This window comes from Marivita sp. (genome assembly GCF_022763305.1).
Taxonomy (GTDB): Bacteria; Pseudomonadota; Alphaproteobacteria; order Rhodobacterales; family Rhodobacteraceae; genus Marivita.
Window position 1 is genome coordinate 1 of the sequence record NZ_JALEGT010000092.1, and the last position, 42458, is coordinate 42458.

The following is a 42458-nucleotide window of genomic DNA, read 5'->3' on the forward strand; positions in this document are numbered from 1 at the left end:
ATAATCAAACAGTACCAGCCGCTGCCCTGTTCAACATGTGGCAGAGTGAATCGGCCTAACAAAAAGTCAGGTCAATTCAGGAGGACGGGTATAAAACCGGGGTGCGTCACCGATTGTGGGATTGTGACCACCGCCCGCGCGCACCCCCGCCTTGGTCGGGGGGCGCTGCCCAATCGTGTCCTTGTCTCCGGCGGTGGCGGACGCGACGCCTTTCCGATGATTTCCGCTGCCATCCTGGCGATGGCGGAACTGCCCCGGCGCAAACGGCCCGAGATGACCGTGATCACCGGACCATTGATGGACCGGGAACTGCAGACCGAGGCGATGCGTCTCGGACATCTGAACGGCGTCGAGGTACTCGAACATGTCCCGGATCTGCCGTCCCGTATGGCGCACTCGGACCTGCTGATCACCATGGCCGGGTACAATTCGATCAACGAGGCGCTCGCGGTGGGCTGTCCCATCGTGACCGTGCCGCGCCTTGGTCCATCAGCCGAGCAACGGCTGCGGGCCGAGGCCTTGGAGCGCGCGGGTCTTGCTCATTACCTGCGTCGTGAGGATCTCAGCGCTGCCAGCATTGCGCGGCTGTTGCGCCGAATCCCGCGCTCCGCAAAGCCCAATCCCTTGAACACCAACGGAGTGCAGACCGCAGCCCGCGTTCTGGCATCGCTCTGTACCCAATCCAGACGTGCAGAACCGGAGCGTACCCATGCCTGACGCACCCATCGCATACATCCTCAAGCGGTTTCCGCGGTTCAGCGAAACCTTCATCCTGAATGAATTGCTGGCGCACGAGGCCGCAGGAGCGACGACGCAGGTCTATTCGCTTCTGGCACCTCCGGAAGAGCCCCGTCATGCCGGACTGGCGCAGCTGAAGGCAAAGGTGCAGATCCTCAAGGCGCTGGGCAGCGGCCCGGACGGAGTTGCAGCACCCGGAGATGCGGCGCTCTATTCCGGCAAGACCGCGCAGGAGATCGGCGCGCTGCAGCGCAAGGCAAAGGCAGTGGCACTGGACGCATTGGCCCGTGGCATCACGCATTTTCATGCGCATTTCGGATCGGATACCACGATTGTCGCGTGCCTTGCGGCACGGGAGGTGGGGGGCAGCTATTCGTTCACCGCTCACGCCAAGGATATCTACCACACCTATGTGACGCCCGAGGCTGACGCTGACATGCGCCGCGCCAAGATGCGGGAGGCGGCCTTTGTGGCCACCGTCTCCGATTACAATGCGCGCGCTTTGTCCCGTCTGTGCCCTGAGGCCCGGATCATCCGGCTGTACAACGGCATTGATCTTGACGCCTTCGCGCCGGTCGATCCCGCAACGCAGATACCCGGGCATCTGATTGCCGTTGGCAGGATGGTCGAAAAGAAGGGCTTTGACGTGCTGCTTAAGGCCGGTGCGGAGCTCAAGGCCCGAACGGTGCCATTCACGGTGTCGCTGATCGGGTCCGGACCGCTCGAGCCGGCCTTGCGCGCACAGCGCGCGGCATTGGGGCTCGAGGACTGTGTCGCGATGGATGGCCCGCTTCCGCAAGAGGCGCTGATCAACGCGATGGGTAAAGCGCAGGCGGCTGTGCTGCCCTGCGTGGTGACTGACAGCGGTGATCGCGACGGGCTGCCGACGGTGTTGCTCGAAGCCATGGCGCGGGGATTGCCTGTCGTCACGACAACAACGTCCGGTGGTCCGGAAATCGTCGAGGATGGTATAACCGGGCGGCTCTGTGCGCCAGGGGATGCCACCGCGCTGGCGGATGCGTTGGAAGACGTGCTTGCGCTCCCCGAACGCGCACAGGTGATGGGAGCTGCAGGCCGCCGACGTGCCGAACGTCTGTTCGATCTGACCACCAATGCCGGAACCCTGCGCAGGCTCTTGCGCGATCCTGCCCGCGCCGGACAGGAGGCCGCCTGATGCGTATTGCCTATGTTACTGCTGATCGCGGCATCCCCGTGTTCGGAGAGAAGGGGGCGTCGATCCATATCCAGGAAATGATCCGCGCCTTTGATAAACTGGGTCACGAGGTCCGGGTGGTGGCGGCCCGGCGCGGCGAAGGCGACGATACCGCTCTTGCAGTCGAAGAAGTGAAGTCGCGGGTGGCAGGCACGGATCGTGCCGAAAAGGAACGCGCCGCCATGGCGCAGGCCGATGCAATCGAGGCGCGTCTTCTGTCGCTCTGGCGCGAATGGCCGTTTGATCTGATCTACGAACGCTATTCGCTTTGGTCTGCGGCCGGGTGTCGGGCCGCGCGCCGGCTGGGTGTGTCGGTGGTGACAGAAGTCAATGCGCCGCTCCTGCTGGAACAGGCGGCCTTTCGGTCGCTGGTCTGTGAGGCCGAGGCCCGCGCCATGGAAGCCGAGGTATTGGCCCGGTCCGATGCTCTCGCAGCGGTCTCGCGCCAGATGGCGGACTATCTCGTCAGCGCGGGCGCGGATGCGTCCCGCGTGCACGTGATCGGGAACGCCGTCGACACGGCGCAGTTCCATCCCGGCATCCCCGCAACCGAACTGCCCGGCATTCCGTCCGATGCCTTTGTCGTCGGGTTCACCGGGTCGCTGAAGATGTGGCACGGCGTCGATACGCTGATGCAGGCGTTCCGAGATTTTCAGGCCGTCGAGCCGCGTGCCCATCTGCTGATCTGCGGCGATGGCCCGAAACGAGGTTGGATCGACGGTTATGTGGCGGGCGCGCAGCTTGAGGATGCCGTGACCATGGCCGGTTGGGTCGATCACGCGGCGTTGCCGGGCCTGATCGCCCGGATGGACGTGGCGACCGCGCCCTATCCAGCGGCCGAGGATCACTACTTTTCCCCGCTCAAACTGTTCGAATATCTGGCGATGGGTCGGCCCGTGCTGGCCAGTGACATCGGTCAGACGGCCGAGCTTCTGTCCGGAACAGGGGCCGCGCGGCTGATCCCGCCGGGGGATGCGACGGCCTTGACGGCTGCGCTTCGCGAGCTTGCTGCCGATCCAGAGCGTCGCGCAAGCATGTCCACCGCCGCCGCTGCCGAAGGCGCGCGCCACGACTGGACCCGCAACGCGGCCCGTGTGGTCGAGATCGCTCAAAGCCGGAGGGCCGCCGCATGAACCGCGACCGCAAGATCGAGGTTGGCGCACTGCGCCGTCTCTTCCGGCGCATGGGCCCGCATCTCGGCGACCACCGTCGCAAGCTGACCTTCGGGTTTCTGGCAATGATCGGCGTCGCGCTGGCGGAAATCATGCGGCCCTGGCCGATCAAGGTCGTCTTTGATGGCATTCTCATTCCTCAGGACAACCCCGATGCCGTCACCGGCTGGCTGCTGTCCGTCTTCGGTACCGGGGACGCGCTTCTGGGGGCGATGGCGGCTGCCATCCTTTGCATCGCGCTTCTTGGAGGCGCGATGGGCTTTGCCCAGGCCTACCTGATTGCGGCCGTGGGTCAGAAGGTGGTCGCTGCAATCCGGCTGGATCTTTACCGTCACGTCCACCGTCTGTCCCATTCCTTTCACGACACCGCGTCGTCAGGCGATATCATCGCGCGGCTGACCGGCGACGTGCGGATGATGCGCGATCTGCTGATTGATGCGGTCGTGTTTTTCGCTGCGCGTGGTCTGGTGATCCTGCTGACCATCGCCGTGATGCTCTGGATGGACTGGCGGCTGACGCTCGTGGCTCTGACGATCCTTCCGGCGCTCTGGCTGGTCTCCCGTCATTTCGGCAAGCGCATCAAGGGTGCTGCGCGCAAACAGCGCCGCAAGGAAGGCAAGATTGCCGTGGTGATGACCGAAGGCATCTCGGCCATCACTGTCGTCAAGGGCTTTGCCCGCGAGTCCTACGAAGAGGCGCGCTTCGCCAAGCAGAACAACTCGTCCGCCGAAGCCGGGGTTGTGACCACACGTTTGGCCGCAAACATGGACCGCGTCACGCAGGTTCTGCTGGCTTTAGGGACGGCGGTTGTTGTCTGGTTCGGTGTCACGCAGGTGCGCGCGGGCGCGATCAGCCCGGGCGATCTTCTGGTCTTCACAGCCTACCTGTCCTCCCTCTACAAACCGATCCGCAAGATGGCTGCGATGACCGCTCGGGTTGCCAAGGCCACGGCCAGCGGGGAACGTCTGCTCGAGATCTTCGATCTGCAGCCGGACATCGCCGAGAACCCGGATGCGAAACCGCTCAAACACCCGAGCCATGGTTCGATCCGGTTTGACGAGGTCAGCTTTGCCTACGCCGGCGCGACCGTCCCTGTGCTCGATCGCGTCATGCTCGACCTTCATCCCGGCGAAGTCACGGCGCTGATAGGGCCAAGCGGCGCGGGCAAGTCGACGCTCGCGCGGCTCTTGATGCGGTTCTATGACCCGACCCATGGCACCGTGCGCATCAACGGGCAGGACATCCGGAACGTGACCCTCGACAGTCTGCGCAGCAGCATCGCGGTTGTCTTGCAGGACAGCGTTCTGTTCGGCACCAGCGTGCGGGACAACATTGCCTATGGCCGACTGGACGCGACCGAGGACGAGATCATCGCCGCTGCCAAGGCCGCCGAGGCCGATGGGTTTGTCCGCAACCTGCCCGAAGGGTATGACACCGTTCTGGGCGAGCGGGGCGAGACAGTGTCAGGCGGGCAGCGCCAGCGCATCGCCATTGCACGGGCAATCCTGCGGGATGCACCGATCCTCATCCTCGACGAACCACTCACCGGGCTTGATCCGGTCACGGCCCGGGGGTTGCTGGCCAGTCTGCGCCGCGCCGCCGCCGGACGTACAACCCTTCTTGTCGCTCATGACGACCTGACCCTGTCTCTGGCGGATCGCATCTTGCGGGTCGAAGGGGGGCAGCTGACCGAGGTCACGCACGCAAGGCGGAGCCTTTCGGCATGACGCGTGCGCTGGACCTTCTTGAGCGGATCGACTGCCCGCAGCAGGCGCCGGGCCTCATGGCAGCGATGTGCGAGGTCTTTGGCGAACAGCCTGCGTCGATCACGCTCGAGCGGACGCATTTCCCAGGCAACAAACCGGTTCAGCAGGTTCTATGCGCTGCGTTTCCGGATGGCCGGCACGAAACCGTGTTCGCGGAAGAGTGTCCGATTGCGCCGGGGGCGCATGTCGAGAGCATCCGGGCAAGTCTCGGCAAGAGCCGCAACGGCCAGCGCCCGGGCCTCCACGCCACGTCGGTGGTCGCGTCCCAAGCGATGGGGCTGGTCTTGCGCAAGCCTGGGCTGGACGAGCGCCTTCCCGGGCTGCGTCTGCTGCACGATCCGGTCTTTGCCCGCGCGGCCCTGCGAAACCTTTTTGGCACAGAGGTTGGGCCGGTTGTCGTCGATCTCGTTGCGCATCGGCTGGGAAAGCGCGCCGTGGTGCGCATCAGAGGGGCGGGTCTCGACGTCTTTGTCCGGCTCCGCGCCATCAAGAGCGAAGATGGAGATATGCGCCTCAAGCGCCACCATGCGCTGTGGCACAGCCTGTCGCGTCAGACGGACCTCCGCATTCCCGAGCCTTTGGGAGCCTTGCCGGACATCGGTGCTGCGGTTTTCGGCGTCCTGCCGGGGGATCCCGCAGACCTTCGAGCACGGGACGTCGGATCGGTTGCCCGCGCCGTCTCAGCACTTCAGGGGCTCGAACTGGCTGGACTTCCAGTGCATTCGGGCACCGATGAGGCGCGCCTGCTGTCCCTGTGGCTGGAGCGGTGCCGCATCGGGCAGCCCGAGATCGCCCGACGCATCGCGCCGGACCTGATCGCGGTGATGGCGGCACTGCAACAGGCTTCGGCCACGCCACGCCCCTGTCACCGGGACCTGCACGAGAAGCAGATACTGGTCTCGGACGGTGTTGCAGGGCTTTTGGACTTCGACACGCTGTGCCTGTCTGACCCGGCGCTGGATGTGGGCAATCTGCTGGCGCATCTGGTCCTTGCAGGTCAGGACGAAGCACCGCTTCGGTCAGCGTTCGATCTGCCCGGGATCGGGCTCTGGCGCCGCGCGGCACTGTTCCGGCTGGCCATGATCTATGCGTTTACCTCAACACCCGAGGCGGTGCTGGATCGACTGATCGAAGAGGCGCAGGCCGATGCTGAGGATTGAAGATGCGCATCTGCCGGGGCTCGCCGACCTGAGCGGGGATCGCTTGCGCGCCATCACAGGCGCGGACGAGGTGGACCTGCTGCGCCTGCGCTACCGGCCCGGCAAGCGGGCGATCCTGCATGTGGCTACATGGAAGAATGGGCACAGCGCGGAAGGGACCCTGTGGTTCTTTGGCGGTGACAAGGGTCGGCGCATCGCCCGCCGCAATCGCATGGCCTCCTCTTTCGACCCGGAGACGGCAGCCCTGTTCGAGGCGTTTCCGCAGGACCACCGGATGCCGCAGATCCGCAGGTTTCTTGCAGATTACGAGTCGGTTCTGCAAAAAATGACAGGCCGCCGAGCCTGCGGAGTGCCTGTCCTTCTCCGTTACCGGCCGGGACTGTCCTGTACCTTTCGGTGTGCGATTGATGGACCGGACCCGGTTTATGTGAAGCTGATCAATGACGATGATCCGCAGCGTCTGCAGACTGCCAACCGGGCAATGCAGGATGCGCTGGCGTCATCAGGCACCACGGTCGCGCCGGTCCTTGGGATCGACAGGGATCTCGGGGCCGTCGCATATGGCAGCGCACCGGGCCTGCCGCTCGATCAGGCCGTCTCCGACATCACCAGCCTCGCACCACTTGACCGCACCATCGCGGGGCTGCGCCATTTCTGGGCCGCACCGATCCCATGCGGTCGGACGCTGGACCCCGAGATGCTTCTGGCGCGCGCCCGCGAGAGCGTGGATTTCGTGGCCATCACGGCTCCGGACTGCCTGTCGGATGTCGCCAGCATTCTGCGCAACCTCGAAAAACGCCGTCCCGACGCCCCGTTGCGGCCCATCCACGCGGATATGAAACTCGAACACGTTGTGCTCGATCCGGACCAGACAACTCTGATCGACACCGAAAGCGTGTCACTTGGCCTGCCGGACTACGATCTGGCACAGCTCTTCGGGCGGATTTGGCAGGCCGAACAAGAGAGTCGCTTCCCAAGCCAATTCGCCGAGGCCGCTGCGGCGCAGGTGCGGAGCGCGGCTGGCACGTCCTTTGACTGGTGTCTCGGCATTGTCGCTGTCCGGCTTCCGAAATTCTACGCGCAGCGCCCCGGACCCGACACGGACAGCGCCATCCGCGCCATCCTCGGGCGGCTTGCATGATGTTGCGTGTGGCGCATGTGCTCAATTCGCCGGGGCATGGGGGTGTGCCACGGGTCGTGGACGCGCTGATCCGGCACAGCGACCCGATGCGCATTGCGCCTCTTGTCTTCTATCTCAAGCCGGGGCAGGGGACACCCGTCAGCCCGGACATCCCCATCCGGGTCGCGACCACGGCCAGCAAGGCCAGCGCGATGACGGAGTTGGTGGCATTCCTCGATCATCACGGGATTGACGTCCTGCATACCCATTCCTACCGACCCAACCTCTTCGGCCGTATGGCAGGCGCGATGCTCCGTCCGGCCGGACTCCGGATCGTGGCGCATTACCACAACGACTACGACGACAAGTGGGACGCCGAGGCGCTGTGCGTGGAGCGCCGTCTTGCCGCGATCACCGATACCGCATTCGCAGTATCCGCATCGGTTGCCGCCCATGTGGCCGAACGTGTCGGGCTTGTCTGTGAGGTGGCCGAGAACGGGATTGACCGGGCGCGGGTGATCGGTGGCGACAAGGCACGCGGGCGCACTGCGCTTGGGCTCGGGGCGTGCGGCCCCGTGATCGGGCTTGTCGGTCGGGTGTGCCGTCAGAAGGGTGTCGATATCTTTGTCGATGCAGCCATTGAGCTCGCCTCGACCCTGCCACAGGCGCAGTTCGTGATCATCGGCGACAGGGAGGATGCAAGCCTTGCCGCTGATCTCTGGTCCCGGATCGACTTGGCCGGTCTGACCGGTCGCTTCCGCTTTCCCGGCCACCGCGAGGACATGGCCGATATGTTTGCCGCACTTGATCTCCTGGCAGCTCCGTCGCGCTGGGAAGGTTTCGGCCTGATGCTGGCCGAAGCCATGGCGGCGGGTTTGCCTGTGGTCGCAAGCCGCGTCGGTGGCATTCCCGATGTGCTTGGTGAGGCCGGTATGCTGATATCGCCGGAGGATCCCACCGCCCTTGCCGATGCAATCGGGGCGGTTTTGTCCGACAGTCAACGGCGCGCGGCTATGATCAATCTGGGACAGACGCGCGCCGCACGGTTCGACTGGGCGCGCACGGCGGGCCGGATCACGCAGGCCTATGAAGGCGTGCGGATGGCGGCATGAGGGTGATCCTGATCCGGCATGGCGAAACCACGACAAGCGGCCACAGCTATGCCGGCCGCAGCAACGTCCCGCTGACGCCGCGCGGCCATGAACAGGCTGCGCGTATCGCGGAAGACCTGTCTGGGCTGCCTCTCACCCACATCTTCGTCAGTTCCCTGTCCCGGTCCATTGATACGGCCCGGCCTTTGGCCCGTCAGCACGGACTTGACCTGCGGGTGACGCCCTCCTTGGTCGAAATCGACTTTGGGGTGCTGGAAGGCCGGGAAAAAGGCGCCCTTGGCGTGAGTCTTCGCAAAGCTCATGCATACCGCCCGATTCCGGGGGGCGAGGCGCTGTGCGATGTCTGGGACAGGGCTGGTGCAGTCATCCGCGGGTTGCCGCATGCGCCCGACGCGATCAGCGCCGTGGTGGGTCATTTCTGGATCAACCGCCTGATCTGGGGCCGGCTTCACGGGCTGTCGTTCGAGGCAGCCTGTGCCAGCCGGGCATATCGCCCTGCAACCGGCTTCTGGGTCCACATCCAGTGCCCCATTGCGCCGGCACGGCAGGACAGGGATGGCCTTGCGCGTGCCGCGTCTCTGTAAGGGCAGCATCCGGACCGACAACGCGTCGGGCCATGGCAATGGGCGTTTTGATGCGGGTTTCCTCTGGCTGTCGGCATGATTTTCAGCCGGTCTGCCCGCTCGGAACGGTGACATGAGCGCAGCGATTCAAGGTGCTTTTCCAACTGGTTGAACCGGGGATTTCCGTCCGGTGCACGACCTTGGCAGCCTTCAAAGAGCGGTCTTTTGCCGATGATCATTTCCGTCGGCCTATGAGCGAATCACAACCTGTGGTAAAGCTGCCATGATTTTTAATTTTGCCGTGGAGTATTGCCATGGGTCGCTTTTACAATCCCCTTGGGGCACGCGTCTTCTATTGCCTGTCGATAATAACGTTTATTTTCATGCCTCTATGGGCATATGCACAAGATCGGAACATCGCGGAACCGATAGCGTGTCAAAACGTTCACGACATCGTCAACGAGAGCGAGGCTGGAAGTCGGTTCTCCCGTACGTTGTGTGCCGACATTGTCGCGATGGACCAGATGCTGGTGTACAACCGGTTTGGCAGCTTCAATCCTTACGGCATGATCTACGCGTTGCGGCGCGACGTAATCAGCGCCTCCGAACCGGTCCGCGCGCTGAGCGCAGATCAATGCGATGACAGCCTTGGCATCGAAAGCCACGGCACCGATCTGGCGCCCGGAAAGCTGCGCCTGCGCGACTGCAAACGACCCCGTCCTCTCACGCTGCGGGCCAATGTGGGAGATATCCTGCATGTGCGGCTGACGAATTTCCTGCGGGAAAAGCCGCCGGGCTATTCCGAGACCTTCTGCAAGACATCCGCAAATGAACCCGGCATGCCCTTCGGCTCGGACTTCCACGGCCTGCGGGCCGCCGTGTCGGAAGGCACGGCGTCGCAGGTTCAGCATGGTGAGGCGTCCTGCCGTCCGGCCAACGGGTCGCCGCAAGCCGATATCGACGGCAACTGGCCTCTGACCCGTGGCGCGAACATGGCAATCCAGGGTCTGAGCACCTTCGGCCTGCGCAACGGTCGCGTGGTCGAGGCACATGATGCCTGCAAGGGGTTGGCGGCGATCCCGCCGGGCACGGGCATCGACTGCTACTACAGGATTGAACGCGAAGGTCCGTTCTTCATGGCCAGCACCGGCGCGCCGTCTGGGGGGCAAGGCGATGGCGGCAGCCTCGTTCATGGGCTTTTCGGTGCGGTGATGGCCGAACCTGCGCAATCGCGCTGGTATCGCAGCCAGGTTTCGCAGGCGACCTTCCGGACGGTCTGGCGTGCGGCCGACAATGGCGTTCGGCATGCCATCCGGGCAGCCGATATAGACGATGCCAGCCGCTATGAGGCGGTTGCGCGGGATCCGGTTTCGGGAAAGTCGCTGCCGCTTTTGAACATGCTGGCACGGGTGGACCGTGTCGACGACGCGCTGCGCGAGGAGCAGCCCAATCTCTATTTCGGAGAGGGCGTGTTCGACATCGTGCATGCCGACCTCAACGCCATTGTGCACCGCAACGACCGCGAAGTGGGCACGCCACTCACGTTCCGGGAATTCTCGGTGTTCTTCCATGACGAACTGAAGACGTTTTACCCCCGCAACTTTGAAGAGCTGGGTGCCTTCGGCGCCGGACAGCTGGCCGGAGTTCGCGACGGGTTCGCGATCAATTACGGGGCCAGCGGCATGGGCGACATGCTGATCGCCAACCGCAAGGGCATCGGCCCGACTGCGAATTGCCAGGAATGTCTTTACGAGGAATTCTTCCTGACATCCTGGGCCAATGGCGATCCGTCCCTGCTGGAGCATTACAGCGACGATCCGTCAAACGTGCATCACTCGTACCTGAACGACGCGGTCGTCTTCCGGAACTTCCATGCGGGACCAAAGGAAACCCATGTCTTCCACTTGCATGCCCATCAATGGTTCGCGGGCAATGACGGCAATCGCGGGTCCTATCTCGACAGTCAGACCGTCGCGCCGCAGCAGGGGTTTTCCTACGACATCTATGGCGGCGGGCTCGAGGTCTATCATCGCGGGCTGCCCGGTGAGGAGGGCTGGTACGAGACCCTGGGCTCGGGCAACCGAAACAGGACCGTTGGGGACTCGATCTTCCACTGTCACCTCTACCCGCATTTCGCTCAAGGCATGTGGGAGCTCTGGCGCGTGCATGACGTGCTGGAAGACGGTTCCCGCAAACTGCCGGATGGCCAGTGGGAACCGGTTCTGTCGTTGGCCGAGATGGGAGACAAGATCAAGGCGCGCAAGCGGCCGGGATCGGTCGATCAGGAAACCGGACGCTGGATTGCGCCCGGTGCGGGGCTGAGCGGGCAGAATGTCGGAACACCCGTGCCCGCACTGGTTCCGCTGCCGGGACAGGCTTGGCCGGTCCTGCCCAGCTATCCCGAAGACGTCGCGACACTCGACGAAGAGGGCACCGTCACGGCGGACCCGGTCGACGAGATCGCGACCTTTGCGGGATATCCCTTCTACATCGCCGGACAGCCTGGCCACCGTCCGCCGCAGGCGCCGATGGACATCGCCCGCGCGCTTGATGGGGATCAGGTCACCGGCGAATACCTTGACGGCGGCATGCCTCGACATGTTGTGACAGATGACAGCAGCCGTGCCCTGCCGTTCAAACTGCCGCAACAGGTTGCCGATGACTTGGCCAGGGACACCGGAACACCCGATCTGGCCTCGGCCTTGTCTAGCCCCTCCGCAACCGCACGCGAGGCGTTGCAATCTCAGGTTCTCGCAACGGCCCTTGCCCTTGGCGACATGAGCATGAAGCTCAAGGCACTGACCATCGACCTGCTGGAATACGACGGCGAACCCATCGAGCGCGCCGCGATGGCGTTTCATCACGACGGCGTTCTTCCCGGCGGCACGGCGCTGTCGGTGCTGGCACCGGATGGCAGCGGATCAAGCTTCCAGACGATCGGTGGCGGCTACCAGACGCAGGGCGGTGCCAACCTCTTCACCGTCAACGGGGCGCCCGCCAAACCCGGCGCGCCGTTTGCCGATCCCTGTGGCGCGCCGTCTGCCTTCGGCCAGATCGTCCGTGACGACGCCGACAGCTACAGCTTTGTCTCGGGTGGAACGCAGTTCGAGATCCTTACCGTCGCCGGTGGTCAACCTCTGTCCGGTGGTCTGCCGGCCGGGGATGCGGAGGTGTCGAACTGGGTGGAACACCAGCGCACCGACAGCGCGCATTTCCCCAACGGTCCGCCCCGTCTGTATTACCTCGACGGCGGCGCGGCGCAGGAGATCCAGCGCGGTGCGCATGTCCTTGAAGGTGATCCGTTCCTCAAGGGCCTGAGCAACACGCAATTCACACCGGACCCCGCGGTTGTCGGATACCGGCGCTATGAAGGCTCGGCCGTTCAGGTGGATCTCATCACCAATCGCGCGGGCTGGCATGACCCGCAGGCCCGGATCAATGTCCTGACCAACGCGTCCGGCGATTACGACGGATCGGACGGCTACAAGCAGGGTGGCGGGCGCATTTCGCCAAAGGTCACGGCCAGCGAAGAGCCGTTCTTCTTTCGCGCTCTGTCCGGCGAATGCATCGAGTTCCGTCACACCAACGAATTGCCGAAGGAACTGGAACTGGACGATTTCCAGGTCAAGACCCCGACCGACACCATCGGCCAGCACATCCATCTCGTGAAATTCGATGTGACCGCATCGGACGGGTCGGGCAATGGCTTCAACTACGAAGACGGCACGTTCGCTCCGGGCGAGATCGCGGCCCGCATCTGTGCGGCCAAGAACACCAGCTCGGCCAGCCTTGTCAGCTTCACCCGCAGCCCCGGCGAACTGCTCATGCGCGAATATTCGGAGGCCGACAAAGGTGACCTTTGCACCTTCGACACAGAGACCGAGCTGTGGAAGGTGAGCGAGGCCTATGATCACAAGATCTGGACCTTCACCCTGTCCAAGCATCGCGAGCTGTTCCAGACCACGACGCAACGCTGGTTCGCGGACCCGATCCTCTCGGACACGCGTGCACCGGATGACAGCGGTGGGGTGGGGAAGGCAGACAGGACTCTGCGGACGGTGTTCAGCCATGATCATTTCGGCCCGTCCTCGATCCAGCAGCACGGCTTCTACACCGCACTCGTGATCGAGCCGCAATCGGCGCAGATCTGCGATCCGGACGACGGCACCTGCACGTCGCCACGCACGGATCGGGATCTGGTTCTGGCCAGCCCGGATGACGTGGGTGCGCGGAAGGTCATCGTCGATCTGATGCCGGTGGATACCGACGAGCTATCCTACCGCGAATTCGCGCTCTCCATCGCCGACTTCGCGGTGCTTTACGATCCGCGCAACAACGTGCCGGTGGATGCGGTCGAAAAGGCGCTGCTGGGCGGAGACACCCTGGCCATGAAAGGCATGCTGACACTTGCCTGCGAAGCCCGATACGGAGCCGAAGCGGCGCGGCTTGAAAAGGCCGGGCAACCGGCTTCCGATGTGGATGCCCGGTTGCAACGCATGGCGGATATCTGCGGGTCGGCCCTGACCAAGGACAGTGGCGGATGGAAGATGCTGTTCCCCGGTCTGTCGCCTGTGCATGGCGAACCGGGCGATCTTCCGCCCGCATGGCTCTCTGCGGGGCGACCGGGCGATCCGGCGCACCAGGCGGGTCTTGCGCCGGCGCTGCTGGACGAAATCACCATCGAACATCACGGCACCGACATGTCGGCACCGGATTACCTGCAAACCTATCTGACGGAATACCGTGCCAAGGCGGCAGGCCATCTGCCCGGACCACGGGCGCTTCTGGCAAGCCCGGTTTCGCCGCCGGCGCGGCCCGAAAGCATCTCGGTCGACCATCACGATCCTTATCTGGTGAATTACAGGGGCGAGCCTTTCCCGCTGCGGCTGGGAGAGGATTCCAGCGCGGGGTCGTCCTGTGACCTGACGGCACGGGTCGAGGATTGGGTGACACCGCTGCTGACCGGTGTGACCGACCGCTGCGAGATCAGCCGGCAGAAAACCGGCGATGCGGGCGATCCGGCGAACGTGATGCTGTCTTTGCTGCACAAGGATCCCGCCACGCCGATCTTCCATGCTCTGGACAACGACCCGCTGCAATTCCGCCTGATCCAGGGCGCTCAGGAGGTGCAGCACACTTTCACCGTCGAAGGAATGACCTGGCCGCGCAACATCGACCAGATGTTCCCAAGCGCGACAAGCGAACGCGACGCGATCACGCCGCTCGATACGCTGGTGCGGACCTGCGAGACCTGGCAGGGCGCCGCCAGCAGCGTGCGGATGGCCCGTGCTGGCCGACCGGATGAATACCGCACATGGGCGGCCAGCGGGGCCACCGCTTGGCCTGCCGGTTCCTCCGAGCGCGCGTTCTGGGAGGACATGGAGGCGCAACTGGCCCAGTGCTTCAACGCGGACGGGCGCATTGCCGCGCAAGAGATCGGGATTTCGGAGCATTTCGAATTCCGCGCGGCCTTCCTCTATGACAACAACTTTGGAGGGCTTGGCGAAAAGGTGCGCAACAACCGGTTTGCTCCCGGGCGCATCACGACCATTCAGAGCCTGCTCGACCTTTTGCTGGAACGGCGCGAACTGCTTGTGCTGCGCACGGCCGTGTCGGACACGCCCTACCATTTCGGATCGCAGGATGCGCTTTGGAACGGGGCATGGGGCCTGATCCGTGTCGCGGCAGAGAACCGCAAATACTTTGCCTACGTGGCCCTTCTGGAAGAGATCGACCGGACCATCGCGCAGGTCGAACCACTGGTGCGCGAAAACCCGGAGGCCGCTCCACCGCGCGACCTGCTCAATGGCGCGACGCGGTTGCTGCGTGCGCCGCTCGATACGATCCTCGACCGGGTGCCGGAGCTTGCCATCGATCCGCAGATCCGCGCCCTGCCGCGCTCGCTTGGCGTGCCAGAGCAGCCGCAGCAGGAGCCCCTGCAGGAACCGGCACAACGGGTCTTGCCGCTCGAACGCTTCGAACAGGAAGCGCAGCGCAGCATTCAGGCCCTCCCGGACCTGCGACAGGACCGCATCCTCAAGCGGTTCCAGCTGGACGTGCCTGATCGCAGGCTTCCCAACCTGCGCCCGGAGCTGAACCAGTTGGATCGCTTCGTGCGGGGCAAGACCGATGTGCCCGACTATCAGCCGGTGGCCGAATGCCCTGCAAATGCGCCGAACGTCTACACCTCCATCGTTGCGATCGAAAGCCGCACCGTCTTTCCTCGGCAACCGCAAACGCGGTACTCGGAAACGCTCGTCGATCCTGACGGTCTGTTCTTTGCACTGGTCGATCCGCGCGTGCTGATCCGGCCGGAAGACCCAAAGAGCGTGTCTGATCTGGACATCGAGGATCGGACCAATTGGGACGCGATACCGCTGTCGCGTGTGGTCGCAGCCGTCCGGCAGTTCTACGACAAGCCCGAGCCTCTGGTGCTGAACGTGAATGCCGGGGATTGCGTGTTTGTCACGCTCCTGAATGCCCTGCGTTACCAGGACGGGCGGATCGCCGGGCTGGCCGATGGGACGGGCGATGCCATGATGCCGGGCATCACGTCGCTCAACACCGAACGCCCATGGGACGGCCTGTCCGAACCGGATGACGCGGCGCATCACATGCTGACCAATGCGGACCGGACCAAGGATGTCGTGCCGTCGGCGCGCCTGTCGGTCACGCTGCCCCTGCCGATCCTGACCAAGCAAAGCAGCTACGGTCGTCCTTACGGGCGCAACCCGATCTGGGCACTCAGCGGCATTCCCGCCGACCAGCGGGACCCGACGCTCTCTATCCGGGATTTGACGAACCGGCTGGATGCACCGCGCGTGGCCGAGATCGAACAGTTCCAGTTCTATGCTGGTCTGGCCTTCGCGGACTACCGCTATGCCGTTCCGACACCTCTGGTGGCTGATCTCGCGACACCCACGGGACCCGCGGCACCGGTCCAACCGGCCAGCTTCATCGAGGACCTGGGGCAGCGGATCGCCATTCCCGCAGGCATCGCCAACCTGCCGATACGGACAGCCCCCGGGGTGCCTGATGTCATGCTGGGCGACAGCCTGCTGCAATTGCGCGACCAGCGCAGCGACAGCGTCGATCAGTTGCGCAGGGCGCTTCAGCCGTCGGTCACGGCACCGCCTGCCGACCTCGTGCCTGTTCCCCCCGGCGTTCAGGGCGGCCTGAGCGGCGTGCTGCGGGACTTGGATCAGAGGCCGCAGATCGCGGCACCGCCGGCTGGAACCATCCGTCTGCCAACCCGTGATCCGGTCACGCTGCCGAATGTCACAACCAACACCATTGTCATTCCGGGAGACCCGGTAGACGTTGCCAATGGCACCCTGATTGATCGGAGGGATACGGCGCGCTCTCCGGCGCAGAACCGAGAACTTGCACGCATATTGAACGATTTCAACCAAAGGCTCGACACGGAGATTGGTGGTCAGGACAGTCTCACGATCCTGCGCAAACAACTGCAGACGCATTTCGTCCCTTACGCGTTCGGTGCGCTGCCGCTCAAGTCCTTTGGCGACGTGATCGGCCATCCCACGCATGGGTTGATCGGCGCGATCACCGTGGTGCCCCAGAACGCGGCGATTTCGGATGCGCGCGGTCGCAAGGTCCGCTTCGACACCTGCGAGAACCGCCTTGTTGCACCAGGGCTGACGATCAAGCCCGAGCTGCGCCTATTCGATCTTGGGCCGGCCCAGGCGCAGCGCTGGCAGGAGCTTGGCAACCTGCCGAACCGGACGATCCGTCTGCTGTGCGAAAGCTATGTCGTCGTGCCGCGCACGGGCGCGCGGGCCGATTGGTCGCCGATGTGGACCTCCTCGCTGACGGCCAAAGGGCCGGGTGGCGAAGGCGAGCACCGGATCCGCCAGTTCACCCTGTTCTGGCAGGATGGTCTCGGGCAACGGGATCGGAACACCGCAGACCTTTGGGAGCTGGGCGCTTCGAACGAACGCCTTGTCAAGGACTGCGCGATCTGCGACGACAGCTATGACTTTGGTGACAAGGGCATCAGCTATCTGAGCGAGCCGTTCCATGTCAGGTTGCGGGACACCAACCCGTCACCCATCGAAAGCCATTTCAACCTCAATGAAAAGGATTTCGGGACTGCGTTCTGGCGCCTGTCGCCCAATGAGCTGCCCCCGCGCACCAAAGCGCCGATGCCGGTGCTGCGTGCGACAGCGGGCGAGGAAGTGGTCGTCCACGTCGTTCACCCCGGAGGCCGGGCGCGGCAGCGCGCCTTTGCCACCATCGCCCAGGATTACAGCGATCTCTTCCCCGGCTTCGGCTTCCCGCGTGCCGCACTTCTGGCACCGGGCAAGGCGATCACCGCGTCGTTGACCAAGACGGTGGAACCGGGCTGCTATCTGTGGTTCGACGGGCCACTGCATCTGCGCGCGGGCGGCGTCTGGGGCCTTCTCGACGTGCTGACCTCGGCACAGGCCCGTGATCCGGAGGCGACGGCATGCGGACCGCGGCGCTGATCGCGGCCTGCCTTGCCGCACTCGCGGGAGGGGAGAGCCGGGCACAGGCCAGCCTGCTGGCCGAACTGTCCCTGCATGATCCAGTCACCGGCGCGGCCACCGTTGCGGATGATGGCGAGCCGGTGCGCCTTCGGGTGCGCCTGACCGATCCGGTCACGGGTCTGCCCCCTCGGGGTGTGGAGCTTCTGGGATGGGTGCGCGCTGTCGCGCCGGACAATCCCGGTTGCGAACGCGCCGCACAGAACTACCGCGCGACCCGTCGCACGCCCGTGGGATCCGTCGATCTGAACGGTATTCTGCTTGCCACCGTCAACCGGGATGCCACGCTGAGCGTGATCGACCCCAAGCTGAACCTCTACTCGTCGAACATGGTCGCCGCGCATCGGCTTGATATGGACCCCGGCGTGGTTGCTGTCAGCCCCAGACAGATGAGCGCCTATGTCGCCGATCCGGACAGCGGCACCATCGTCAAGGCGCGCCTGACCGGGCCGGATCGCACGATCCTGGCCGAGGGTCTTGGTGGCATCGCGTCGATGGTTGCGGTCAGCAGCGGTGATCTCTGGATCGGAGATGATGCCGGTCGGCTGTCGCGTCTGGGACCGGATGGGCGTAGGATCGACAAGATCACCGTCGGGGCAGGGCGGGTGGTGGTCCAGACCCCGCTCGACACCGAAAATGACCGTGTTGCGGCATATGTGCCCGAAGGCGCGGCCCTGCTGCTCGACGGTGTGACCGGACACCCGGTTCTGAGCACCGCATTTTCCGCTCCGATCACGGATGTGACGATTGTGGGCGAAGACGGCTTGCTGGCGGTTCTCAAGGACAGCGCGGTTGCAGAGATGCGCTATGCCGACGCGCCCGATGTCCCGATCATGATCCAGCTGGGCACATCCTTTGCGCGTGTCTCAACCGGACCCGATGCCCGTATCGCGCTGGCCTACACACCCGGTGACAGCATTGTGGCGCTCATCGACCTTGCACTGGGCCGCGTCGTGCTGTCGCTGGAATTGACCGGGGCGACGATCAGCGAAGTGACCTTCACCGACAATGCAGCTTTCATCCTCAGCCATGACGGCGGGTTTCTGGGTGCGGTTGATCTGGCCACGGTGGCACTTGGCAAACCGGCGATCCTGCGCAAGATCGACCTCGGCGCAAAGACCGAACGCCCCGGTACGGGCGACGGGCTGCTCGTGCCACTGTTCCCTTCACCGCAGGTGATCGCGGTCGAACCGCGCTTCCAGACCGGTTGGCTGGTGGGCGAGGTGGCCTCGACCGTGGAGATGCCGCCCATGGACTCGATCCGTCTGCGCGGAGGTGTTCCGCAGTCCGTGCATGTCGTCGATCGCAGTTTCCAGGAGATCGAGACCGGTGTCTTCGAGACGGTCTGGGCATTCGATGCTGGGGAACGGGAACTGATCCTGACCACCTATAGCGGCCAGTTGTCCACCTGCGTGCCGTTCCACGTGCGCGGCGAAGTGGAGCAACTGGCCCTCACGCCGGTCCGGTTGACGCCGCAGACCACGATGGCCCCGGTGGCGGGGCAGCCCTTTGACCTCGCGTTCCAGGTGACCGGGCCGGACGAAACCGAGCTGCCCGTGTCCAGTCTGACCCTTGTCGTGCCGAGCATGATGTCCGGCTGGGTCGGAGAGGCGGTGGCGACGGCGGATGACGCAGGCGTGCTGCGCGCCCGGGTGACGTTTCCACATGAAGGCCCGTTTGTCGTTCAGCCCGTGGACCTGCCGGCCGGTCTGGCACTGCGCTCGGCCCTGATCCTCCAAGCCGGTTCTGAAAGGAAAGACCCATGATGCGCTTCAGCCTTCTTCCCCTTGTCGGAGTGATAGCGTCGGCTGCTCTGGCCAGCGACGTGTCGCACGGAGCCTTTGCGATTGAACGGTTGACGGTGCCACCCGTGACGCTGATCGATCAATACGCGCAGGAGCAGCCTTTTCATGGCCCTCTGACCGAGGGACAGGTGCTGGTGATCAACTTCAACTACACCACCTGCGAGTCGATCTGCCCGATCGGCAATGACGTCATGGCCGACCTGGATGACATGCTGTCCAACGAGGCGCCCGTGCGACTGATGTCGATCACCATCGACCCCGGACGGGACACCCCAGCGCAGATGCGCAAGGCGGCAGACACTTTCGGTGCCAGTGAGCGCTGGGCCTGGCTGACCGGCAGCCCCGGCGAAGTCTCCCGGCTGCTGGCGGCGTTCGATGCGGATTACGCGAATATCGTCCTGCACGAACCCGTCTTTCTTGTCGGTGACCTGGGCACGCAGCAATTCTACCGGTCACAGTCCATGCCCTCGCCCGAAGAACTGGCAGGCCTGGTGGGCACTCTGATCCGGTGAGTGCCCGCGCCGCGCTGCTGATGCTCGTTCTTGCTGCCCGGATGGCAGTCGCGGACGAGGGGCATGATCTGTTTACAGGGCAATCCGTTGCGGTGTCCGATCAGAGCGCGGAACGAAAGCTCGCGCGCTTTCCGTGCCACAGGTGCCATGGGCGCGACGCTCTGGGAGGGGTCGAGGGCGATGTGCCGCCCATCGACTGGCGGTTTCTGTCGCGCGCCGCCGCCGGTCGGCCTGCCTATACGGTCGAGCTGTTCCATCGCGCCGTGACAGAGGGGCGGGACGCCGGTGGTCGAGAACTGAGCCGCTTGATGCCACGCTACGCCTTGTCGGAAGGGGAAACCGCGCAATTGGCCAATTACCTTGGTCGGCTGTACGATCTGCAGCGGCAGGGTGTATCCCCTGACGAGGTGCGGATCGGGGTCGCGGACCTGCCTTTCGGCGACGATCTGTCAGGCATCTATCGCACCACGTTGGCCAAGGCGCTTGAGGATCGGTTGGGCGGCGATCATGTCTATGGTCGCCGGATCAATCTGGTGCCGGTCGATCCTGCGAACGGAGAGGCTGACAGCTTGGCCGTTCTCGGTCTCTCGGTCGCTGCCGCGGCGGTGTTCACCAATCGGGGCATACCGGTTCTGGCCCCGATCGGAGCCCTGACCGGTGATGAAGACAGCAGTATAATGCGGGGCATCGCGCCCAGCCGCGAGGCGCTTCATGCCGCCTTGGCGACACGCATTGCCGAAGCTGGCACAGGCCCGGTGGCCATACTCGCGTCCGACGACGCGGAGCGGCACGCGCTGGAACTCGCGCTGTCGCTGGCCGCGCCGGGCCGACCCATCGCATCGCATTCGAATGACGCAGAGGACATCATTGCCTTACCCGGAACGGACCTCAACGTCGCGCCTGACTGGACCGGACGGGTTTGGATCACCTGGCAGTCTGTGGCGCAGCGCATGCCGTTGCCCCAAAAGGCAAAGGTCATGGTCGCAATCGAGACACCCCGGATCATCGACACCGCAATCGCGGCTCAGGTGCACCCGCTTGTCATTCATGCACAGCAGGTGGGGATCATGCTGGCCGAGGCGCTCAAGGCGGCGGGGCGCGATGTGACCCGCGCGAAGCTGTTGCAGGCGCTGGCCGATACCGTGCTGGACGATATCGGCCTTGATTACACACAGGTGCCCCTCACCGGGACCGACCACATTGCCCTGATCCAACTGCGCTAGACCGGCTCGAAGGCGTCGCGACTTGTGCGGCTTGGAGCAGCATGAACGATGCCGCGGAACTGGGTCTGGTTCCTTGCGCCCGATCACGCTGCTCCGAAAAGATCGCCCACGCCTGCGCCCATGCCTGCGATCGTGTGGCCATGACCCTAACGGGCGTGAAAGACGTAGGAGCGCATCGAGATCGAACCGAGGTCAATAGCATCCGTCATGAAGGTCAGATCGTCCCCCGCATCAGAGGCCCCCGCGATGGTCAGCGCGGGCAGGTAGTGATCAACCGACGGGTGGGCGATGTCCAGCAACGAACCAAGGCCGTCACGGTTCGCTAGCGCTCCGAAATCGCGGGCGTCCAGCTTGTCGGCGAAGAGGCTGTCGAACTCCAGCGCGAAGTCATGCGGGCGGGCACCTGCGCCCCATTGCACGGCGCGCAGGTTGTGCACCACGTTGCCCGATCCGAGGATCAGCACGCCGCGATTGCGCAGCTCCGACAGCGCCTTCCCGATCTCGAGCTGGTAGTCCAGATCCTTGGACATGTCGATCGAGACCTGGAACACCGGTACGTCGGCGTCGGGATAGAGGAACTTCAGCACCGTCCAGGCGCCGTGATCGAGACCCCATGTGTCGTCTTCTTCGGCGTGGTGGCTGGCCAGCAGGCTGACCACCTCGCGCGCCAGGCCCGGATTGCCGGGAGCCGGATATTTCTGGGCGAACAGCGCATCGGGGAAGCCGTAGAAATCGTGGATCGTCTTGGGCATGGCCGAGACATCCACCAGCGTGGTCCCCCGGGTCATCCAATGGGCCGAGACAACGAGGATCGCCTTGGGGCTCGGCAGGGTCTGGCCCAGCGTGGTCCAGGCGCGGCTGTAGGCTGTGTCTTCGATGGCGTTCATCGGGCTGCCGTGGCCAAGAAAGACCAGTGGCATCCGGTCAGAGGGGGAAAGAGTGGCTTTCAGGTCTTCAAGCGTGCGGGTGGCGGACATGGGTTTGGCCTTTCTTCGGCAGGATATCCAGCGGAGGAGAAGCACGCCGGGCGCAGAGCCCGACGTGCCACAAAGTCAGCGGTAGGAGAACATGTACATCCCGACCAATTCAGCGTTCTTGGGTGTGGAATACTCGAAACCATAATACTCACCATAGCGCGGACGCAGTCTGTCGGTGGCGTATTTGCCGATTTCCGAGATCCACCCGGAAAGATACGCGGTGTGGCCGTTCAGGCTGGCCGGATCGGCAACGCCTGCACCCCAGGGCACATTGCCCAGAGCTTCGCCCACCGCGGCTTCGAGGTCACCCAGGAATTGGCGATAGAACGCGATGTCGTCCCGCGAGCCTACATTGCCGTGTCCGCCCGAAAGATACTCCCAGTCCAGCGCGTCGATCTGGTCGATCAGATCGCGGTAGCCGAGGTAGCCTTCGGCCCCGGCAAAAGACCAGAACGGCGGTTGATCCGGGTTGATCACGTCCGGCACATGCACCACGCCGGTGCCTTCCAGAACATAGGCGGCATGGTCATGGGCATGCGCGTCCGATCCAAACGCCGCGACGCGCACGGTGAGCCCTTCGAAGCTAAAGCTCTCGGCATCCTCGGCCAAGACCTCGGTTGGGCGCGGCAGGCCGGAGCCCAGACGATCCATCAGCTCGACAGTAGCGTGTGTGGCGATCACCCGCACGCCCGGATTGGCCGCGATCAGGTCTGCCGCGCCGGCGATGTGGTCGGCGTGATTGTGACTGTAGAGGATCGCGGTGATCGGCAGGTCGGTCACCTCGTCGATGGCCGCCTCGAGTGCCGCACTGCGGCCTTCGAGCGCGTCGAACACCAGCACACCCTCGTCACCGACATAGAACAGGGTGCCGTAGAATTGTCTCTGGAAGAAATACACGCGGTCGGTCAGTTTCTGCAGGATGTAGTCCTGCGTGAGGTTCTTGGTGAAGAGGGTCTCGATCTTCTCGCCCGGGGCCAGCGCCTGGGTGGCGGATTCGGCGACATAGGTGGCGTTGACGGTCGAGGGGGCCTCGGCGATGGCCTGCGCGGTGGCTGGGCCGGAGAGGGCGATACCAAGCGCGATGGCGGAGGTCAGGGTCTTGAGCATTGGGATGGTCCTTGTCTGGACGTAACGGGATGTACGTTTTTGCTGAGGGGCAGGTTCAGGCGAACTGGCCAAGGGCGCGGTTGAGGACGGGGATACGCAGGGCAAAGGCTCCGGCGCCCAGAAGCGCGATGGCGATCTGCGCCACGGCCCAGAACAGAGGGAACTCCCAGCCGCCGCCCTCACTCGAGAAGAGCCAGCCGTTTGCGGTGTGCACCCAGGTCGCGCCCAGCAGGACGGGGATCAGCGCCAGCGAGACCAGCCGCACGGCAACGCCCGCAATCAGCGCCAGCCCGCCGCCGATCTCGGCCGCGATGGTCAGATAGGCAAGAAAGCCCGGCAGGCCGAGGCTTTCGAAGAAGCCCACCGTGCCGGCAACGGTGAAGACATTCACCTTGAGCAGCCCGTGGGCGAGGAAGAGCGCGCCGGAAGAGATGCGCAGCAGCGCGGCGGCGTAATCGGCAGAGGAAGTAGTGGCAGTCCGTGTCATGTCATCGGTCCTTGGTTTGGAGAGGCGCGCCGATCCTTCGGTCTTGGCGCGGCCGTGTTGTGTGTGACCGCAATCTAGGACTTGCTAATAATCAACAAAATAGTAGATATGACGTAAGACTTACCACAATTCATTCCGAATAATGCCATGGACATCACTGACGAACTGAAGGCTTTTGTCGCCACCGCCCAGACCGGGTCCTTCACTGCTGCCGCGCAACAGCTTGGCGTGTCCAATCGGCTCACCTCGAAATACGTTGCCGAGCTTGAGGCGCGGTTGGGGGTGCGTCTGCTGCAGCGCACAACGCGACGCGTGGGCCTCACACCGGCAGGAGAAGAGCTGCTGTCAAGGGTGCCTGCCGTGCTCGATGAACTCGACGGTCTTCTGGAAGACATTGCCGAGGGGTCAAAGGGCTTGTCCGGGATGATCCGCATCTCCGCCCCCGTGACCTTTGGCGAAACCTATGTCAGCGGCCTTGTCGCGCGGTTCGGCGCGCTGCACCCGGGCCTGAGTTTCGACCTGCGTCTGACCGATGGGTTTTCGGACCTCGCACGCGAAGGTGTCGACATGGCATTCCGGATCGGCACGTCGGAGATGCTTTCGCTGAAAGCGCGCAAGCTGGGTGAAGTCCGGTCGATTGCCGTGGCCAGTCCTGGCTATCTTGCTGAATACGGCACGCCCTCGGACCCTGATGCACTGGAAAGCTTCGACTGCATCATCGATACCAACCGGAAAGCGCCCCGCCGCTGGGTGTTCGAGATCGGTGCGGAGGAAAAAACCGTCACGGTTCAGGGGCGCTATCAGGTCAATTCCGCACAGGCCGCCACGGATCTGGCCTGCGCAGGGCTGGGGATCGCCCTTGTGCCCCGCTTTGCGCTTGGACAGGCCCTGGAGACGGGTCAGCTTGTCCGGCTGTTCGGCGATGTCGGATCGCCCCCAAGTGCGATCAACGCCGTCTATCTCGAAGGCCGGACCCTGCCGCGCAAGCTGCGGGCGTTGATCGACTTCGCGGTAAAGGACATCCGAACTGCCGGAGTGTTGTGATGCCGGGCGTGGTTGCACCACAAGGCATTGCTCATGAGGCTGTCGTCGGTGACGGTGGATGGGCAACTTGTCCAGCGATGCCCAACTAAGACCCAAGGCCAGAATCTCTTGCCCAATCGCTGCAGAGAGCTCCGGCAAAAGCCTCGTGAGGGCCAGTGGTCGATATGGGGCAAGTCCGAGCGACATGGGGCAAGCATGAGCACTGTTTTTTCAGTCGAGCGTGGATGAACACGTTCTGAAACCGAGGCGATAGAGTTATCGGCACCTTACGGAGTTCAATAAAACAATTTGAGCAAAAATACATTGGACGGCTACAGTCTTCGGGACTGCATCAGTTTCGAATGGGAAGACGCGTTATCGAAGGCCACAAGATCAGATCGATCCGCAGGCGTTTGGGGCTGACCCAAAAGGCACTGGCTGAAGTGATGAAAGTCGATCAAGGCACCATCAGCCGTTGGGAACGCGGGGTCGAGACGCCTCGCCCGGCGCGGCAGGTCTTACTGGAAGAGCTTCTGATTGCGCAAGATGAGCACGTGGCATTGGCACGGGCCAAAGCCTTTGTTCGGCAAGACCTCCTTCCGTCCACCCTTCTGGACGCAAGACTGCGGCTGATCGAGATGTCGGCCTCTGCCCGGCGTCACTTTATCGACCGTGGTTACAACCCGGAGTCCTTGCTTGGTAAGTCCCTTGATCAATTTGTTCTAAGGGAAAATCTGACCCATCTGGAAACAGCATTGCAGGCGTCCGGACTATTGCGCGGAGAGACCATCTTTTTCCGATTTGTTCGAAACCATAAAGGCAAGGGACACTCGACAGTCTACGAGGCGGTGTTTCAGGCCGGGGAGGTGGTCGCGATCTTGAATTATGTCACCGCCTATTTCGATCTTCCAAAGACGGATGGCGATGTCATCGAGTTGATCGAGGCTGTTCCCCGTGATGATCCCGGCTCGGTCAACGTCCTCTTCCGCGGTCCCAACGCAGACGACGCAATCCTGGCCGTTCATGGCCCGAGGCAACACGCAGGATAAGGCGCGCGATCATCAGTCTGAAGCAATCCCTGTCAAACGCATATTTCCGCCCTTTGTTTTCTTGCAGGGGTTGTGAATAGTCGTGATGTGGTTGTGCCAGCGACATGCCCTCATGCCGCTTTTTCCGAGTGACGCAAACTTGGCTGACGCAAACTGGTTTTCGCACGATGTCACTCTCAACGCTGCTCTGCCCCATGGGGCAATGGTTGACGGAACACAGACCGAGAGGCCTTGCTGTTTTTGGTCTTGCGACACTGCTCTCGACGGTTGCGCATTCGAGCGAATGGCAGGTCACGCGCGTCAATGGAGCGCCGTCCCTCAACGGCCCGACGCTCTCATTTCAAACGGATGGACGCTTTAACGGGTCCACGGGCTGCAACCGTTTCAGTGGGGAGGCGCAATTTCAGGACGGCGCATTGCTTGTCAGCAGGCCGGTTGCGTCCACGCGCATGGCCTGTCCGGGCGACGGATTGAGTCAGCAGGAAGACTCGATGATCGCCTTGTTCGAAGGGTGGATCGAAGCCACCTACGATCCACTGCGTGACATCCTGCGCCTGAGCAAGGGCGACGCGGTCCTCGATCTTGTCGCACTTGCAGACACCCCCTTGAGCCCCTTGCCCCAGCCCCATGCCGGTCTCGACCGCCCAAGGGGAGAACCGCCTTACGTGAACCCGTTTGGCCTGTCCGAAGACATGCCAGTGCGCGCCGCACCTGACGCATCCTCTGACGTTCTGGGGGTGGCATTCATGGGGCAGGTTCTGCGAAACGAAGGCTGCGACGGTGCATGGTGCCGGGTCGCAACACTTGACGGCACATTAAGCGGCTGGGCAGAGCGCGCCGGTCTTGAAACCTCGGGGTCAGCACTCAGGGCGGGGCAGGGTGTGTTCGATGCGACAGGGCAAGTTCCCTGTGCGCAAGGCGTCGGTGCGCCGATGACTCGCTGCGCCATGGGGGTTGCCCGTGACGCAGGAGGCTCTGCCACGGTCGTCGTGACGAGGCCTGATGGCATCACCCGCATCCTGTTCTTCACGGAAGGCGCGTTTGTCAGCGCAGACACAAGTCAGGCGGGGGGTGGCTTTGACAGCAGCGCAACACGTGACGGCGATCTGACCAAGATCACTGTTGATGACGAACGATACGAGATTCCCGATGCCGTCCTCTTAGGCGGTTAACCACAACAGCGCTTCATTTGCACAAGGACATGAGCAAGATGACCCAATCCAGACTGCTTCCATCACTTGCCATTTTTGCAGCAACATTCGGGTCAGCGGCATATGCCGAGATCCCGCCATTCACCGCGCAATGCCCGACAGGGATCACGGTGACATGGGATCCCGCCGGGAACGTGCGCGTGAACGGAACCCCTGCGAGCGTGCGCATGTACAACCGCAACTATTTCGAAGCGACGGCAGGGGGCATTGATTTCCCCATCAGCACGGATGAAGACGGGAGCAACTTGCTCGTGGGATACAATCCGCCGGGCAACGCGGGTGGCTTCTGCACGATTGTGTCTCAGGGGTCTGCCTCGGGTCCGTCCGATACGACGGCCGGTGCCGACGGGCCGGACTTCTTCTCGATCAGTGTAAACGGCCGTCTCAATGTGCGGTCTTCGCCATCATCCTCAGCCTCGGTTGTCGGGAAATTGCCCAGTGGCACCGTCGTTCAGAACCTTGGCTGTCGCCAAAGCGAAGGGCGTACATGGTGTCACATCGCGGACGGAGACGCGTCCGGCTGGGCGGCTGCGGACTTCCTGTCCGAAACGAGCGGCCCGGTCCGTGGCGCCCGCGCGACACCGGTGGTGCAGGGGGGCGGAATGGCCAGTCATACCGTCGAACGGGTCAAATTCCCTCGTGGAGCCAGCGGTACGGAGTTCACCGACAGCCTCGATCCCGGGACCTCTCGTCGCTACTTGCTCAGGGCGCGCAATGGACAGTTTCTCTATTTCCGCCTTGCCGCAAACGGGACGGGCATGACCTATGTGATCTACAATCCCGATGGGTCCGTCCTGCTGGACGAGATGAGTTCCAACCAGGAATACCGCGGCCAGCTTTGGCAGTCCGGCGACCATATCATCGAGGTCTACAACACGTCGAACGGCGCGCAGTCTTACAACGTGATCTTCGGGATCAACTGACGCGCGGTCATTCAAAAACCCAAAACAGCAAAGGAGAGGGATACCATGCTGAACCCTATGAAACTCATCGGAGGCTTGAGCGCGCTGGCAGCTTTGACCGCATGCGTGGAAACATCAGGGGGCTCCTCAAGTGCCCAGATGGCCCCGGCGGCTGGCGGTCTGCCCTTCATCGAAGGTAGTTTCGGAGCGAGCGATGCTGCAACCAATGCGTGCCTCACTCTGCTGACGTCGCAGACAACCGGCGGTGTGCGCGTGGTCGGCTCAGAGTTTTCGCAGGCCAACAGTGTGGTCTACATGCGCGTCGGGGCAAACGGTGCGCCGTGGCGCTGTCTGGTCGGGGATGACGGAAGCAACCCGTCGACGATGTTCATGGGAAGCGAAGGGTCGCTTTGATCTTGTCGGTTTGAGCAATCCCCCGCGCCGCACTGCTGTGCGCGGGGGCAATGCAGACTGCTGACCCAAGAGGGTCGATACCGCCGCGCAAGCAGCGGCGTTTGATGTGAGCGCCTTCGGCCAAGGGACGGGGTTTCATCAAAGGGTCTAAAGAAAAGAAAGGGACAGAATGAAGACGATGTTCCAAGCTACGATCGGCGTTGTGGCGCTGGGCGGTCTCGTTGGGTGTGTCGAAACAACCGGGTCCGGCAGTACTCCGAGCGGGGTCGTCGCTCCGCCGGGTATGGTTGACGAATGCATCCGGCAAATCCGCGTTGGCCAACCCGATGCCAGCATCAACACACGCGCGCCGATCACCGCCGGGCCGGACAATCGGGTTTTTGTGGGCATGAGTGTCAACGAGGCGAGCTATGGTTGCCGGATCGAAGATGACGGCAGCTATACCGCCTTTCCGCAGTTCGCCAACTGAGCCTTGAATGGCGTCCGCGTGCAGATGGATCGTTCGGATCGCCTGGGCCTATTACCTCGGGGCGCTGGCGTTGCTCCTGATCGGAACCTTCGGGCTTTTCGGTCAGGAGCGTGACCCCTTGTCAGCCGTTTTCCTGATCCCGATTGGCGTGCCATGGATATTCTGGCTCGATGGGCTGAGCGAGACTTTGAAACCGTGGGCCGCAGCTTTTGCACCTGTGCTGAATCTGATCATCCTCGGAACTCTATGCCGACTGATCGGCAGGAAGTCATGACAAGCCCGTGCCGATCACCATCGAGATCTTCAAGGCACGTATGACATGACGATCTCCGTCAAGGCGCAGCGTTCCGGTCCCGAGGCCTTGGCGTATCCCCGAGCACGCTTGGTCTGGCTGGATTTGGCCCGCACGATTGCGCTTCTGGCCATGATCGTCTTTCACTTCGCGCGCGACCTGGAAATCTTCGGGTATATCGACGCCGGGACCACCTTGCGCGGTGGCTGGGCTTTGTCCGCACGATGGATCGCGGGCACGTTCATAGTCCTTTCGGGGATCAGTTTTGTGTTGGCGCATGGCGCGGACATGCGTTGGCAAGCTTGGGCGCGGCGCGTTTTTCAAATCACGTTGGCTGCGGCATTGGTCAGTGTCGCGACATATATCGCGTTTCCGGACCGGTTTGTTTATTTCGGTATTCTCCACCTGATCGCCGTATCCAGTATCCTCGGCGTCGTGCTGCTGCATTTACCGGGTCTGGTTCTGCTGGTTTTGGCAGGACTGATCCTGCTCATGCAAAGCACCGTCCCGGACCTTTTTCATACGCCCTGGCTGGCATGGACCGGACTGAGCACATCTATCCGGCCCTCGCTTGATTTTCTGCCGCTGGTCCCCTGGTTTTCCGGTTTTGTCGCAGGCATGGCCGCTGCGAAACTGATCCCGCTGGCCAAGCTTGATGTTCGCGGGGCGCCTCGAACCTTGATCGCATCAATGTCTTGGCCCGGACGACACAGTCTGGCGGTGTATCTTCTCCATCAGCCGCTCTTGCTGGGAAGCATATGGCTCTTCACGAAGCTCCCGGCATGGTAGTGTGTACCCGCCTCAAACATGGTCCGCCGCGCAAGGCGGCTCCGATCCTGAACGGACGTGTCCGAAAAATGGAGAACACCAAAGTCCGCCTGTCCTTTGCCGCCTGAGCGTGGCGCATCGGTGTTCAGCCCAAGCGCGCCTGATAGTGGTCGAAAGTTCTGCGGACACCCTCGGCAAGGCTGACCCCGGGCCAGGTCCCGATCAGCCGCAGCAGTGGTCCGTTGTCCAGTTCGGGTGGGGACGGGCGCAGGGTCTTCGATGGGGTGATCCTCGCGTCCGGCGCAAGGGCGAGGATCGCGGCGATCACGTCATCGGTGCTTTCTACCTGCGTTGTCAGGTCGCTGACGACTGGGCCATCCGGCGTGGCGTGCAGGCAACGCATCATGATCTCCGTCACTTCGTCCACATGCTGAAAACACATGCGGCTGGCAAATGGCATCGTGTAGGGATGACCTTCTGCAGCGGCCTTGATCGCAAGGGTGATGGCTGCTGTCTCTCCGACCTCGCGACCGGGGCCATAGACGACATTCGGGCGCAGGCCGACCGATGGCAGACCGTGGTCGAGGAAATAAACCTTGGACGCCTCCTCGCAGGCGCGTTTCCAGACGCCGTAGAGATTGTGCGGACCGTCATGCGGCGGGCGGGGGCGGGCGGCGATGGAACTTGTGTAAAGGAACCTGCCGATGCCCAGCCGCCGCGCAACGTCGAGCATGTTGAGATGACCGATCACGTTGACCTCCGCCCCCAGGGCCGGAGTGTCGCGGCAGGCGGGGATCACCAAAGCCGCCAGATGGACGATGGCGCGGATCGCGTGGGTCTCGGCGATGGTGGTCACGGCGGCGGAGTCGCGAATGTCCCCCGCAAGATGTGTGGCGCGGGCGTCGCCTTGGGCCGCTTTCAAGTCAAGTGTGACGACGGTTTCCCCGGCATCAAGCAGCCGGGCCGTCAGCGCACGACCAAGAAAGCCGCCGCCGCCGGTAACAAGGACTGGGCCGATCCCGCTCATGAACACATCCCCTGACCGCCGTTCACGTCGAGCAATTGGCCGGTGATGAAACCCGCTTCCTCGGATGCGAGAAAGGCCACCGCCGCCGCGACATCCTCGACTCGGCCATTACGGCGCATCGGGATCTGCGCCAGCGCCGCGTCGCGTTCTGCCTGTGTCATGCGTTCCGACAGCAGCCGGTCCACCCGGGGCGTCAGGATCGCGCCGGGGCAGACGGCGTTGCAGGTGATGCCATGCGGGCCGAATTCCTGTGCCAGTTGCAGCGTCATGGATTGCACCGCGCCCTTGGCCGCGACGTAGTTCGCGCCGGTGAACAGACTTCCTTAGCGTCCCGCCTTGGACCCGAGGTTGATGATCCGGCCAAACCCCCGTTCCAGCATGTGCGGCAGCACGGCCCGTGTCAGGCGCACGGCGGCGGTCACGTTGAGCGCCATGACCGTCTCCCAGTGCGTGTCTGTTTCTTCGAGGAATGGCCGGGGCGTGTGCAGCGACCCGCCTGCGTTGTTGACCAGCGTGTCGAAGCGCAGACCGTCGTCCGACAGGTGTGCCACAACGGCGCGGATCTCGTCTGCGTCCATCAGGTCGACACCTTCGAACCGGATGCCGGCCGCTCCGGGCCTGTCTTGCGCTATGGCGATGGCCTCGGCGTTCTTGTCGAGCACTACGACCGTGGCGCCTTCGGCCGAAAGGCGCTCGGCCATGGCAAGGCCCAGCCCGTCCGCAGCGGCAGAGATCAGGGCGGTGCGGTTTTCGAAACGGCGCATCTGGTCCCTCACAACGTTGCGTAGTCCGAACAGTCCCGGTGACTGGCCGCCGGATCGACCTTGGCGTCGATCACAACCGGGCCACCCATCGCATGCGCCTCGCGCAGCGCATCGCCCATCTGATCACCCTCCGTGATCGTCAGGCCCTTGCCGCCCAGCCCCTCGGCCACCTTGGCGAAATCGTGGTCGAGGAAATCCACCGCGATCTTCTGGTTGCCCAGATTGTCGCGCACCATGCCGAGGCCTGCATTGTTTGCCACCACATAGACCACATCCAGCCCGCGTTCGGCTGCGGTGGCGATGGCATCCATCGTCATGACGAAACCGCCGTCGCCGATAACGCCTGTCACGCGCTTGTCGGGGGCAACGACCTTGGCACCCGTTGCCGCCGGTGTCGACCAGCCCATGCCGCCGATGCCGCCCGGTGCAATGAGCTGGTTGGGGTGGCGCAAGGGCAGGCGCGTGGTGGCCCAGATCCGGTTTGTGCCCGCGTCGAGTGTCAGAAGGTCATTCCCGGTCAGGAAGCCCTGCAATCCGCGCATGATGTCGGCGTAATGCATGGTGCCGGGGCGGGTGGGGAACACCGGCAGCACGCCATAATCGTTCTCGGTCTTGATGCGTGCAATGGCCTCTTTGCGTTTCGCGACCAGCGCCGCGTCATGGGGCCGCGTGTTGTTCAGAAGGGTCGCGACCTCGCCCACATCGCCCGTCACGGCCTGATCGACGGGCACGACCCAACCGGCATTGAGCGGATCGTGATCGACCTGGATGATGGTCTGCTCGCCCGGCCGGATCATCTTTTCGTCGCGGAAACGCGTGTATTCCGGTCCAAGCGAACATCCCAGCACAAGGATCACATCAGCCGCCTGCACCGCACGGTTGGCTGCAGCAGACCCCCAGGTGCCCATCATGCCGGTGGCGACGTCGCAGGTCTCGTCAATCGTGCCCTTGCCATGATAGCTCGACGCGATGGCGATCCCGTTTCTTTCGGCATAGGCTTGGAGCGTGGGCCCGCAACGCGTCGCATAGACGCCGTTGCCGACGATGATCACGGGGTGCTCTGCGTTTTCCAGCGTGTCGGCGATCCGGCCCACCGCCTCGCGATCCGGGCGCGGCGGCGTGTAGCGCAGGTGGCCCTCCACATCGTACAGCCGTGCGCGGGGATGCTCGGGCATTTCCTGCTTGATGACATTCGTGCGCATCACCACCGCCGCCGGACCCTGCCGGGGCGTCATTGCGTGTTTGACCGCCAATTGCGTGCCATAGACGGCCTCGGTCGGGGTGGTCGCGTAGGTGGCGTATTTCGTCATGGTCTTGAGAACGGCAAAGGCGTCGGCGGCACCGTAATCACCGGTCATCGTCTGGTAGACGCCATGCTGAGCAAACCCGTCATAACACGATGTGTCGGTCAGAACGACCATCGGCGAGGACGAGAAATAGCCCTCGAGGATGCCGAAGGCTCCGGTCGAGGTGGCAAACGGGCCTTGTGCCATCAAGAGCCCCGGCTTGCCGGTCATCTTGCCCGCGACCTGTGCCATGACGCTTGCGCTTTGTTCACTGCGGGCGAGCACCACATCGAATTCGTCCCGACGGGCGTGAAACGCGGGAAGCGACCAGGTGATACCAAGGCCGGGAAGCGTGAATCCGCGCGTGATGCCCGCGTCGAGAAAGGTGGCGATGACGCCTTCGTTGGTCAGCATGAGGGATGGTCCTTACTTGAACGACAGCAGGAACAGGCTGATCTGTGGGAAAAACAGGATCAGCAGCAGTCCTACGACAATGGTGGCGATGAAGGGCAGAACCCGTTTCGAAACCTGTTCGATGGTCAGTCCCGATATGCCGCAGGCGACGAATAGGTTCACGCCCAGCGGTGGTGTGAGAAACCCGATCTCGGAGGTGACGACGAGGATGATGCCGAAATGAACCGGGTCGATGCCCAACTGCTTGATCAGCGGCAACAGGATCGGGGTCAGGATGATGACCGTCGACAGGGTCTCCATAAAGGTGCCGAGAACGATCAGGATGGCCGCGATCAGCAGCAGCATCAGGATCGGGTCGCTGGTGATGTCCAGAAGGGCCGCCGCGATTTTCTGCGGGATCAGGTTCAGCGCCAGGAACTCGCCAAAGAAGATGGCCGTGCCCATAATGACGATCAGCCCGCCGCAGACCGTGCTGGCCTCCGACAGCGATGCCCAGATGTCGGTCAGTCCGATGCTGCGCTTGATCACGACCCCGACCAGCAGCGCATAGGCCACGGCAACGACCGACGCCTCGACCGGCGTGAAGATGCCGCCATAGATCCCGCCGAGAATGACGAAAGGTGTGGCCAGCGAGAACTTGGCGTTCCACAGCGCAGTCAGGAACTCGCGCCGGTCGAATTGCCGGACCGACCCGCGGTACCCGTTCCGGCGCGACAGAAACCATGTTGTCGCCACCAGCAAGGCACCCATCAGGATGCCGGGCAACAGCCCCGCGAGGAAAAGATCGCCGATCGAAACCGATGCTAGCACGCCGTAGACGATCATCGGATTGGAGGGCGGCAGAAGAATGCCAAGCGTTCCGCCTGACGAGGCGACGGCTGCCGCGAAATCCTTGGGGTATCCGTCGTCCTTCATGGCCGGGATCAGCAGCGTGCCGATGGCCGCGACCGTGCCCGGACCCGACCCCGAGATGGCCGCGAAGAACATGCAACTCAGGATTGTCACGATGGCCAGCCCGCCATAGGCCTGCCCGACGATGGCGCGCATCACGTCGATGATGTCTCGGGTGATCCCGGCGCGGCTCATGATGGCGCCGGCCAGCACGAAATTCGGAATGGCGAGCAGGGGGAACTTGTCGACCCCATCGAAAAGGCTGTGCGCCAGCGACTCCAGCGGAATGGGCGAGGTCAGAAGCTCGATCAGGGAAGGCACGCCCAGCGTGGCAAAGATTGGCACACCGAGCATCAGGCAGCCGAGGAAGACAAGGATGAAGATCATGCCCCGTCCTCCGCGCTTGAGACGGCATCACCGGCCTCGTCCGCAACGATCGGCGTTCCGTACCGCCAATGCATCCATTGACGCTGGACGATGCGCAGGATCATCAGCGCATGGGCCACCGGGATGATCAGGTAAAGCCACGAAAGCGGCAGGAAGAGCGCGGTCGAATAGACCGGGAATTTCAGCATCCGCAGAAACAGCAGGATACCGGCCCAGACGACAAACGCATTGAAGACGATCCAGATCGCGTCCGCCAGCAGCAGCGCGACCGAGCGCCCGCCCGGGAACCAGCGGATGAACAGCGTCACCCTGATATGGGTGCCCCGTTGCGCGGCAAGACTGGCCGAGATGTAGACGAAGATGACAAAGGCGAAGCGCGAGATTTCCTCGCTCCAGGTCAGACCGGTTTGCAGCGCGTATCGGAAAAAGACCTGCAGCCCGAGCACGACCACAAGCAGCGCGAGGGACAGGTTCGCAAAAACCAGTTCGAAACGGTCGAGATAGCGTGACAGGCGGCCGGTCATCGGCGCACTCCTCGGGGTCGGGTCTGAGTGGCGTTTGCAGGTCCCGCGCCCGGACCATGCGATCCGGATGCGGGAGCGTCAGGCGTGAGTGGTGGTCGCGAAGGCCGGCAATCAGAAGCTGCCGGTGTCCTTGTACTTCATGGTCATGTCGACCCAGTCCTTGCCGCCTCCGACCAGATCGTAAAGCTGCGGCCATGCACCTTGTGCCTTTTCGGCCCAGACCTCGGGGTCCTGCAATTCGCAGAAGGTGACGCCGTGGTTCTCGGTCAGCGCCTTGTGGACGCGGGCCTTGTTCTCGGCCACATATGCAGCATGTGAGACATCCACCTCATCGGCGGATTTCAGAATGATCGCGCGGTCCTCCTCGGACAGCCCCGCAAAGAACGGCTCGTTGATGATGACCACTGCGGCCAGCGGCAGATAAGTGGCTTCGGTGACGTATTTGATGTGCTCGTGGAAACCCATGTCGAGGATCACGTCCGTCGGACTGTCGAAGCTGTCCACAACTCCGGTCGCGATGGCGCCAAAGGTCTCGCCCCAGGCGATGGGGTAGGTCGAGACACCCCAGCTTTCCCACATGGCGGTCATGACCGGGTTCTTCGGAGCACGGATCTTGAGGCCTTGAAGATCGTCGATGCTGTCGATGCACTGGTCCTTTGCAAACAGGCTGCGGAACGAATTGGTGAATCCGCCGACAACACGCAGGCTGCCGCTTTCAGCGAGCACGCGTGTGTTCAGCTCATCGCGAAACGGTCCCGCCCGCAGCAATCCGCCATCTCCGGTCAGATCGTCCGGGCTCGAATTGAGATAGGGCAGAACAAGCACGTTGAGCGACGGGGCCAGTTGGGCCACGTTGTTCGAGGTGATGCCGCCCATCTGCACGGTGCCCAACTGCACCTTCTGGGCAATGGCCTGTTCGGTGCCCATGACACCGCCATCCAGAACCTCGATCTTGATTGCGCCGTTCGAATTGGCCGCGACGCGCTCCGCCAATTGATGGGCGTAGACCCCGTAGGTGTGTTCTGCCGGGCAGCAATGGGCAAAGGTCAGTGTGACGCGCGGCTCTGCACTTGCCGATGACGCGGCAAGAACGCCGAAAAGGGACAGCACGCCCAGACAGGCGAGGCTGAGCAATCCGTATGCAAGTCGTTTCATGGTCTCCTCCTTGGACATTGTGTCAGTCTGGTTTCCGGCCGGGTTCGTCCCGGCGCATGTGTGGGGCGGGTGTCTTGAAGCGCGGTTCTTCCAAACCGCGGACGCCCAGCCCTTCTATGGCAAACAATCCTCCGGCCATTCTGTCCTGCGCCCGGTCGGCATCGGACAACAGGAACGTGGCCGAGGTCACGAACAGCACGTCCAACTCCGGTCCACCGAAGCTGCACATGGTCGGGCAGCGCGTCGGCACCGGGATCCTGCGCAATAGCGCGCCCTCCGGCGAAAACTGTGCCACCGCGTTGCCTTCGAACAAGGCACCCCAATAGTGCCCCTGCGAATCCACCGTTGCTCCGTCGATCCGCCCATCATAAACGCTTGTGTCGATGAAGGGCCTGCGCGCCGAGATCGCGCCGGTGATTGGGTCTAGGTCGTAGCGATAGGATCGGTCCTTGCGGCTGTCCGAGAAATACAGCGTGCGGTCATCGGGCGAAAAAGCGATCCCGTTCGAGACCGTGAAACCGTCGTCGATCTTGCTCCAGCCGAGATCCGATTCCAGCCGGTAGAGTGCGGCATTCGGTGCCGAGAAATCCTGATTCATGCTGCCACACCAGAACCGCCCCTGCCGGTCTACCTTGCCGTCATTCAGGCGGGTGTCCTGCTGGTCCGGGTCCGGGTCACCGATCCAGTCAACCTCGGCCACGCCGTCCGGCCCCAGATCCACCAGTCCGAACCCGCGACGAAACCCTGCGATCAACCGCGCATCGTCGCAAAGTCCGATAGAGCCGATCACATCCGGGACCGTCCAGAACCGCGCGTCCCGGCCATCGGCGCGGGCGGACCAGATCCTCCGCGCAAGGCTGTCGATCCAGAACAGCCGGTCTTGGCGTGCATCCCAGAGAGGGCATTCGCCAAGCCGCGCCGGTCCTTGCCAGATGCAGGTGATGATCGGCTCCGGTGCCGCAGCGATGCTGCTGGCGTCATGTCGGGCGATGCCGGCCATGGCTCCTCCTCCGCGGCGGCGTTGCTGATGCAAGGAGGCTAGCGGGAATCGATAACCCGAGATAATGTATTTATTGATAGAGTTAAATTTACAAAATGAAGACCTCACTTCGACAACTCGGCTACGTGGTCTCTGCTGCGCGACATGGGTCGATCAGTGGCGCGGCGCAGGCCGAGAACATCTCCACCTCGTCGATCCTCGCTGCGATCGACGCCTTCGAAGAGGAATTCGGCATCCAGGTCTTCGTGCGGCAGCGCTCGAAAGGTCTGTCCACCACGGCCGCCGGCCACCGGGCGATGGCCCGGACGATCAGGTTGCTGGATGAAACGGCGGCGTTTTCGGAAGAATTGCGCGGCAGCGACACCCGCCTCGAGCGAGAACTGCATGTCGGTGCCTTCACGTCGATCTCGCCCAGCATTGCGCCACAGGTCATCCGGGACCTGCGCGTCGCGCATCCGGGGCTTACGGTGCATCTGAACGAGGGCGACATCATGTCGATCCAGAACCGGCTGCGCGATGGCCGGGTCGATGTCCTGCTGACCTATGATGCCGGTCTGTACGAAGACTTCGTTGCAGAGCCATTGGTCAAGGCACCCCCGCATGTCGTTCTTGCCGCGACGGACCCCCTCGCGGCAAAGGACGTGATCTCTTTGCGGGATCTCACCAATCATCCTCTGCTGCTGCTGAACTTGCCCCAATCACGAAACTACGTGCTGTCGCTTTTCGAACGGCACGCGGTGTCTCCGGGTCCGATCCAGCGCCTTGAATCCTTCGAAATGGTCCGCAGCGCCGCAGCCGCCGGTCTGGGTGTCGCACTGCTCAACATCCGTCCGCCCAGCGACGTCACCTATAGCGGGCTGAAGGTCGTCTGCCGTCCTCTCGCCGAAAGCGATCCCAGCCCCAGCATCGTGCTTGCCACGCGGTCCGGTGGCCGCATCAGCCGCAGATCACAGGCCTTCGTGGAATCCTGCAGAGCCTTTTTTGCAACGCCTGCCGCGCAGGCGCTCTTTGTCGGTTCCTGACGCAGCGAACACGAGGGATGGATTGGTAGTCTGCAGGCGATGCGCCAGCGGGGCAGGGTGGGGTCGACCGACAGGGGGCGGGTCGTGTGTGCGCTCATCCGGTCATCAGCGGGAAGACATCCCGAAGTCGCGGTGACCGAAGCCAGAGACCGACCCACAGGGTGACCCCAAGATAGAGCCCGAACAGCGTATGGCTGAACAGAAGGGCTTCGACGCGCAGTTGGCTCGCGATCGCGCCACCGAGCAGACCCGTCATCAGGACCGCGCCCAAAAGGCTGGTAGCGGGGTAGAGATAGAGCAGGGTGAGCCCGATCTCGAGAAGGCCGATCATCAGGACATAGCGTTGCGGCCAACCAAGAGCGTCAAATGAGCTGGTCGCGGCGTCCAGGCCCAGAAGCTTCGGGGCCGCGGACGCGCCGACCATGAACAGGGCAAAAAGGCCCGAGAGAATCCAACCCGTCTTCGCCATTGCTTCAACCTTGTCCCAAGCCAGATCACCGCTCAACCGGAAGTGCTTTCCAACGTCAGAACCGGGTCGAACCCGCCGAAGATCATGCGCTGTCCGTCCATGGGCATCTCGGCCATGGCGTCCATGCCCTCACCGGCTTCCATCGCGGCCATGCAGGCATCGCGGGTCGGTTTGTCGGGCCATTCGATCCAGGAGAACACCACTGTCTCACCAGGCTTGCATTGGACCGCCATTGGAAAGGACGTGACTTTTCCATCGGGCACGTCATCGCCCCAGGCCTCGGTGCAGCGCAGCGCACCGGCTGGAGCAAAGATACGGTCCCACGCCTCTCTGGCGTGCGCGATGTAGTCGGCTTTGCGATCGGTCGGTACAGCAGCGACGAATCCGTCGATATAGGGCATGGGGACCTCCTATCCGTTACGACTCGCAGGTTGACACGAATATAAGTTGATATCAACATAAAGGTCATGAACACCGTTTTGCCCTTCGCCGCCACGCTCGAGGTTCGCGACCGTTGCCTGTGCTTCCGGGCGCAGCGGGCGGCGCGTGCGCTCGCCCGTCGGTTCGACGCCGCGTTCCGGCCTTTCGGCATCACCAACGGCCAGTTCTCGCTGATGATGTCGCTGAACCGGCCCGAGCCGCCTACGATCGGCGAGGTCGCGCCGTTCCTCGCGATGGACCGAACGACCCTGACCGCGGCGCTCAAGCCTCTGACTCGACAAGGTCTCGTGGAAATCGTTCCGGACAAGACCGACGCGCGGGCGCGCCGGCTCGCTCTGACCGAGAAGGGGCATGCGCTGCTGACTCAGGCGCTGCCGGTCTGGCGTGCTGAACATGACGCGGTCGACCGTCTTCTTCTCGCGCTCGAAGGCGCACTGGATCTCGACCACCTGCGCGACGGCCTCGGGCGGCTCGGTGAAGCCAACCGCGCCGCGCCTCACGCCTCCGACCCGAAAGGAGAGACGCCATGACCGACCGACCCAACTCCCGCTGCTGCATATTCCTCAGGACCGGGGCCGAGGAGGCTGCCCGCTTCTATGCCGAGACGCTTCCGGACACCCATATGGAGAATGTCCAGCCCATCGGCCCCGGCATGGCGATTGTCCTCTGGCGCTGCCTCGGCACACCCTACATGCTGATGGACGGCAACGAGACTTTCGAGCCGCGGCACGATCATTCGATCTCGGTCACGACACTGGATCAGGACGAGACGGATCGCCTTTGGGCTGCGCTGACCGAGGGCGGAACGGAAGGGCGCTGCGGCTGGTTGCAGGACCGTTTCGGGCTCCACTGGCAGATCGTTCCCGCCGCACTTTCGCATATGCTGTCCGATCCCGACCGGGAGGCTGCGGGCCGGGCACAGGCGGCGATGTTGGGGATGACAAGGATCGACATCTCAGCGATGCAAGCGGCTTTCGACGGGCAGGGCGGATGACCGGTGTTCTGACCACCTGCGACTAGGTGCGCGGCTTGGTCCGAGACCTGTGGATCCCGTGGATGCAGATGGGCTTCCGCAACCCGCCCGCCGCCGATGTGAGGAGGACCCATGATTCCTGACGACAAGATCGACGTGGAAAACGTGAAAGCGTCGGGCCGAACCGAGCGGGTTTTCGCCTTGCCGTATCGTCGAAAGGACCGAGCATGATCACAGATGTCGAGGATTTCTTTGCCAAAGGGTGCGGTCGCTGCGACAGGTTCGGCACGTCAGCATGTTCTGCGCAACTCTGGGCCACAGGTCTGGCCAGGCTTCGCGACATCTGCCTGTCGGCCGATCTCGAAGAGGTCGTGCGGTGGGGCCAAGCCTGCTATCGCCATGCAGGTCGCAACATCGCCATCCTTGGGGCATATCAGGACAGGTTCGTTTTGGGGTTCTTCAACGCGGCGCTGATGAAGGACCCGGAGGGCATCCTGAAGAAGCCGGGACCAAACACGCAACACGCCAATTCAATCTACTTTACGGATAATGCGCAGGTAGCGGCTCTGGAAAAGACGATCCTCGCGTATCTTGAGGAGGCGAAGCGCTATGCCGAGGAGGGGAAAAAGCCGCCAAGAGCCGAGCACGATCTGGAATTGCCCCAAGAGCTGGTGGAGGCGATGGATGCCGATTTCGAACTTGCAGAGGCCTTCCACGCGCTGACGCCTGGCCGCCAGCGCAGCTACGTCATCAACCTTAACGCTGCGAAAAAAACAGAAACGCGGATCCACCGGATCGAGAAATTTCGCGACAAGATCATCGACGGCAAGGGCGCGAACGAGCGTTGATCCTGAGGTGCGCAGATCAGTGCGTCCGCCGATGCCGCGCAGAAGAATAGGATATGCCAATTCTACGCAAGGCTGCGTCCTCCGCCATTCTTTGCTAAGATCGAATGGGACTGTCTTACTTGTCGCTTTGGAGGATGCCCGCGTGACGTGGAAGCCCGAAAAATACTCCTCCGCCAGCCCCTATCTGATGGTTCGGGACGCAGAGCTGACTTTGACGTTTGTCGAAGCCGTCTTCGGCGCAACCCGACTGCGTGTTCATCAACGAAAAGACGGGCCCGGGATCGCCCACGCCGAGGCGCGGATAGATGACACGATCATCATGATGGGTGAGGTGCCGGAGGCAGCCGAAGCTCATATCCATGTATACGTGCCTGACGTTGAGACGACTTTCGCGAAGGCCATCGCCGCGGGCGGGAAACTCGTGCAGGAGCTGAAACGCTCTGGCGACGGCGATCATCGCGGGGGCGTCGCGGACGGCAATGGCATCGTCTGGTGGATTTCCACCCAAGACGACGACCGGGACTAGGACCATGCGTTGGGAGGATATCGTCCAACTCGCAACCCAATGGCCCGAGGTCGAACAGGCCGTCTCCTACGGCGAGCCGTCGCTGAAAGTCCGCAAGAGCCTGCTGACCCGGCACCGTGTCGATGACGACAGCCTCGTGCTGATCGATGTGCCTGTCGATGAGCGCGACCATCTGATCGAGATGATGCCAGAAGCTTTTTTCGTCGAACCGCACTATCACGGCCATGACATCGTCCTGGCACGTCTGAGCCATCTGCCGCCTGACATCGCCAAGCGACTGCTGGAGCGCCGCTGGCGGAACACCGCGACCAAGCGGGCCATCGCGCAATACGACAGAGCTTCACCGCGAGCATAATATTCCCCCCAGGCAACAAGCGGCCTTGTCAGCGTAGATCGACCTCCGAAGGCAAACGGTCATGCACTGTCCGGGAAGGCCGCCGTTATTCGCGTCCGGAGCCTTGTTGCCGGTCGCAGCGAAGGTCCAATTCGGGGTGGTTGTCCATATGGGGTAGGCCGCAGAATCCTTCCGGTCGCCCGTATCTCTCGGCGATCATGCTTCACGCCGCGATCGGGCGACACCATCTGGCGGGTTGCACGTGTGGCAGGTGCCGGCGGACATGAACGCCCCGAACACAATCCTGCGCAGAAGGGATGATCGGTCCAAGCACAAAGAAACGGTGTCTTGAGCACTGCCCTGCATCTTGGCGACCCGTGCGAAGCCTCGCGTTCGAGCGTGACTGTGGAGGATCGCACAGACCTGCCAAGTGGTCGGCTGTCTATGCTCCACTTGAGATCACGCGCAACCACCGCCGTTCACATGTCTTCGCGCGGCATAGGGTGGCGGATCATCGTTCGCGTGCATATGGTGTGCACAGCGGGTGCGTTCCAAATGTCGGCGGCCCCGAGGAGAACACTGAATGACTTTGAACGCAGCCACCGCGGTCGCGCGCCTATCCTGTGCCCCGATGATGGATGGTGGAGATTCATGCTCTATTTCAATGGGTTGCATAGCGTCGTGTGCAGCTCATGTTCGTGTTTCGATCGCGTGAATTCGTACTTCGTCGTATGCATTTCGGTTTGCGAAGCCGATTGGAACGAGATTGTATTCGGTATTACCGCATCG

Annotated in this window: 38 protein-coding genes and 1 pseudogene; 26 read left to right on the forward strand and 13 right to left on the reverse strand. The window is 63.1% G+C overall.

Going from position 1 to position 42458, the window contains the following annotated elements; all coding sequences use genetic code 11:
* Positions 1-123 precede the first annotated feature (123 nt).
* From MRY75_RS16360 to MRY75_RS16415, 12 genes are all read left to right on the forward strand, one after another.
* Positions 124-717, forward strand: a complete 594-nt coding sequence (locus MRY75_RS16360; protein WP_292309071.1) for a glycosyltransferase — start codon at positions 124-126, stop codon at positions 715-717.
* Positions 710-1912 (forward strand): glycosyltransferase, encoded by a 1203-nt coding sequence (locus MRY75_RS16365; protein ID WP_292309072.1) that lies wholly within the window; start codon positions 710-712, stop codon positions 1910-1912. Before MRY75_RS16360 ends, MRY75_RS16365 begins: the two co-directional genes overlap by 8 nt.
* Positions 1912-3084 carry a glycosyltransferase family 4 protein gene (locus MRY75_RS16370; protein WP_292309073.1) on the forward strand — a complete coding sequence of 391 codons (1173 nt, stop codon included), beginning with the start codon at positions 1912-1914 and terminating at the stop codon, positions 3082-3084. The genes MRY75_RS16365 and MRY75_RS16370 overlap by 1 nt, the downstream gene beginning before the upstream one ends.
* Positions 3081-4850: an ABC transporter ATP-binding protein gene (locus MRY75_RS16375; protein ID WP_292309074.1), complete on the forward strand. Its 1770-nt coding sequence runs from the start codon at positions 3081-3083 to the stop codon at positions 4848-4850. The genes MRY75_RS16370 and MRY75_RS16375 overlap by 4 nt, the downstream gene beginning before the upstream one ends.
* Entirely contained in the window at positions 4847-6049 is a 1203-nt protein-coding gene (locus MRY75_RS16380) for an aminoglycoside phosphotransferase family protein (protein ID WP_292309075.1), read from the forward strand. The genes MRY75_RS16375 and MRY75_RS16380 overlap by 4 nt, the downstream gene beginning before the upstream one ends.
* On the forward strand, positions 6036-7190 hold the full coding sequence (locus tag MRY75_RS16385) for a phosphotransferase (RefSeq protein ID WP_292309076.1): 1155 nt from the start codon (positions 6036-6038) through the stop codon (positions 7188-7190). Before MRY75_RS16380 ends, MRY75_RS16385 begins: the two co-directional genes overlap by 14 nt.
* Positions 7187-8281 carry a glycosyltransferase gene (locus tag MRY75_RS16390; RefSeq protein WP_292309077.1) on the forward strand — a complete coding sequence of 365 codons (1095 nt, stop codon included), beginning with the start codon at positions 7187-7189 and terminating at the stop codon, positions 8279-8281. Before MRY75_RS16385 ends, MRY75_RS16390 begins: the two co-directional genes overlap by 4 nt.
* Positions 8278-8865, forward strand: coding sequence for a histidine phosphatase family protein (locus tag MRY75_RS16395; RefSeq protein ID WP_292309078.1), 588 nt, complete (start codon positions 8278-8280; stop codon positions 8863-8865). The genes MRY75_RS16390 and MRY75_RS16395 overlap by 4 nt, the downstream gene beginning before the upstream one ends.
* A 494-nt stretch (positions 8866-9359) precedes the next feature.
* Complete coding sequence (locus tag MRY75_RS16400) at positions 9360-17330, forward strand: hypothetical protein (protein ID WP_292309079.1); 7971 nt, start codon at positions 9360-9362, stop codon at positions 17328-17330.
* On the forward strand, positions 17312-19135 hold the full coding sequence (locus MRY75_RS16405; protein ID WP_292309080.1) for a hypothetical protein: 1824 nt from the start codon (positions 17312-17314) through the stop codon (positions 19133-19135). Before MRY75_RS16400 ends, MRY75_RS16405 begins: the two co-directional genes overlap by 19 nt.
* Positions 19132-19686, forward strand: a complete 555-nt coding sequence (locus MRY75_RS16410) for an SCO family protein (protein ID WP_292309081.1) — start codon at positions 19132-19134, stop codon at positions 19684-19686. Before MRY75_RS16405 ends, MRY75_RS16410 begins: the two co-directional genes overlap by 4 nt.
* Positions 19683-20909, forward strand: coding sequence for a hypothetical protein (locus MRY75_RS16415; protein WP_292309082.1), 1227 nt, complete (start codon positions 19683-19685; stop codon positions 20907-20909). Before MRY75_RS16410 ends, MRY75_RS16415 begins: the two co-directional genes overlap by 4 nt.
* 146 nt (positions 20910-21055) lie before the next feature.
* Here the strand turns inward: MRY75_RS16415 and ygiD are convergent, their stop codons facing one another.
* From ygiD to MRY75_RS16430, 3 genes are all read right to left on the reverse strand, one after another.
* Positions 21056-21886, reverse strand: coding sequence for a 4,5-DOPA dioxygenase extradiol (gene ygiD, locus MRY75_RS16420; RefSeq protein WP_292309083.1), 831 nt, complete (start codon positions 21884-21886; stop codon positions 21056-21058).
* Between the two features lie 75 nt (positions 21887-21961).
* Entirely contained in the window at positions 21962-22993 is a 1032-nt protein-coding gene (locus MRY75_RS16425) for an MBL fold metallo-hydrolase (protein ID WP_292309084.1), read from the reverse strand.
* Between the two features lie 55 nt (positions 22994-23048).
* On the reverse strand, positions 23049-23480 hold the full coding sequence (locus MRY75_RS16430; RefSeq protein WP_292309085.1) for a DoxX family protein: 432 nt from the start codon (positions 23478-23480) through the stop codon (positions 23049-23051).
* A gap of 147 nt (positions 23481-23627) precedes the next feature.
* Between MRY75_RS16430 and MRY75_RS16435 the strand changes: the two genes are divergently transcribed.
* The 7 genes from MRY75_RS16435 to MRY75_RS16465 all read left to right on the forward strand — a co-directional run bounded on the left by MRY75_RS16435 (position 23628) and on the right by MRY75_RS16465 (position 28822).
* Positions 23628-24524 carry a LysR family transcriptional regulator gene (locus MRY75_RS16435; protein WP_292309086.1) on the forward strand — a complete coding sequence of 299 codons (897 nt, stop codon included), beginning with the start codon at positions 23628-23630 and terminating at the stop codon, positions 24522-24524.
* A 341-nt stretch (positions 24525-24865) separates the two neighbouring features.
* Entirely contained in the window at positions 24866-25552 is a 687-nt protein-coding gene (locus MRY75_RS16440) for a helix-turn-helix transcriptional regulator (protein WP_292309087.1), read from the forward strand.
* 194 nt (positions 25553-25746) lie between these two features.
* Positions 25747-26724, forward strand: coding sequence for an META domain-containing protein (locus MRY75_RS16445; RefSeq protein ID WP_292309108.1), 978 nt, complete (start codon positions 25747-25749; stop codon positions 26722-26724).
* A gap of 29 nt (positions 26725-26753) precedes the next feature.
* Complete coding sequence (locus MRY75_RS16450) at positions 26754-27686, forward strand: SH3 domain-containing protein (protein ID WP_292309088.1); 933 nt, start codon at positions 26754-26756, stop codon at positions 27684-27686.
* A 45-nt stretch (positions 27687-27731) separates the two neighbouring features.
* Positions 27732-28079, forward strand: coding sequence for a hypothetical protein (locus tag MRY75_RS16455; protein WP_292309089.1), 348 nt, complete (start codon positions 27732-27734; stop codon positions 28077-28079).
* Between the two features lie 169 nt (positions 28080-28248).
* Positions 28249-28548, forward strand: coding sequence for a hypothetical protein (locus tag MRY75_RS16460; RefSeq protein WP_292309090.1), 300 nt, complete (start codon positions 28249-28251; stop codon positions 28546-28548).
* A gap of 7 nt (positions 28549-28555) precedes the next feature.
* A complete protein-coding gene (locus MRY75_RS16465) occupies positions 28556-28822 on the forward strand; it encodes a hypothetical protein (RefSeq protein ID WP_292309091.1) in 267 nt (88 codons plus the stop codon).
* A 29-nt stretch (positions 28823-28851) separates the two neighbouring features.
* Here the strand turns inward: MRY75_RS16465 and MRY75_RS16470 are convergent, their stop codons facing one another.
* Positions 28852-28974, reverse strand: coding sequence for a hypothetical protein (locus tag MRY75_RS16470; RefSeq protein ID WP_292309092.1), 123 nt, complete (start codon positions 28972-28974; stop codon positions 28852-28854).
* On the opposite strand from MRY75_RS16470, the gene MRY75_RS16475 reads away from it, so the two are divergent.
* Positions 28973-29629, forward strand: a complete 657-nt coding sequence (locus MRY75_RS16475; protein ID WP_292309093.1) for a heparan-alpha-glucosaminide N-acetyltransferase — start codon at positions 28973-28975, stop codon at positions 29627-29629. The genes MRY75_RS16470 and MRY75_RS16475 overlap by 2 nt on opposite strands.
* Positions 29630-29753: 124 nt before the next feature.
* Here MRY75_RS16475 and MRY75_RS16480 read toward each other — a convergent pair whose 3' ends face one another.
* The 7 genes and pseudogenes from MRY75_RS16480 to MRY75_RS16510 form a co-directional block, all read right to left on the reverse strand.
* The gene (locus MRY75_RS16480) at positions 29754-30635 is read right to left on the reverse strand and encodes an NAD(P)-dependent oxidoreductase (RefSeq protein WP_292309094.1); all 882 of its coding nucleotides are present in this window, start codon (positions 30633-30635) and stop codon (positions 29754-29756) included.
* Positions 30632-31399: pseudogene (locus MRY75_RS16485) on the reverse strand (SDR family NAD(P)-dependent oxidoreductase). Before MRY75_RS16485 ends, MRY75_RS16480 begins: the two are co-directional and overlap by 4 nt.
* An 8-nt stretch (positions 31400-31407) precedes the next feature.
* Positions 31408-33099, reverse strand: coding sequence for a thiamine pyrophosphate-binding protein (locus MRY75_RS16490; RefSeq protein WP_292309095.1), 1692 nt, complete (start codon positions 33097-33099; stop codon positions 31408-31410).
* 12 nt (positions 33100-33111) lie between these two features.
* Entirely contained in the window at positions 33112-34377 is a 1266-nt protein-coding gene (locus tag MRY75_RS16495) for a TRAP transporter large permease (protein ID WP_292309096.1), read from the reverse strand.
* Entirely contained in the window at positions 34374-34901 is a 528-nt protein-coding gene (locus MRY75_RS16500) for a TRAP transporter small permease (protein ID WP_292309097.1), read from the reverse strand. Before MRY75_RS16500 ends, MRY75_RS16495 begins: the two co-directional genes overlap by 4 nt.
* A 111-nt stretch (positions 34902-35012) precedes the next feature.
* Positions 35013-36056 (reverse strand): TRAP transporter substrate-binding protein, encoded by a 1044-nt coding sequence (locus MRY75_RS16505; protein ID WP_292309098.1) that lies wholly within the window; start codon positions 36054-36056, stop codon positions 35013-35015.
* A 22-nt stretch (positions 36057-36078) separates the two neighbouring features.
* A complete protein-coding gene (locus MRY75_RS16510; RefSeq protein WP_292309099.1) occupies positions 36079-37056 on the reverse strand; it encodes an SMP-30/gluconolactonase/LRE family protein in 978 nt (325 codons plus the stop codon).
* Between the two features lie 95 nt (positions 37057-37151).
* Between MRY75_RS16510 and MRY75_RS16515 the strand changes: the two genes are divergently transcribed.
* Entirely contained in the window at positions 37152-38078 is a 927-nt protein-coding gene (locus MRY75_RS16515; RefSeq protein WP_292309100.1) for a LysR substrate-binding domain-containing protein, read from the forward strand.
* 94 nt (positions 38079-38172) lie between these two features.
* Here MRY75_RS16515 and MRY75_RS16520 read toward each other — a convergent pair whose 3' ends face one another.
* Both MRY75_RS16520 and MRY75_RS16525 read right to left on the reverse strand, forming a co-directional pair.
* The gene (locus MRY75_RS16520; RefSeq protein ID WP_292309101.1) at positions 38173-38547 is read right to left on the reverse strand and encodes a DoxX family protein; all 375 of its coding nucleotides are present in this window, start codon (positions 38545-38547) and stop codon (positions 38173-38175) included.
* 32 nt (positions 38548-38579) lie between these two features.
* The gene (locus tag MRY75_RS16525) at positions 38580-38948 is read right to left on the reverse strand and encodes a DUF1428 domain-containing protein (protein ID WP_292309102.1); all 369 of its coding nucleotides are present in this window, start codon (positions 38946-38948) and stop codon (positions 38580-38582) included.
* A 66-nt stretch (positions 38949-39014) separates the two neighbouring features.
* Between MRY75_RS16525 and MRY75_RS16530 the strand changes: the two genes are divergently transcribed.
* The 5 genes from MRY75_RS16530 (at position 39015) to MRY75_RS16550 (ending at position 41690) form a co-directional block, all read left to right on the forward strand.
* A complete protein-coding gene (locus tag MRY75_RS16530) occupies positions 39015-39518 on the forward strand; it encodes a MarR family transcriptional regulator (protein WP_292309103.1) in 504 nt (167 codons plus the stop codon).
* Positions 39515-39982 (forward strand): VOC family protein, encoded by a 468-nt coding sequence (locus MRY75_RS16535; protein ID WP_292309104.1) that lies wholly within the window; start codon positions 39515-39517, stop codon positions 39980-39982. Before MRY75_RS16530 ends, MRY75_RS16535 begins: the two co-directional genes overlap by 4 nt.
* 206 nt (positions 39983-40188) lie before the next feature.
* Positions 40189-40809 carry a YdeI family protein gene (locus tag MRY75_RS16540; RefSeq protein WP_292309105.1) on the forward strand — a complete coding sequence of 207 codons (621 nt, stop codon included), beginning with the start codon at positions 40189-40191 and terminating at the stop codon, positions 40807-40809.
* A 142-nt stretch (positions 40810-40951) separates the two neighbouring features.
* Complete coding sequence (locus tag MRY75_RS16545; RefSeq protein ID WP_292309106.1) at positions 40952-41335, forward strand: VOC family protein; 384 nt, start codon at positions 40952-40954, stop codon at positions 41333-41335.
* Between the two features lie 4 nt (positions 41336-41339).
* Positions 41340-41690 carry a hypothetical protein gene (locus MRY75_RS16550; RefSeq protein WP_292309107.1) on the forward strand — a complete coding sequence of 117 codons (351 nt, stop codon included), beginning with the start codon at positions 41340-41342 and terminating at the stop codon, positions 41688-41690.
* Positions 41691-42458 lie beyond the last annotated feature (768 nt).

Bases quoted from the DNA above. Each gene is read 5' to 3' on its own strand.
- MRY75_RS16365 (WP_292309072.1), top strand. From the start codon at position 710: ATGCCTGACGCACCCATCGCATACATCCTCAAGCGGTTTCCGCGGTTC.
- MRY75_RS16370 (WP_292309073.1), top strand. From the start codon at position 1,912: ATGCGTATTGCCTATGTTACTGCTGATCGCGGCATCCCCGTGTTCGGA.
- MRY75_RS16375 (WP_292309074.1), top strand. From the start codon at position 3,081: ATGAACCGCGACCGCAAGATCGAGGTTGGCGCACTGCGCCGTCTCTTC.
- MRY75_RS16380 (WP_292309075.1), top strand. From the start codon at position 4,847: ATGACGCGTGCGCTGGACCTTCTTGAGCGGATCGACTGCCCGCAGCAG.
- MRY75_RS16385 (WP_292309076.1), top strand. From the start codon at position 6,036: ATGCTGAGGATTGAAGATGCGCATCTGCCGGGGCTCGCCGACCTGAGC.
- MRY75_RS16390 (WP_292309077.1), top strand. From the start codon at position 7,187: ATGATGTTGCGTGTGGCGCATGTGCTCAATTCGCCGGGGCATGGGGGT.
- MRY75_RS16395 (WP_292309078.1), top strand. From the start codon at position 8,278: ATGAGGGTGATCCTGATCCGGCATGGCGAAACCACGACAAGCGGCCAC.
- MRY75_RS16400 (WP_292309079.1), top strand. From the start codon at position 9,360: ATGGACCAGATGCTGGTGTACAACCGGTTTGGCAGCTTCAATCCTTAC.
- MRY75_RS16405 (WP_292309080.1), top strand. From the start codon at position 17,312: ATGCGGACCGCGGCGCTGATCGCGGCCTGCCTTGCCGCACTCGCGGGA.
- MRY75_RS16410 (WP_292309081.1), top strand. From the start codon at position 19,132: ATGATGCGCTTCAGCCTTCTTCCCCTTGTCGGAGTGATAGCGTCGGCT.
- ygiD (WP_292309083.1), bottom strand. From the start codon at position 21,886: ATGTCCGCCACCCGCACGCTTGAAGACCTGAAAGCCACTCTTTCCCCC.
- MRY75_RS16425 (WP_292309084.1), bottom strand. From the start codon at position 22,993: ATGCTCAAGACCCTGACCTCCGCCATCGCGCTTGGTATCGCCCTCTCC.
- MRY75_RS16430 (WP_292309085.1), bottom strand. From the start codon at position 23,480: ATGACACGGACTGCCACTACTTCCTCTGCCGATTACGCCGCCGCGCTG.
- MRY75_RS16435 (WP_292309086.1), top strand. From the start codon at position 23,628: ATGGACATCACTGACGAACTGAAGGCTTTTGTCGCCACCGCCCAGACC.
- MRY75_RS16440 (WP_292309087.1), top strand. From the start codon at position 24,866: ATGGGAAGACGCGTTATCGAAGGCCACAAGATCAGATCGATCCGCAGG.
- MRY75_RS16445 (WP_292309108.1), top strand. From the start codon at position 25,747: ATGGGGCAATGGTTGACGGAACACAGACCGAGAGGCCTTGCTGTTTTT.
- MRY75_RS16450 (WP_292309088.1), top strand. From the start codon at position 26,754: ATGAGCAAGATGACCCAATCCAGACTGCTTCCATCACTTGCCATTTTT.
- MRY75_RS16455 (WP_292309089.1), top strand. From the start codon at position 27,732: ATGCTGAACCCTATGAAACTCATCGGAGGCTTGAGCGCGCTGGCAGCT.
- MRY75_RS16460 (WP_292309090.1), top strand. From the start codon at position 28,249: ATGAAGACGATGTTCCAAGCTACGATCGGCGTTGTGGCGCTGGGCGGT.
- MRY75_RS16465 (WP_292309091.1), top strand. From the start codon at position 28,556: ATGGCGTCCGCGTGCAGATGGATCGTTCGGATCGCCTGGGCCTATTAC.
- MRY75_RS16475 (WP_292309093.1), top strand. From the start codon at position 28,973: ATGATCGTCTTTCACTTCGCGCGCGACCTGGAAATCTTCGGGTATATC.
- MRY75_RS16470 (WP_292309092.1), bottom strand. From the start codon at position 28,974: ATGGCCAGAAGCGCAATCGTGCGGGCCAAATCCAGCCAGACCAAGCGT.
- MRY75_RS16480 (WP_292309094.1), bottom strand. From the start codon at position 30,635: ATGAGCGGGATCGGCCCAGTCCTTGTTACCGGCGGCGGCGGCTTTCTT.
- MRY75_RS16490 (WP_292309095.1), bottom strand. From the start codon at position 33,099: ATGCTGACCAACGAAGGCGTCATCGCCACCTTTCTCGACGCGGGCATC.
- MRY75_RS16495 (WP_292309096.1), bottom strand. From the start codon at position 34,377: ATGATCTTCATCCTTGTCTTCCTCGGCTGCCTGATGCTCGGTGTGCCA.
- MRY75_RS16500 (WP_292309097.1), bottom strand. From the start codon at position 34,901: ATGACCGGCCGCCTGTCACGCTATCTCGACCGTTTCGAACTGGTTTTT.
- MRY75_RS16505 (WP_292309098.1), bottom strand. From the start codon at position 36,056: ATGAAACGACTTGCATACGGATTGCTCAGCCTCGCCTGTCTGGGCGTG.
- MRY75_RS16510 (WP_292309099.1), bottom strand. From the start codon at position 37,056: ATGGCCGGCATCGCCCGACATGACGCCAGCAGCATCGCTGCGGCACCG.
- MRY75_RS16515 (WP_292309100.1), top strand. From the start codon at position 37,152: ATGAAGACCTCACTTCGACAACTCGGCTACGTGGTCTCTGCTGCGCGA.
- MRY75_RS16520 (WP_292309101.1), bottom strand. From the start codon at position 38,547: ATGGCGAAGACGGGTTGGATTCTCTCGGGCCTTTTTGCCCTGTTCATG.
- MRY75_RS16525 (WP_292309102.1), bottom strand. From the start codon at position 38,948: ATGCCCTATATCGACGGATTCGTCGCTGCTGTACCGACCGATCGCAAA.
- MRY75_RS16530 (WP_292309103.1), top strand. From the start codon at position 39,015: ATGAACACCGTTTTGCCCTTCGCCGCCACGCTCGAGGTTCGCGACCGT.
- MRY75_RS16535 (WP_292309104.1), top strand. From the start codon at position 39,515: ATGACCGACCGACCCAACTCCCGCTGCTGCATATTCCTCAGGACCGGG.
- MRY75_RS16540 (WP_292309105.1), top strand. From the start codon at position 40,189: ATGATCACAGATGTCGAGGATTTCTTTGCCAAAGGGTGCGGTCGCTGC.
- MRY75_RS16550 (WP_292309107.1), top strand. From the start codon at position 41,340: ATGCGTTGGGAGGATATCGTCCAACTCGCAACCCAATGGCCCGAGGTC.